This window comes from Saccharospirillaceae bacterium (assembly GCA_022448365.1).
In the GTDB taxonomy this organism is placed as follows: Bacteria; Pseudomonadota; Gammaproteobacteria; order Pseudomonadales; family Oceanobacteraceae; genus Bacterioplanoides.
Window position 1 is genome coordinate 1 of the sequence record JAKVCS010000005.1, and the last position, 57,671, is coordinate 57,671.

A 57,671-nucleotide genomic window follows, 5' to 3' on the forward strand; every position below is an offset into this window, starting at 1 on the left:
CGCGTCAGTGCAGCAGTCAGAGTAGTTTTACCATGGTCAACGTGACCGATGGTGCCAACGTTTACGTGCGGTTTGGAGCGCTCAAACGTTTCCTTTGCCATGACTCATTTCTCTTTAGTTGAGGTTTAACAATTTCTTTGTCACATACACAAAAAGGCAGACCAATGGCCTACCTTTTCGAATAAATAATGGTGCTGATAGGCAGATTCGAACTGCCGACCTCATCCTTACCAAGGATGCGCTCTACCGACTGAGCTATATCAGCAAATGGAGCGGGTAGCGGGAATCGAACCCGCATCATTAGCTTGGAAGGCTAAGGTTCTACCATTGAACTATACCCGCAACACAACAGGTAGTTTCGATGACCAAGCCTACCTGCTTGCTCCAATAGCCATTCCGACAGCTATCAAAAATTGGTGGTGGGGGCTGGATTCGAACCAGCGAAGCTTTCGCGTCAGATTTACAGTCTGATCCCTTTGGCCGCTCGGGAACCCCACCGAAGTGGCGCGTACTATATGAGCCAAGCGCACACCTGTCAACAACTTTTTACTTATTTTTTATCGACTTAACTCAGAAAGTTGATTCGTCGATGCATTACTGCAAGCAGCCAGTTGCCAGTCAATCATGTCATCTCCGGCACGGATGCGTTCGCGCATTTTTTCATTTAACTGTGACACCTGGGCAATCTCGACCCAAAATTCTCTTTTTGACTGATGCATGGTTTGGATCTCAACCGGGATATCAAAACCCTCGACCTTTTTTTGCAGCCCAGTTGCTGAGTTCTTGTTACGGAACAACCCCAGTGACACCCCTTCTGCTAACTCACCCTGAGTGATGATGTAGGAGTCTATTTTTCGTTTTTGCAGCTCTTTCAAAATACGGAGTGCTTCTAAACGGGTGGCCCTGGGTGGAACGTGTACCCAGTATTCCGACGGTTTGTCAGTGGCGATATCCACCGCTTTGATCATCCCGTCGAGACCTAATGCCTCGGCGCGGGCCATCAGGTGCCGGGCATCGATGTTATCGGCGTAGGGTCCGGCAACGTAACAGTTAGGCGCTCGTACCTGCCCGCCATCGGCATGATCAACCACGGTCGCCAATGGCTGCTCCAGTTCAGAGATCAACTGAAGGTGTCGGCTGCTGTCAGAAACTTCAAACTCGGCAATCATCGGAGCTTGCTCAAGCGTTTGTTGTTGCCAAAACACAGCCAGCAGCAATAAATTAGCAAACACTAAGGCAAAAAAGATCCAGCGCATAAGGATTCCATACCATCAAAAACTAAATTTGGCGCAAACTGTATCTCTACACCTGCCATGCTGCACAGCTCCAATTCATGGGCGAGCCATTCCCCATCACCACCACAAACAAACACCTTAAAATTTGGGTAGTCTTTAATTACAGATACAACCAGCATCACCAGCTGTCGTTGCACTCCTGATGCCACACAGTTGAGGGTATCTTGCCCTGGCCCCATATGACTGGCGCCATGTTCATCCTGATAAAGATTCACCCTGTGCGTCTGCTGAAACAAAGCCTGCTGAGCCAGCTGCAAGCCAGGCACAACCCAGCCCCCGAGATGTTGCTGCCGTTTATTCAGCAAATCAAGCGTCACTGCCGTTCCGGCATCAATCACCAGCAAATCATCAGCACCCTGATGCCAGGCCCCCAGCATTGCCAACCATCGATCGACGCCCAACCGTTGACTGTCCTGATAGCAATGATGAAATCCGGGGTAACCTTTCATCGGTGCTGCCAGCCATACCAAGCGACTGCCAAACTGATTTTCCAAGACCTGCTTTAACACTGGCTGGTCTCTGACACTGGCAACCAACACTCGCTCGATAGTAAAAGGCCACTGTAACTCGGTGAACCCGTTATGATTGCAGCTGCCGGTCAGCCAGCGCCCCCGGTTACGATAACCCCATTTAATCCGGGTATTACCAATATCAACAAACAAATTATTCGACGGGGCGGACACTGATCTCTCCGGCAGCAATCACTTCCACACCTTTGTCCGTGTGCAATAACAACTCGCCTTTGCGGTTAACGCCTTTCACGACGCCATGCTTCTCATTACCGGGGCTGATAATCCGGACGTCTTTACCCTGATAAATATCACGCTTCGACCAATATTCCTGGTAGGCCGCAAAACCATGCTTCTGGAACTCATCCAGAGCCACCAGCAACTCATTAATCAAAACGCCGGCAACCTGATTACGCGATAGCTCCGGCCGGATGTGCTTCAACGCTGTCCAAGGCTGACCGATATCCGCAGCATCATCATCACTTAAGGCCAGATTTAGACCAATACCGATGACCACCTGACAGTGGCTATTGTACTCACCCGTTACCTCAAGAAGGATACCTGCGAGTTTTTTGCCATCGGCGTAGATATCATTTGGCCACTTCAGACCGATAGCATCAATCCCCAGCTTCACCAGTGCTTTTTCTACCGCAATGGCTGTCACCAGGCTCAGGCCTTCAAGCGCCGCGATGCCTCCGGAAAACGATGCCAACAAAGACAAATATATATTTTTGCCAAACGGGCTAACCCACTGTCGGCCTCGTCGCCCCCGACCTGCCGCCTGCTTTTCAGCCAGCACAGCATAACGTTTGCCCATGTGGTCAGAGGCTTTTTTGAATAAATAAGAGTTGGTGGAATCGACATCCAGCAGGATATCAAGAATATCGAGACGCTGATTAATATGATCGCGCACGGATGCATCATCAAGCAGCTCTATCGCATCATGCAGGCGGTAACCCTTCCCCTTCACAGATGAATAAGGGATATCCAGTTCGTCGAGCTTTTTCAGCTGCTTCCATACTGCCGCACGGCTTACCCCCAGCTTTTCTCCAAGCTCCTCGCCTGAATGAAACTGACCGTCCGCCAGCTGTGCCAATAATTTGTTTAACATGGTTACCTCCTCCTGCCCGCCAATCGACGAGATTCCAAACTATAACAGAAGCAGACAACCGGAAAAGACGTTAGCGGTTAACTGGTTATAAGAATCGCTCCGGTTTTTTTTCAGTGGAGCACCCTGTCGGGCCAACAATAAGGAAACATTATTGGTATTTCATGAGGCCGTGATATTTCAAAAGAACGTGCGGGACGCAACGTCCCATAAAAACCCAGGCTTTATGTATCAGTATTGTTGAGCGACATCATGCGCAGCGGTTCGCGGTCACTCAGCCCTGCCGTGAGATGGCGGGGAGCGGCAAAAGTTAGTAATACAGAGGGTGACAAATCGATGATCAGAGCAGGTAAAGCAATCAGCAAAGGTGGCAACAGATCGTCCGGATTAAACGCTGTAAAGCAATCCTCACACGGTTGCTGCGGCGCCAGCTGCTCATGCACGCTCTGGGCACTGGCAAACAGCACCAACAGGGTGCTGAGCAACAGCGCTAACCAGGATGTGCTGCGACGACTTGACATAGCAACTCGGACGTTAAAGAAATGACTCTGAAAATAGTGTCATTTCAATAAACCGGAGTAAAGCCTGAGACAGGCCTGACCGGCTCCGCTTTCAAGAAGCGTCACTGGCGACAAAACATCGGCGGAATCGAAAGTCAGACCAGATCTTTCATCGCTTTGTTAAAGTGAATTTCAATCGCACGCTGCACATCGCGCACACACGCGTCTTTCTCAGTATGCACAAGCATGATCAATGACTGTGCATAAACAGGGTGATCGCCATCAGGATGAGTCACCACTTGCCCGTCTTTGGTAACGTAAGCCAACGGCGTACCGACATTGGCCTGTACAACAGCGTTAACCACATCCGCCCAACGTTCACCTTCCAGCCAAACCGGAAAACGCACCGTGTGATCATGCGCGTGAGTGAACATATCGTCAATGATTCGCTCGGCACCCGGCGCAACCATCGCCCGGACAATAATTTCGGGATAAGAGCGAATGGGTCGCAGAATCACTGGAATATCGAGTTCGCGCAGACGTTCGCGGTTGGCATCGTCCACACATTCGATCATCACTTTGTGGCTGATGTGCAACGAATACAACCGGTGGGCAATATCGAAACTGTAGCTATCACTGTCGGTCGAGTATTCATCCCGCGCCAGCACCACAATGTGCCTGGCATGCTCTGCCCCTGCCCGTTTAAGATCATCCGGGCGACTGGCCAAACCCGTGACGTGCACGACACCGAGCTGGCGTAAACTGTCAGGCAAGCCTTCAGCAAACTCCGGATTCAGCAACATAATCGGAGTTTCCGGATATTCGCCACTCTCGCGGATCTGACTGATCAGCCGCAAGAAATAAGCCTCCCGGTTATACTTCGGTGAATTAATAATCAGAATGTGATCGGCCATGTTCCAGTCCCAATATCCGGTGCGAATGCGTTCTCGCCGCGCAATGCGGTAATCGACGTAGTCACTGATAAGAAAGGTCATCAAAGTAATACCGCAGACGTACATCAGTATAATGGTCGCCAGTTGACCTGCCGGCGTCGCTGCAGATGAATCGCCATAACCAACCGTGGTAATCGTTGTTAATGTCAGCCACACAGCCGACCAGACGGGCATACCTTCCAGCCACACCATCGCACAGACATGCAGTGAAACGAAGCTCAAAAGAATCAGTGCTGTGCGTACGACCGCTCTGCGAATATTATCGTCGGTTTGGTATATCGCATGGCGTACACGCTGATGATGGCGGATAAAACGGGTTACACTATTCATGCTGCCATCATAACAGTCAGGCAATATCTGAACAGCTAAGGTCATCAGAACTTGATCTGCCTCCCCATAGCGATAAACTGCCCGCCCAAATAAACCAAGAATGAGAACTTCCATGGCATACCACATTTATGGCATCGGCAACGCACTGGTCGACAAAGAGTTTGAAGTTACCGATGAGTTTTTCGCCAAAACCGGTATCGAAAAAGGCATGATGACTCTGATCGAAGAAGATCAGCTGCACGCCATGCTGGAAACCCTGAACAGCGATTACGGCCTGAAAAAACGTGCCTGTGGTGGTAGCGCCGCGAACTCAATTATTGGTGCCAGCTATTTTGGTGCAAAAACGTATTACAGCTGCAATGTGGGTAACGACGAAGCCGGGGATTTTTACATTTCCGATCTGACGGCGGCTGGTGTCGATACCAACACAGAAACCAATCGTGACGAAGGCATCACCGGAAAGTGCCTGGTAATGGTTACTCCAGATGCCGAGCGCACCATGAACACCTATTTGGGGATTACAGCCGACCTGCACGAAAAGCACATTAATGAGGACGCGCTGAAAAACTCAGAATGGGTCTATATCGAAGGCTACCTGGTGACTTCTGACACCTCCCGCGCAGCAGCAATCAAAGTGATTGAACTGGCAAAAAAACATGGCGTTAAAACGGCTCTGACGTTCTCCGACCCCGCCATGGTGCAGTTTTTCAAAGACGGCCTGAAAGAAATGATTGGTTCAGGTGTTGATTTGCTGTTCTGCAATGAACAGGAAGCCATGCTGTTCGCAGACAGCGATAACCTCGATGACGCAGTCGAAACCATCAAGGAAGTGGCTAAAACATTCGCCATCACACTGGGTTCCAAGGGTGCCCTGGCATTTGACGGCGCATTGATGCACCCGATTATCCCCAACCCAACCACCGCAGTGGACTCCAATGGTGCGGGTGATATGTTCGCTGGAGCCTTCCTGTACGCCATCACCCAAGGGCATGATTTTGCCGCGGCAGGCCGTCTCGCCAGCGCTGCTTCCTCCAAGGTTGTCAGTCAGTTTGGTCCTCGTCTGGAAGCGGCACAACATGAGCCATTAAAAGCCGCACTCGAAGCCTGATATCAGCGCAATCGGATGGACATCAAGCCCGACACCTGCATCAGGTCAGTCGGGCTTTTTTTTGCCCATAAAAACAACACCTTGCGCTATACCATGGACAGCGCTTAACTGAATACAAGGTGTACAAAAAGTGGGGCATTTTTTGGATTTATTAAAGCGTCTGACTTTACCGTCTATTTTACTGGTTCTGGCACTGGGTTTATGGAACAGCCAGGAGTTTCAGCAAATCGCTGCCGGTGCGGCAATATTTTTATTTGGTATGTTATCGCTTGAAAAAGGCTTCAGAGCTTTTTCCGGCGGCTTACTGGAAAAAGCACTGCATCACAGTACCAATCGCCTGTGGAAATCCCTGAGTTTTGGTGTTGTTACAACCAGCTTGATGCAATCCAGTTCGCTGGTGTCGGTTCTCGCGATCTCATTTCTATCCGCTGGTTTGATCAATTTATTTATGGGTCTGGGAATTATTTTCGGAGCCAATCTGGGTACAACAACCGGCGCATGGTTAATTGCTGCCTTTGGCTTGAAAATAAAACTGGCCAGCTACGCCATGCCGATGCTGGTATTCGGTGTGGCCTTGATGTTTCAGGATAACAAACCGATAAAGGGCATTGGCCAGGTACTGGCGGGCATCGGATTTCTGTTTCTTGGTATTCACCACATGAAAGAGGGATTCGCCACCTTTCAACAAGGCGTCGACCTGAGCTTGTATCAAGGGCAAGGCTGGAGTGGTCTGCTGCTCTACACCGCCATAGGTCTGCTGGCGACTGTGATTATGCAATCCAGCCACGCGACGCTGGTATTGATTCTCACCGCTTTGGGCGCCGGTCACATTGCTTATATGGATGCATTAGCATTAGCCATTGGTGCCAACGTTGGCACCACGATCACGGCCTTACTGGCCAGCATCAGTGCAAATTCTGCGGGCAAACAATTAGCGATCGGCCACGTATTATTTAATCTGGTTACCGGCGCACTGGCGATTTTACTATTACCACAGCTGTTGCTGACGGTTGAGTGGTGTGCTCACTTTATTGGGCTGGCGAACGACGATTTCACTTTACGCCTGGCGCTCTTTCACTCACTGTTTAATCTGCTTGGTATCCTTGTCATGCTGCCTCTGATGCCAGGCCTGGTGACACTCCTACAACGCTGGTTACCGCCAAAACAAGTCAGTATCAAACAACCGAAATACCTGAACGATGCTGCCTTGTCATCGGCAAAAGGTGCTTACAAAGTGGCGCAACAGGAGAGCAGTCGTTTGTACCGCTTCAGCCGCGATACCGTAGTTCGAGGCATTGGCTGGAGCAGCACAGAGTTTCGCCAACAACGTTTACCGGAGGCTATTTCAGCCCAGCATAAAATTACCCACCATGACATTCAGCACGCCTATGATATCCGCCTGAAACAATTACACAGTGCCATTACCCGTTTTATCAGTCTGGCACGCGACGGTGCGAGCAATAAACACAGCGAACAATTGCGGCAACTCAGCGTTGCCTGCTTTCATATGATCGAAGCCGTCAAAGACACCAAGCACATGCAGTCCAATATGCTGCGCTATGGCGACGGCGATAACCGCTATCTGGCACAGGCTTATCAACAGTTGCGGGAAGAAATTGCCAGAACCGTACTGAATCTTGATCATGCCCAGAAAAGTTTCAGGCAACATAATGATTATGACGAGTTCCAACTGGAGCTGGAGCATCAGCAGTTATTATTGCAACGACGCCATGAAGCCTATGACAACGACATCGATAACATGATTCGGCAGCAGCAGATCACTCCAACCATGGCGACGTCTTTGATGAACGATAAAGAGTATGCTTTTCGCATTGGTAAAAAGCTCACCAAAGCGGTCCGCTCGCTGGAAGGCATTAACGTTCATCCGCAACTCGTGCTGGAAGACAGCGAGTTCGATGCCGTTAACCAGAAACTGAAAAATAAGCGGATTGAAGGAGGCTGTGATGAAACTGATCAAACGCCTTAATCGCCTGTTGAAAGACTCAAAAGACAGTCTCCCTGTTTCTGCTAAAGAGCTGAAAAAGGTGCTTAAAAAACTGAAGCATAAATCCCGGGATTTAGCTCAGCAGCTAGCCCATTGTCGGTCTGAGGAGGAGAAAACGGTATTGCAAGAAAAACTGGAAATCATTCATTGCAAACAACAGAAGGTACTTTCACTGTTGCAAACCATGGACAAACAAGCTCCAACAGGTAAACCCTGATCTGAGTTACTCCACCCGCCGGGTTTAAAACGCTACACAGCCAACGCTGATCTTAGCCTGGTGATACATCACAGTCGGAGTCCTAACCTCTGCCGATTACAGAGTCTTCAACTTTCGTCATCGTCAGTCTATCCTGAGACCAGATTTCATTCTGATAGAGTCCTGAGTATGAGCAACACACCCTGGCAGCATTCATCGCTGCCTGCACTGAAATCAGCCATGATCATTTTGTTGGTTATGCTGGGCTACCTGAACCATGCAACCGCAGACCAAGCAGACAGCGCTACCGGACACGTTTTAAATCTGACGCCGTCGCAGCAGGCAGCCTTGGCAGCACAATTGTCTCAGGCACAGCGTGATCAACTGGCGCAGGAAAAAATCGATAATACCAAGCAAAAGTTGTACTCCCCGTTTACGGAGCTTTATATCCTCGGTGAAGTAAAAGATCTGCGTCAGGAAATAGCCGACGTCCGTATCGACCTGACAGAAAAAATAGTCGCTAAAGAATTGACGGTCGCTGATCGCGCGTTAGTCTATGCCACCGATACCGTCACTTACTTTTTCTATTTATTAGCAGGTGCATCGTCACTGCTGGTGATTATTGGCTGGAACTCCCTGCGCGATGTTAAGGAACGGGTTGGCTCATACGCCAACGAAGAAATCAGCCGGATTACCGAATCGTACGAAGAGCGACTGGCGAACCTGGAAAAAGAGCTACACCGTAAATCACGCCATATAAAAGCGGCGCAGGAAGAGATTGAGTTAACCAACGAAATCCATTCCCTGTGGCTGAAAGCCTCACAGGAAAACAGCCCACAGAATAAGATTTCTATTTATGACCAGATCCTGGCATTACGCCCGGAAGATCTGGAAGCATTAACCTATAAGGCGGATGCGGCATTATTGCTGGGACAAACCGAATGGGCCACCAGTCTGGCAAATCGGGCACTGGAAATTGATCCGGAAAACAGTCATGCCTTTTATCAGCGCGCCTGTGCCTACGCAGAATCCGGATTTATTGAAGAAGCTTTAAGAGATTTAAGCGAAGCCATAAATCGTTCTGAATCGCTCAGAATTCAGGCTGGCGAAGACGTCAGCTTCGATAGCCTGAAAGAAAACGAACAATTTACGGAAATGGTGATGATTCAGGAAAAAGAAGACGACTAGTATTCAGTCGGTTAAAAATAACGCCAGCACGTCGTTCAGATATTGCTGGCCTTTTTCCGTAGTACTGATGCGTTTATCTATTTTTAGTAACCCCAACCGCTGACCTGTTTGTAAGGGGCCAGAGACGGCATCAAGTGTCAGGCCGGTATGGGTCTCAAACTGCTCAACCGCAATCCCCTGACGCAGCCTGAGACCGTTCATTAAACATTCCAGGCCAATATCTTCCGGATCAATCGTTTGTTTACCGGCAAGAAAGCTCTTATCCGGATTTAAATAGTCTTTTGGTAAACGGGTTTTATTAGTACGCAGAATGGTATTAGCATCTGCCAGTGTGATTTTACCGTGAGCTCCGGCACCAATACCCAAATAATCCCCAAACTGCCAGTAATTCAGATTGTGCTGAGATGCCTTCCCAGGCCGACAAAAAGCCGATATTTCGTAATGCTCAAATCCGTGATCCGCCAATAAAGCAAACCCGGATTCCTGAATATCCCAGAGAGTATCATCCTCTGGTAATACTGGCGGTCGTTTATAAAATTCGGTATTAGGCTCAATCGTCAGTTGATACCAGGACAAGTGGTTTGGCTGAAAACTGAGTGCAGTATTCAGATCGCTCATCGCCTGTTCCAGAGTTTGCCCCGGCAAGCCATGCATCAGATCGAGATTGAAGTTATCGAATCCGGCTTTTTTTGCTTTGTTAATCGCTGCTAATGCCTGGTCACCATCATGTACTCTCCCAAGCTTTTGCAAGTGTTGTGGCTGAAAGCTCTGAATACCAATGCTTAACCGATTAATTCCGAGTTTACGATAGTCGGAAAATTTCTTCGCCTCGAAGGTACCCGGATTGGCTTCCAGAGTAATTTCAATATCATCGGCAAAGCGTAAACGTTTGGTTAACTCGTGAAATAGCTGTTCATACGCCTCAGCGGATAGCAGGCTGGGAGTACCACCACCAAAAAAGATACTTTTTATCTCACGCCCCTGAACCCAGGGTAAATCCTGATCGAGATCGGCAATGAGCGCCTGAATGTACTCTTTTTCCGGCAGAGTATCGTCCGCTTTATGGGAATTAAAATCACAATACGGGCACTTACGAATGCACCAGGGAACATGAATATACAGACTTAGTGGCGGCAGTTGCAGCATCCGTCAATAACCTCAGGCGACGTCTACCGAAGCATCCTGCCCCTGCTGAGCAAGATCCTGCTTCAGCAGGTCAGCACTCTCCAGCACTTTCAGAATAGAGGCCGCTTTATTGGCCCATTCATTCTTTTCATGGTTCAGGCGCATAATATCTTTTTTCAACTGCTCAGTCTCAGCAACAAACTGCTGCTTTTCTTCCATCAGCTGAACTTTTTCATCCTGCAGTTGGCTGCGTAATTGCTGCAGTTTTTCAACATCCTGCTCCAGTCTATTACGTTCCTGTTCTGACTGCTGATGCTCTTGCTTCAACTCGGTGTGTTCCTGCTCCAGCTGATCACGCTCGTGAGTCAACTGGGTCTTTTCATGGACGAGTGCTTTTACTTCCTGAGACGTTTCGTCTAATTGAGCGCGCAAAGACAGACGTTCTGCATCGCTTTCTATTAACTGGGCGTTACTGCTCGCAAGTTGATCCTGCTTTCCTTGCAGAGCATCCTGATTTTCCTTCAGGTCTTCCTGCAACTGCATGTTTTCCAGTTGCAAATCCTCTACCGAAGAAATGGTGTTAAGAATTTTACGTTCGAGTTGTTCTAAAATATCCAAAATAATCGTTCTGCTTCTTCAAACTTATAACTTGATGTTTCTAATCAGTTGTTGCATCGCACTACCGCGGTGAGAAATGCGGTTTTTATGTTCTTTAGATAACTCTGCTGCCGTACAATTTTCGCTCTCTACAAAAAACAGCGGATCATAACCAAAGCCTTCACTACCTTCAGGGTGAACAAGAATACGGCCTTCCCAACTACCCTGAAATACCTGCGGTGTTGGATCTTCCGCATGACGCATATACACCAGTACACACTGAAATCGTGCGCTGCGTTCTGCTTGTGGAACAGCCGCCAATGCCTGTAATAACATCGCGTTATTCGCTGCATCACCACGTTCACTTCCCTGATAACCGGCACGCGATGCATAACGGGCACTGTAAATACCCGGAGCTCCCTGAATCGCATCCACTTCGATACCGGAATCGTCAGCCAGCGCTGGCAGACCCGTTTGACGAGCGGCATTGCGGGCTTTGATAATGGCATTTTCAACAAAGCTCAAACCATTCTCTTCCGCTTCTTTCACATTAAATTCGTTCTGCGGAATCACTTCGATTTTTTCATTGGTGAAGTGGCTGGAAAACATCGCTGAGAATTCACGTAATTTGCCAGCATTACCACTGGCGATCACTATTTTTTTCATATTATTACACTGAGCCTGCAACAGCATTCCTGTATTTATTTTCTGACTGGTGGCAATTACTTCAGTGCCCAATCGGCCGCCGCATCCATGCGCCGAGCGACCAGAAAAAATACAGGAACGCTATTGCTGATTATCATCTGACACCGAAACGCCGGCGCGTGAGGGATTATTCTTCGTAAAAACGCTGACTGAATTTCACATTAAAGGTGCGCGATTGACCTTCCGGCGTTGTCTGCAGTGAAATATTGTAAATATCACCGTCATCGAAACGAAAAGTACTGATGTAATAAACCGCATTGTTTTCTTTAATTTCTCTAAAATCCAGCGTTTTTGACTGGCCGATTAAATTTCTTAACTGGCCTTCCACTTTACCGGAAACGGGAGACGCCAATGCGTCTTTGCCATTCTTTTTCAGTATCGAAATACTCAGATAACCCAACGCACCCGAGCGGGTAATGCCATAGGCTTCCGCCACATCGGGTGTCAGGAAAGTTGAGTTCAGGCCGATATAATGAACTTCGTAATCGCCAAACACCTGTTTCTGCTCTCCGCGATTAAGTGCGAAGCTCATGCATGAAACCAGGGTTAACGCAGCCAGTAGAAATGCTCTCATCATATAATCTCCGTTAGCGTCGGGTAATGTGGTAAACCGCGATCTCTCCTAGCATGGCTGGCCAAAGGCGAATCGTCCAGTGTTGTTTATGCTGATCATCAACCACCGTCTTATTCAAAATTTTGATGCCTTTTTCACGGCACAGAATTTCAAAATCCTTAAAGGTGCACATATGAATGTTTGGCGTGTCATACCAGTTGTATGGCAGAGTTTCGGACATAGGCATACGGCCCTTTAACATCAGATAAAAGCGAGTGCGCCAATAACCAAAGTTAGGAAAGGTAACAATCGCCTCGTTACCGATACGCAACATCTCATCCAGCAGCAGATCCGGGCGTTCCACGGCCTGGAGCGCCTGAGTCATAATAACCGTATCGATGCTGTTATCTTTAAAGTTACGTAAGCCATTATCCAGATCTTGCTCGATAACGTTGACGCCATTGCGAATACAGGCCGTGATGTTATCCGGATTGATTTCCAGACCATAACCCCGCACGTTTTTGTGACGCTGCAAATATTGCAATAACGTTCCCTGACCGCACCCTAAATCCAATACCTGACTGCCGGGTTTAACACCACGCTGAATTAACGCGTGGTCATCACGCAATAGTTCACTTGTTGCGCTGGTCATGACGCCACTCCTGTCTCAGATACAGTCGGTATATCAGATGCAACTCGTTCCATGTAGGCAGAAAAAATATCCAGATAACGAGGGATTGGCAGCAGAAAAGCATCATGACCGCTTTCCGATTCAATACAGGCATAGCTGACATTTTTATCGGCATGAATCAATGCGTCGACAATTTCCTGTGATCGCTCCGGCGAGAAGCGCCAGTCGGTAGTAAATGACATCACCATAAAATCGCACTGCGCATGACTGAGACATGTTACCAAGTCATTATCATAATCAGCGGCCGGATCGAAATAATCCAGTGCTTTGGTCATCAGCATGTAGGTATTGGCATCAAACCGGGTGGAAAATTTCTCACCCTGATAGTGCAAATAGCTTTCCACCTGAAATTCCGGTGCAAAGCTGTAATTCAGTTTGCCTTCTTTTAATTCACGACCAAATTTCTGTTTCATTGCATCGTCAGACAGATACGTCAGATGACCCAGCATACGTGCCTGCATCAGGCCGGTTTTCGGAATGGTGTCATGCTCAAGATAATTACCATCATGGAATTCCGGGTCTTTGGCAATCGCCTGGCGTGCCACTTCGTTAAAGGCAATATTCTGAGCCGATAACTTTGGTGCCGAAGCAATGACCACCGCATGGCGTAAGCGTTCAGGAAACTGAATTGACCAGCGCAAAACCTGCATACCACCCAAGCTACCACCAACAACGGCTGCCCATTGCTGAATACCCAACACATCGGCCAGGCGTGCTTGTGAATTAACCCAGTCACGAACGGCCACTATCGGGAAGTCCGGTCCATATTCTTTGCCAGTCTCGGGATTAATACTGGTGGGCCCGGAAGAACCAGAACAGCCACCGAGATTATTCAGCGCCACCACAAAAAAGCGGTTGGTATCGATGGCTTTACCCGGCCCAATCGCACTGTCCCACCAGCCTGGCTTTTTGTCGTCCATGCTGTGGTAGCCAGCGGCGTGATGATCACCGCTTAAAGCATGGCAAATCAGAATGGCGTTGGAATGATCGGCATTCAGCTCACCGTATGTTTCGTACACCAGGTGGTAGCTCGGCAACACCCGGCCACTGCGCAGCGTCAGCGGCTGATCAAAGTGATGTACCTGAGGCGTAACCAGGCCAACAGAATCGTTGGGGATTTGTTCCGGCATGACAGTGGAATCCGTTACAGGAAGTGCAAAGCGCCCGATTTTAGCAGGCCCACCCGCTGTTGTAGAGGACATCGGCGTTTTGCCGCTGAATACCATGACCAACTGCGTGCACGGCTGGCCTTTCGCAGTCCATAACGTTAGCCTGAAAGTAACAACGACAGAGGACTGAGTGATGGCGTATCGCGAGTTTGTGGGCGTTTATAACGCAGAGGGTTCACTGTTGGGTGAAATTCGATACTTAATTGGCAAGCTGACCGGAACGCGCACCTGTGCGCTGTGTGATATCAGTCATATATTGGCAGCAGAAAAAGAGAGTTTCACGGCTTTTAAAGAGAGCTTTCCGGTTCCGTTTTATAATCGTCATCTTGATGAGCTGGAAGCTGCGCAACTGGAATTGGCCCAGAACCGCGCACCCTGCATTCTTGCTCTTGATGATGATGGCTGGCAGGTAGTCGCAACACGGCAACATCTGGAACAGTGTGGTAAATCGGTTAAAGAATTCACCGCTCTGATGCAAACTCTGCTGAAATAACAGGGCGGTCATGCCTGAAAGTCGGGCGGCTACTCCTGCCAATCTGCGAAATGCTGCAGCAAATAATTAATCGCCAGACGCGCTCTGGCTGGCAGAAATCGACGATTCGGATACACCACCCAGTTGCTAATCCCCTGATACCAATACGGCTCAAGCACCGGCACGGCAATCCCCTGATCCACCAGCGGCTGAAGATTGCGCCGCGGCATATACGCAATACCCAAGCCATTTTTACAGGCATTCACGAGGGCGTGCTGGTTGTTTGTATGAATACGGCCACTGACTTTCACTGACAGTGTTCTGTCCGACAGCTGAAACGTCCACTGGTCGTTGTTATAGATACACTGATGCCGACGCAGCTGATCCGGATGCTCAGGCGCACCAAACTGCTGCAGATATTCCTTGCTCGCAACCGCCATCATTGACCGCTGAACCAGCTTTCTTGCAACCAGCCCGGAGTCCTGTAGCTGGCCAAAGCGAATGGCAAAATCGAAACCGCTCTCAACAAAGTTGACGATATGCGTATTAAAGTCGAGTTGTAGCTTCAGTTCCGGATGCTGTCGGGCAAATTCCAGCAATACCGGCATCACATCGGTTTCTGAAAACGTTCCGGCCAAACTGACGCGCAGCACACCGCTGAGCTGATATTGCTGTGATCCCAGCTGTTCATTCGCCTGTTGTAATCCGTTCAGTAACTCACGGCACTGTTGATAGTACAGATTACCCGCCTCCGTCAGACTGACCAGCCGGGTTGTGCGAGCCACCAATGCTGAGCCGAGGCGTTGCTCAAGACGAGACACCTGACGGCTGACATGACTGGTGCTGCAACCCAGCTCTTCCGCTGCGGCCGAAAAACCCTGCTTTTCCGCGACGGCGACAAACTCAATAATTCCATCGAAGCTATCCACTGCTCACCCCTCCATTTTTGCCAAGCAGCAATAATGATTTGCCAGTTTTCCGGATTATAACCATTCCAGCAAAGCTTTAGCATCACTACCGTTAATGCATCAAAGAGGCACACGATATGAAAAAAGTTCTGATTCCCGTCACTAACCACGCCACGCTGGGCGATACCGATCAGGCTAACGGCACTTATTCGCCGGAGCTGACCCATGTTGTTGATTTGCTGAATAAAGCCAGTATCGATTACGACATCGTCTCTATTCTGGGCGGTAAAGCACCGATATACGGTACCGATATCGACAATGATCCGGTTAATGAACGGGTATTAGCCGATGACAACTTCAGCAACCGTATGAACAACACGATCCCGGTATCCCAGATCAATATTGATGATTACGCAGCCATCTTCTATCCGGGTGGCTTTGGTCTGTTATCTGATCTGGCAAACAACCAGCAAGTTGCCGACCTGGCCGCTTCACATTACGAGGCCGGTGGTATTCTGGCGGCAGTATGCCATGGCCCGGCCAGCCTGTTACCGATCACCTTATCGGATGGTGAAAAACTGTTAGCGGGCAAATCGGTCACAGGCTTCACCCGTGAAGAAGAGGTGGACTTTGGTACCATCAATGACATCCCGTTTCTGCTGGAGGAGGCGCTGGCACGCACAGCCGCCAGATACTCAAAGGTTCAGCCGTGGGGCGAGTTTGTTATCGAGGATGAACGCGTCATCACCGGTCAGAACCCGTCCAGTGCACACGCAGTTGGTGAAGCATTGGTGCGTTCGCTAAACGGCTGAATTCCGCGCGCGCCTGATACGTGAAACATCAGCAACAAAAAGCCTGCGATCAACGCAGGCTTTTTCATTGTGATCAGCCACTCGGTGGTCAGGGCTTAAACTGCGCGGCTGAAATAAACTGGCCAAATGTCTCACACCAGACAATGGCCGTGTTGTAGTTGTCCAGCGAGATATTTTTCTGCAACGGCAGGATAAAACGATCAAAAGTGTGCACATCACCCACCCGCACCATCTCTGATTTCAGGCGATTGAAATCGGCCTCGGTTTCAACAAACTGTGGCGACAAATACAATTTATAGTCTGGCCCTGGTGCCAGTTCACCCTCAAATGCAACAAATCCGTCACCGACACGTAATTTGCCTTCTCCCCAATGAAGAAAGTCACTGTCTTGCAGATCGCGCTGAAACTCACCGATAAATTCAGTGTGGGTAATTTTCTGCATCATCTCCAGATTATCCGGTGATTCCGGAGCAATCAGAATCGGCAATGCGTAAATTCCCAGCGCAAAACCAACGAAACCAATGCCGGCGTGACTGATCAATAACCCCAGACTCAGCAATATTTTATTTCGCATAACAGATCTCTTTTCTCATCAGTGTGAATATTGGTTTCATCAAAATGTTGCAACTATCGTGAATCAGACCGGTATAACCCGTCAACGTTCCTCAAACCGGCCTTAAAACCACGATTCATTCTGTCGGTTGACTGCGACTCTGGCAGAGGCGCTTTTGACGACATATGATAGTCATTCTCATTTAAGAGGCAGACATGAGAATGTCCGGTAACGATTCCAGCATCTTGTTAGAACCCGAGTTTTTTCTCGCGCAACGCCGCAACCCCGGCTGGCAGCAGCAATCTCTGCGTCAGCTTGAGGGCAACAATCACTTTGTTCACGCGACCATCAGCCCGGATATTCACATCACACAAAGCCACTGTTCGCTGCATCAGGACTATCATTGCGATATTCAGCATCCCAGCGCCACGACACTGATTTTTTATGGCGAACAGGGTATCAGCCACTTTCAGATCGAAGGTCATAACCAGTATCACACCGTACGCGCGGGTGATTTGTGGCTACTGAACCTGCAACACAGTCAGCTAAAACGTGTAACACCGAAAGGCCAGGACTGTCGTCTGCGGGTGGTTAAATACAACAGTCAACGAATCGATCAGGCGCTAACCGATCTCGCCCCTCATCATGCGGGTATCCGTGCAGTGCGCCTGGCACGCCAGATTGCCCCTCCCGCTTGCTTTCAGCGACTGAGTCAGAGCCCATTATTGTCCGCCACTGAACGTTTATTGGCTGAAGCGTTTACGCTGGAATTATTGGCCAGTTACCTCGACACCTTACTGCCCGAGACACATGTTTCATCACATCCGGGCCTGAGTCCTGAGCTGAAAAAAGCTCAGGAAATACTTACCGCCGATCTCACCAGTCCACCGGGCTTGCAGCAGTTAGCGCAACAGCTGGGGATGAGCCATGCTCGCCTCAACCGAGAATTCCGTAAACATTACGGTCAAACTGCGTTTAACTGGTTGCGCCAATACCGCTTGCAGCAAGCCTGTCATCGATTGCGGTGCCAGCAGCAGGATATTACCGATATCGCCTTGCAACTGGGTTACGCCAATGCCAGTCACTTTGCTACCAGCTTCCGCAAGGCTTTTGGCTGTACCCCACAGCAATACCGTCAGCGTCAGTAAAACCCAGAACCAGCCGTTCATTATTTGTTATTGCCCTGTTCATCAGATGAAAGCGGTGTTTTTGTAGCCTGCTTACCATAACCGCTTTGTTATGGAGGCCGTTGTATGTCAGCCGAAAGCTACCCGATGAATAACCCACCGCACGTTGCTGTAAAGCAAGCACTGTCATCAAAGTTTTTGCTGTTTTTTGCCCTGTTTGCCAACGCTTGTGGCCATACATTTTTCCTGATCAGTTTCCCCCTGACCGCGCGTTATCTCGGTTACAGCGACCAACAGGCCGGTATGATACTTGGGCTATCAGCACTGGTGATTACCCTGGCTACTCCCATCTGGGGCCAGCTGTGTGAGCGCTTTGGACGCCGTCGTATCTTGTTATCAGGCCTGACTCTGGCGTGTCTGACTTTAATTGCGTTAGCTACCAGTGTTATCAGTGCCTGGCTGGCATTACTGGCTGCCAGCAGCGCTTTTACTCTGATTTTTGTCCTGCGGCTTGTGACCTCATTGGCGTCCGGTGCCCTGATGCCCGCCGCCCAGGCATATATTGCTGATACCACCAGCCGCGAACAACGCACGCGCGGCATGGCGCATATGGCAGCGGCTTTTGGTGGCGGCAGCATTGTGGGTGGCACCGTCGCCAGCATCAGTGGTCTCGATCATCTTTGGCTGGGTTACGTTTTCGCCACGGTTTTATTACTGCTGGCAACACTGATTTGCTGGCAACGTCTGCCTGACAGCCAACCAGCAACAATAAGCACACCGATCAGGCAACCATCCAGTCGACACCTCCTGCGCTACTGGCTGACGACGCTGCTTGGCCTCAGCTGTTACAGCCTGATGCAACAAACCACCGGTTTGCGCCTGCAGGACAGTTTTGCTTTTACCACAGATCAGGCATTACGCAGCGGCAGTGCCGCCATCAGTGCCGCCATGCTATTGATGGTAATCACCCAGGCCTGGCTGGTCGCCCGCTTACCATGGTCGCCAGAGAACAAACTGCGTGCGGGGGCCGCCGCCTGCTTGATTTGTGCGCTGCTGGCGTTATTGCCCTCATTGGTCAGTTTTATCAGCGCCATTGTGTTATTCGGCCTCGCTTTGGGTTTGTTATTGCCCGCTAATCTGAGTCTGATGAGTCTTAATAGCCGCTGCGATCAACAAGCCAGAAATGCCGGTATCAACGGTGTTTTTCAAGGTTTAGGGCTGGCATCCGGACCGTTACTGGGTAGCCAGCTACAACCGTTATCTGCACACGCCCCCTGGCTGGCACTCCTTGTAATAACAGCCCTGTTATTGCTGCTCAGCCGGTCTGCCCGTGTTGCCACCTCACCGGATTTTTCCACTCCTACGAAGCAAGCAGGAAACTGATATGCCATCGAAACCGTTACAGCCAATACCATTGGCGTTCTTTGCCAGTGTGGTACTGGGCAGCACGCCAATAATCGCCGACACTGAGACAAATGTGACTGACGCGCAACTGGATACCGTCAGCGTCAGCCCACGTTATTGGCAGGAAAACAACCAAACGACCCCTTTCGTGGTCAGCAGCCAATTGCACAACCCTCAGGACAGCAGCATCTGGTCGGATCTCGACGCGCTTGATGGGCAGTTTGCCAATGTACGACTGGAAAACTCTTCGGTACAACAACGCTTGGTTATTCGCGGAAATAGTGCCGTTAACACCGGCTTGCAAGACCCGGTTGCCGTTATCGTTGATGGCGTCGCTCTGCCACTGGGAATGAATCAGCTACCAGCGCTCTTTAACTTCTCACAACTGCAGTTACTAAAAGGCCCTCAGGGAAGTTTATACGGCCGTAACAGTGAAGCCGGGGCGTTAATCCTGAGCAGTCCGGTGTTATCCGATTCGCTGCGCGGTTGGGCAAATCTCTCAACCATTCAAATCGACGGACACACTCAACAAACCCGACATAAAACGAGCGTTGGCGCTTCATCAAAACTGACAGCGAACAGCCGCCTCGGACTTGCTGCATTGATTGAGCAAGGCGGATCAGGTTATTACAACGAATTCAATAACAGCGAAAAAGGCGGTGATATTGATCAGAAATCACTGGCAGCCAGTGCCGATGTCGATGTTAGTCAGGAGACTCAGATACGGCTGCGCAGCCGGATTGATCGCAGTGACAACGGCATGGCCAGAATGCGTTATGACACGGGTATGTTTAAAACCAATGCCTACCAAACTAATTACAATCGAGATGCCGATGATCAGCAAGATACCGATCTCCACTCACTGGTGATAACGCAACAATTCACCCGCGGCACATTAACCGCTATCAGTGGTTATAACCGCTATCAGCGCAACTTTATCATGGATCTGGACGCGGCCACTTTACCAACCCCGGCATCGCAACTGGACCAGAACAATCGCAACCTGTCGCAAGAAGTTCGCTGGAATTCCACATCGGATACCAACCAACCGCGCTGGTTAGCCGGCCTGTATCTGTTTGATGAGAATAGCGATATTAACTTAATCAGCGGTGTACCAAGTAATAACCGGACAACCGATATACAACAAAGCGGCCACGCGCTATTCGCTGATGTTGAACTTCCGCTGGACCAGGCATTAACCATTAATATGGGTGGTCGTGTTGAACAGTTAAAGCAATCGGGTAAACAAACCCGCCGGATATTGCAGGGACCCGCGCAGCTCACCAGTCAGTACCGTGATAGCGATAACACAAGCGAGTTTCTGCCAAGACTGGGATTGTCTTACCAATGGCATGATCACCTGTTATTCAGCAATCTCAGCCAGGGATATTTGCCCGGTGGCTATAATTATAATCAGGCCAGCAATCCGCAAAATTTCAGTTACAAACCGGAATATTCCGATCATTTCGAAACGGGTTTTAAAAGTCAGTGGCAACCCCAAACGAACAGTATCATCAGCGTTTTCTATACGCGCGGACGTGACAAACAAATTGCTGAATTACAGCCCGGTGGTGTACAGAGAATTAATAATGCCGCAAAAACTCTGGCCTATGGCATCGAATTCAGTTTACGTCACCGGTTTATAAATGGTTGGAAGGTATCAGGAGAGTTAGGCCTGCAAAAAACCAAGGCCGTCAAATACGATGCGGTGCTGTTCAGCAACAATCAACTGAAAAATATCGATTTATCGGGCCAGCAACTTCCCTATGCTGCACCTTTCAGTGCGGCACTGGAGCTGCAGTATGATAATGGTTCAGGCTGGTTCAGTCGCAGTCAGATACAGGCCAGTGGGGGAATTTATTTTGACAGTGCCAACACTGTGAGGCAGAAAGCGTATCAAATACTGAATAGCGAAATTGGTTATGAATTTCATCATTTTCGATTATCTTTGGCAGCGCGAAATCTGTTTAATCAACATTACCTGACACGTGCTTTAATCACTCCGAATGGTCGTCTGGTAGAAGATGGTCAGGCTCGGGAAGTCAGTATTAATCTAAGTGCTTTCTGGTAAATTCCATGATCTATTCAGAAGTCATAGCAGATAAAAATTTCGCTAACAGCCAGCAACTGAGTCGCATGTTAAATGCGCCAGTTGCGTGGCAGCTACTGGAGCTGGCGTTGCAACAAAATCTGTTTGATCTGTTATTACAGCCCTCCTCTGTAATGCAGATTGCGCAGCACTATCAATTCTATCTCGAAGCCACTGAGTTATGGTTAAATGCTCTGACCAGCCTAGGGCTGTTACACAAGGAGAACCAGCAGTATTGTCTGACAAATGACTTTCTGCCGCTGCTCAACAGTCAGGCTGAAAATTACATCGGTCAACACTTATTACAAATGGCCGCATTACGACATACATCGCCTGAACAACTGAAAGCACTGATGCGCGGTAAAGCTGTTAAACAATCCATGAGTATGGACAGTCCGGAATTCTGGCAAAATAGCCTGGAAAGGCTGCGTAGCTACCACAATATAATGGCACCCCAGCAGTTACGACTTTTGCAGCAATTACCACAATGGCGAAACATAAATAACGTACTGGATGTGGGGGCAGGTTCCGATGTATTCGCTCGTCTGATCTGCCAACGCTGGCCACAGAAAAACGTCGTCGTTTCCGATTTATCCGGCTGCATTCAAGCAATCAAACAGCAATCAGACAATATACCCGACAATATCCGGTTACGATCCGGAGATTATAATCGCTTTGACATCAAGGAGAAATTTGATCTGATCTGGTGCTCTATGAATTTTTATTACGCCAATGATCTGCCAACCTTATTGCAGCAATTCTCTGAATGCCTGAACCCCGGAGGTTTATTAATCAGTATCCATGAAGGACTAAGCAACGAACGTTGTCAGCCCAGCGAGCATATTATTGGTCGATTTATTCCGGCATTAAAAGGTAACAACCGATCGTTTAACCATGGTGAAATTCGCAGCGCTATGCAGCAAGCCGGATTTTCGATGCTACCTCAACACATAATGATGTCGCTATATGGTCCACTGGTAGTGGATATTGGTTCTATAAGATAGCCGCAGCGACCGTAACAAAAAACGGAAACCGTTGGTATTTAATCATCGTTGGTTATTCTAAAAATTACAGTGTTCGCCTGGGTGGCATCAATACATTGGAGAAAATCAGTCCGGCAATCAGCGACATAAAAATTAAAAACACCTGGGAGCCAATCGCAACCTGATTCAGCATCATTTCACCGGAGATCATTGCGTTTAACCCAATGTAGGCTTTGCTACCCGGTACCAGAATCACAATGCCCTGCAGTAATGCAATCGAAGCCGGCGCTTTCATCCAGCGAGCATACAGGTTGGCATATACGCCAACGGCCAGCGCTCCAAAAAAGATACCAATGGAACTGGTAAAATACACCATCGCCAGCTCGGCACAGGAATAGGCAATCACTCCGGCTAATATTCCCCAGAATGCGTCCTTTAATCGTGCCCGGAAAATAAATACCAGACAGATGGATAGAATAGGGACTGCCAGCCAGTGTTCAATTTCAGGCACTGAGGGTGGCACAACATAGGCAACGTCACCAAACATCGTCCGTCCGAGGGTCATCCCTAATACCGCGCCAAAATACAGCTTAAACAGCAGCATCATGGCATCCATCACTCGCGCTGTACCAGAGAGCAGATCGCGCGCCGCCAATTCTGCCAGACCAATTGTCAGCGCCAGTCCCGGAATAAAGATAATGATGCCAGACAAAATCACCACCGGTATATTGATGCCGGGATCAAATACCGAAATAGCACAAGCCCCCAGAGCACACACGATGGCCGATAATGGCTCGAGCATTTCGGCCATGCGACGGGAACGTTCAGAAATAAATACCAGCCAGTAAACGATAAAACCGAACAGTCCAGACCAGATAACATCATTCCAGCTGGTCTCCATCAACATGGCGAAAGCGGCGGCCGCAGCGGTAAATGAGCCACAAGTCAGTAGTACACCATAAGGATTCGGCCGAGATTCGATATCGGTCAGACGCTCAATCGCCTCCTGCAGGTTACGCTCACCAGAAGTCAGTTCATCCACCAGCTCATCGCAACGAGCCAGAGATCCCAGATCCAGCTCTCCGGGAGTCACCCGAGCAATATGGGTGTATTCCTGAGAGTGAACACCGGTTGACGCAGCCCCATCCGGTTCGCCATCGTGATTCAGTACAAAGGTCATCGAAGTGGGAGACACCAGAAAATAACCTTCCAGACCGAGTTTGCCAGAAACGTTCTGCAGGTGCGCCTCTAACCGATAGGCCGGCGTGCCGAACTTATGCAATGCCTTACCCAGCCGGATAATAAATTCTCGTTTATTTAAAAACTCATCGGCACTCAACGTGTATTTACCTTTAATTGTGTGTAATCAATTTAACGGGATAGATCGAATGATCTCGGCCAGCTTATGTCAGCAACAAACAAAAAAGCCAGGAACAACTCCTGGCTTTTGGTTTTCCGGGGTTGTTTCAGCGTCAGGAGTGGTACCAGACCTTGGATTCATCAGATTGGTTTCGACGCACCGCCAGTTCGATATCCATCTCTTCAATGGCATCGGCCACCATATTGTGGCACCTCTCAGCCAACGCTTTGGCGTCATCGGCACCCAGACCATCGGTGGGAATCGGATCGAGGAATTTAACCATTGCGGTGCCGGCATGCAGACACGTCAGATCAATGTTTTTATCCGATGACGAGTAAATAATGGGCACAATCGGTAAGCCCGCTTCAATCGCCAATGCAAAAGCACCGGATTTAAAGGGCAACAAACCACGTCCGCGACTGCGTGTTCCTTCTGGAAAAATATACACCGAACATTGCTTGCGATTTACATTATCGGCCACAGTGGCCATGGTTTCCCAGGCCTGAGCGCGATTTTTTTTATTGATGTAAATATTACCGGCTAACCAGAATAATAAACCAAAGACCGGTACATACTTCAGTGTGCTTTTTCCTAAAATCGCCACTCTGGCCGGGATCATCTCAGTGTAAACGAACACATCCTGATTATTCTGGTGATTGGAGATATAAACCGCCTGCCCCCCCTGAACCGGGTTATTGTTCACCGGCTCCAGACGAATACCCAACAGGTATCTGCCCCACCCCAGGATACGGGCACAGTCACGGGTATTATTCCGATGAAAAGGGCGAACCAAACAAACAACCAGACCCATAAAACAGGCCACTAAAAAATAGCCGGTTAACAGAACAGCACGAATATAAAACAGCATAGGATTCTTCTCATTATTATTTTTCAGAATCCATTCCGGTTACAACACCCCGCAATTATTCGGTGGTGAGTGGATTGGCGCAAGTTTTTCTGGCCAGCACCGTTATTCCGTTAACAAAATCAGCCGAACAGAAGCCCAAAAAAAGCAGAAAAGCCAGGAAGCAACCTGTCTTTTCTGTCAGAGCATCACCACTGAAACAACGGTAATCAGCGCAGGAACAATTGATAGGCTTCGTTATCGGTTTCATCCCAAAAGCGATAGCCTAATTCATTCAGATAGCCTTCCAGTTGATGCACTTTATCTTCCGGCACCTGTAAGCCCACCAGCACCCGGCCAAAAGCGGCACCATGATTGCGGTAATGAAATAACGAGATGTTAAAACGCTTACCCAGCTTACGCAGGAAGTTGAGCAATGCGCCCGGACGCTCGGGAAATTCAAAACGATACACACGTTCGTCATTTACCGTATCAGGAGCATGACCCCCCACCATATGACGGATATGGTATTTGGCAATCTCATTGTCGGTAATATCCATCACCGGATAACCTTTTGACTGCAATTCGGTCAGCAACTCGCCACGGGCATTGCCCTCTGCCCCCACTTTGACACCGACGTAAATACGGGCCTTGTCGTCGTCACCATATCGATAGTTAAACTCGGTAATGGGGCGTTTTCCCAACAAGTTACAGAATTGTTGGAAACTGCCAGCTTGCTCAGGAATCGTAACGGCCAGAATGACTTCACGGCCTTCACCAATTTCGGCAACCTCTGAGATATAACGCAGGCGATCAAAATTAACGTTTGCACCACTCATGATGGCAACGAAGCTCTGTTCTTCACAGCCCTCTTGCTCTACGTATTTCTTCATGCCCGCCACCGCAAGCGCACCAGCAGGCTCACAGACCGCACGGGTATCGTCGAAGGTATCTTTAATCGCAGCGCAGATTTCATCCGGCGTGACCGTAATGCAGTCGTCGATATGGTCTTTACACACTTCCCAGGTATTCTCACCAATCTGCGCCACCGCAACGCCATCAGCAAAGATACCAACCTGATCCAGAATCACACGTTCACCCGCCGCCATGGCAGCCGCCAAACAGGCTGACTCGGTACTCTCCACCGAAATCACCTTAATATCCGGACGCAGCGCTTTCACATACGCAGCAACACCAGCCGCCAGGCCACCACCACCAACCGGAACAAAAATGGCATCGACCGGGTGGCGCATCTGACGCAGTATCTCCATACCAATTGTTCCCTGACCAGCAATGGTCTCAGGGTCATCGTAAGGATGTATGTAGGTCATGCCTTTTTCTTCGACCAGCTTCTGAGAATAGGCATAGGCATCATCGAAGGCATCACCGTGTAATACCACCTTGGCACCGCGTGCTTTTACCGACTGCACCTTAATTTCCGGTGTTGTACGCGGCATCACAATGGTTGCTTTGATACCCAACTCTTTGGCTGCCAGTGCCAATCCCTGAGCGTGATTGCCCGCAGAAGCAGCCACAACACCCGCGGCTTTTTCTACGTCACTGAGGCGCACAACTTTGTTGTAAGCCCCGCGGATTTTGAACGAATACACCGGTTGCTCATCTTCCCGCTTCAGCCAAATCTGATTGCCTAAACGCTCACTGAGAAAAGGCGCATAATCCAGCCCGGATTCAATAGCGATGTCATAGACGCGGGCGCTGAGTATTTTCTTCAGATAATCGTTGAGCAGTGTATTCGACATGAGATGGCCGTTTTACAGATTTTTTAGTTACTTTCGCAGTTCATGGGGCGCATTGTACCCCATCAACGCATATAATTCCCCGAAACCAACCCCGTTATTAGCCAAGAGCAAGACTAAATGAACCAGGACGAATTAAAACGCGCCGTCGGCGAAGCTGCCGCAGAATACATTCTGCCCAAACTGGAAAAAGACAGCATCGTTGGTGTTGGCACCGGCTCCACTGCCAACTGCTTTATTGACGCCCTGGCCAAGTACAAACACGAATTCGAGGCAGCGGTCGCCAGTTCAGAGGCATCTGCCCAACGCCTGAAAGACCATGGCATTGATGTATACGACCTGAATCAGGTTGCCAGCTTTGATTTCTACATCGATGGTGCCGATGAAATTAATCACAATCTGGAAATGATCAAAGGTGGCGGCGCGGCGCTGACGCGCGAAAAGATTGTTGCAGCCGTTGCCAAAGAATTTATCTGTGTTGCCGACGAAAGCAAACAAGTCGAAACCATGGGAGAATTTCCGCTGCCGGTTGAAGTGATTCCGATGGCACGCTCTTATGTTGCCCGCGAACTGGTGAAACTTGGCGGTGACCCGGTATACCGCACGGGCGTTGTCACGGATAACGGCAACCATATTCTGGATGTTCACAATCTGCGTATTGCATCACCGATGGCGATGGAGGAAAGAATCAACCAGATCACCGGTGTTGTTACCAACGGGTTGTTTGCTTTGCGCCCGGCAAATGTTGTGCTGCTGGGCACTCAGGACGGCGTTAAAACCCTCAAAAAATAACCGTCTGCCTGAACATCATTTTACCATCAGCAGGGAGTCATGATGAAAAGCTGGTTTACGTCATCATTGATCGGACTTTGCATCGCACTGTTCAGTTTATCCCTGCTGATTATTTCCTTACCGACTCTGCTGAAGCCTGCACTGAATCGCTGGTTACCGGATATTCTGCAAACCGCCGGCATTAACAGTGGCACCATTCGGGTAAGCCACTTCTCCTGGCAACGTCTGCACATTGAACACCTGCAGCTCCCTCTGTCCGATGGCAGCCTGATTGCCTTAAAAGAATTCAATCTGCGCTACTCACCGACCGAAGTCATCCGTGGTCAATTCAACCGTTTATCGATTCAGGAACTGACCTTATCAATGACAGGCGATAGCGGTAAAAAGATTGCAGGCGCTGCAGCCGCGAGTGCCAAATACGCGGCGAGTGAAACGTTAAAAGAAAATCCGGTGATCAATATTCCGGCATTTGAACGATGGTTAGCCTTACCTTTAGAAAGTCTCAGTATTGCTAAAATTGATGTACAGCACCCGATGCTCAGCGCTGGTCTTAAGGCTGAAGTTAATCCGCAGCTATGGCGGATCTGGGGCGAGGGCCAACTGGATAACAGCCCTTTGCCATGGCAATTGGAAATGCAACTCCAGAGCAGTGGCGATTTATTAATTCTGATATCCGAAAGCCAACAATTACTGGCACAGATGCACGCCAATATTGAACAGGACCGCGCCGGTGTCACACGAATTCAACTGAGTAACAAGATCGATCTGAAAGCAATCGGTCAGCGTCTCCTGCTTGATACTGCCGAACAACTGCCACTCACCACTGCCCGCATGAAGGCGGACATTCGTCTGCCAGCCAGCTTGCGTATTCCCCAGGATATCGCAGTCACCAGTACGCTACTGCTAGATACCGAAGAGACGGTTATTTTCGACGATAAAGAATCTGGCCAGCAACTGCATTGGCTGGCCGGTTTAACTAAGCTGACGCTGGATAAACAACAGGGCCAGGGACCGGAACTGGCACTGTTTAACCAGCATCAGTTATCGTTAATGAACAAGCAGAAGCAGACACGGTACGATATCCAACAATCGCTTGAGCAGCCCGTAATAATCGCTCAATGCGACCATCACTTTGAACAATGTTCCGCCAACGGATTATTAAACTGGAAGATCACCGCACCGCAACAGCAACTTGTTATTGATTTGTCGCCGGATGTGAAATGGAACACGGTGACCGGCGTAAGCGGTGCGCTAAAGCTGGAGCTGAACGCAAATCAACAACAGGTATCGACTCCAAGGGGACAGCTGACCAGCCGTGGCCAGTTCGAATTTACAGCAGACGCTCATGGTAACTGGCGTCTCTGGTCATCAACAGGAATCCGTAATAAATTAACCGTACAGAACATTCAGTTAGCGGAACAAAAGCGTGCTGCTTTTTCCGATATTCATATCACGCTACTGAACGATTTATACATTGAAAATGATCAGGAAAAATGGCTTTTCAAACCGATTAATATCGGACTGGAAGCCTTGTCCGTTGATATTAAGCAGCACATCAAAAATCGCATCACTGATGTTGCCAAAATAGAAATTGCCAGCAGCAGCATTGCCTGTACTCCAGAAATTACGACTTACAATTCACAGCAACGTATTAAGAGCCAATGCCAGCTGAGTCTGACATTATCACCATCCCACATTGATAAATGGCCACTGCCGGATGCGACGCTGCAGGGACCGTTTAATATCACGTTAAAAACCTCCGAGAATAATCCGGCAAGTATTTTTCTTAACGCCGATCTGAATCTGCTGGCCGCCAACCAACAGCTAAACCTGCGCTCTAAGCTGCAACATCAACACATTGGCAAAGAACAACAGGGGTCATTGCAATGGCATATGAACGATGTGCCACTGAATTGGGCTAGCCTCAATCTCAGTGAAATGACAACGCTGACACAAGTACAACTGCTCGACGGCGCATTGTCCGGCCAAGGTTGGATTGACTGGCAACAGCAGGATGATCACGCATGGCAGATCAAACCCGATTTAACCCTGCGCTTTGATAACGTCAGCGCCACCTATGATAACGCTCTTTCCCTGGAGAACTGGCGGGGTTTATTCGCCATACGGCGTCCCATCGATTTTTCCAGCCGTCTGCCGGGCGATTTTATTCTTGATGCGCAAGTCGCGGGTGAGGGCCTGAACAGTGGGGTCAAACTTTCCAATATTCTGGCTCGCAGCCAGGCCCGAATACCAGCCGACGCTTCTTCAGCACTGATTGAAGTGTATGAAATGCATACCGACGTGCTCGGTGGCCGGGTCCATACGCCATTAATCCGGTTTGATACCACCAAGGAGATCAACGCTTTTGGTATCGAAGTCGAAAACATTCAGTTAAGTGAATTGGCAAAGCTGGAACCCAACGCAGAAATATCCGCAACCGGTTCACTTGATGGTGTCCTTCCTATCGTATTATCTCAGGAAGGGCCGCAGGTTCCCGGGGGGACATTATTCGCCCGCGCTCCGGGTGGTGTGATTGAATACAACAACGCCACCAGCCAGGCACTGAAAGCATCCGACCAGACAGTCGGACTGGCACTGCAATTATTAGAAAACTTCCACTACGATCAACTCGAATCTGGCGTTGAATATCAGCCGGATGGTGAGCTGAACCTGGCATTACGGTTTCAGGGTCATAACCCGGATTTTTTTGATGGCCAGGCAACAAACCTGAATGTGAACCTCGATTACAATCTGCTGGATTTACTCGAAAGCCTGCGGGTAACCAACGATCTGATCCAGCAAGTGGAAGACAAATATCAGCGCTGATACCGGTAGTCGGAACCCCGTCAGCGGTGTAAAAATCCGGCCGATATTTGCACTAACCGCTGTACCGCCCCACGGTTTTTAACAACAGTCCTGAAGCCGGCTGCTCCCATGGCGTTGCGTTTGTCGTCATCATTTAGATAAGACAAAACGTCATCATACAGTGACTCCGGCTGAACAACCGCCAGCGCCTGTTCTTCCACCAGGGTGTCAACAATCGCCGCAAAATTCATGTAGTGAGGGCCAGTCAACGTCGCTTTACCCAGCGCCGCGGGTTCAATTGGGTTGTGACCGCCATGTTCAATCAGGCTGCCCCCCATTAACACCAAATCTGCGGCAGACAATAATTGCAACATCTCCCCCATAGTATCGGCCACATACACTTCACATCGGCTGTCGGTCTGGCTCTGACTGCGACGACACACCCGCAGTCCCGCTTGTTTAGCCGCAACCGTCACCGCATCAAACCGCTCCGGGTGTCGTGGAATCAATAACAGTAATAATTCCGGGCAAGCCGCTTTTAATTGTGGATAAATCGCTAACAACTGTTCATCTTCATTCGCATGGCTGGAAGCCAGTGCCAAGACCTTGCGATCAGCGCCCCATTGCTGGCGCAGTGCAGCGCCTTTATCTGCAAGATCAGCTGGTAAATCGACATCAAATTTCACGCTGCCGGTCACTTCCATTTTACTGTCAGGCAGGCCCAGTCCGATAAAACGCTGGCCATCGTTAGCGTTTTGCGCCGCCACCAGATTCAGGCGTTGTAGCATTGGCAGGGTTAACGCAGAAAACCGGGCATAACCGCGCGCAGACTTTTCCGATAAACGTGCATTTGCGAGCATCACCGGAATCTGCTTATCGCTGCAGGCAGCCATCAGGTTGGGCCATAATTCGGTTTCCATCACCACCAGCAGGCCTGGCTGAATGCGATTCAGAAACGGCTTCCAGAAGACCGGCAGGTCATACGGCAAAAACATGTGGAAAATACGCTCACCGAATAAACGCTTAACCTGTTCAGAACCTGTTGGTGTGGTGGTCGTTACAATGATTGGCAGATCAGGATATTGGTTTTGCATGGCTTTGATGTACGGCGCCGCTGCCAGAGTTTCACCAACCGACACAGCATGCACCCACAAACCATTAGCCGCTGGCCGGTGCGGTAACAAACCAAAACGCTCAGCTATACGCTGTCGATAGCCCGGATTGAGACGCCCCCGCCACCATAAGCGCGCAACAAAAACCGGCAACAGCAGTGCATAAAATACAGTGTAAAAGAAACGAGCCACAGCCAGCCTTACATCAGATAAAAACAGCGCGCTAGTTTAGCACAGAGGCATGACCATAGCGTATGGAGCATGACCTCAATGTGGTACACTGCCCGCCTTCAAAAATTGTGTGTGATCTCAGAGATGGATGTAACCATTCCCGATTTCCACCAGGCCAGAGTTCTGGTGTTTGGTGATGTAATGCTCGACCGCTACTGGCAGGGCCCAACCTCGCGTATCTCCCCGGAAGCACCGGTACCGGTCGTTAAAATTCAGGATATTGAAAACCGTGCAGGCGGGGCTGGTAACGTGGCGCTGAATATCTCCACGCTGGGAGCCGGTGTTGATCTGATGGGCCTTATCGGAAATGACGATAATGGTACGGCATTGGAACGCTTGCTCAATGAAGCCCGTATCGACTGTGACTTCCTCAAACATCCGCTGCACCCGACCATCACCAAACTGCGCATCATGAGTCGCAACCAACAGCTGATTCGTCTCGACTTTGAAGAAGCATTTGATGCCACTGACCTGACCAACATCTACCAGTCATTTGATGAAAAAGTAGCTCAGGCAGGGGTGGTGATCTTATCCGATTACGGCAAAGGCGCATTGAGTAACCCGCAGCGCCTGATCGAAAGTGCCCGTCGTCACAAAGTACCCGTGCTGATCGATCCGAAAGGCACCGACTTTGAGCGCTATCGCGGAGCTACGTTAATCACACCCAACCTGAGTGAATTCGAAGCCGTGGTTGGCACCGCTAAGGATGATGAAACCCTGGTCGCCAAAGCCCGTACTCTGATTCAGGACTATGACCTTCAGGCCGTGCTGGTGACACGCAGCGAGAAAGGCATGACTCTGATTGAACGCGATCAGGAGCCGTTCCATCTGCCGACCAAAGCGCGTGAAGTGTATGACGTCACTGGTGCCGGTGATACCGTGATCTCGGTATTGGCAGCGTCCTTAGCCGCGAAACAAAACCTGCAACAAGCGACCGCACTGGCGAATACTGCGGCGGGTGTTGTCGTTGGGAAGCTGGGTACCGCCACCGTTTCCACCGAAGAGTTACGTCAGGAAATCCGAAGTGAAAGCCACCAAGGCGCCGGTATTTTTGATGAGTCCAGCCTGTTATTACTGGTGGAAGAAGCCCGTGCCCGCGGTGAAACACTGGTCATGACCAACGGTTGTTTCGATATTATTCACCCGGGCCATGTGCAATATCTGAAAGAAGCTAAAGCACTGGGTGATCGATTATTGGTGGCGGTGAACTCCGATGAATCCGTCAGCCGCTTAAAAGGTCCGTCACGACCCATTAACCCACTGGATCACCGTATGGCCGTTCTCGCAGGTCTGGAAAGCGTTGATTGGGTGGTGCCTTTTGGCGAAGACACGCCGGAGCGTCTGATTTGCCGTATATTACCGGACATTTTGGTGAAAGGTGGTGATTACAAAATTGAAGAAATTGCCGGTGGTAGCTGTGTGCAAAATAACGGTGGCGAAGTGATTATTCTGAGCTTTAAAGATAACTGCTCCACCACCGCCATTGTTAAACGTATTCAGGCCGAAGAAGCCACGGATTAATCAAAGATTCAGGGCACCTGGTCATTTATATTGCCGGGCACGCGCGCAACAGGATCACAAAGCACACTCATGTGTTTTGTCTCTGTACGCTCGGGATTGAGTGACAACAATCGCTCGCTTGCCCGTTAAAAAATTGAGGTAGAAAACATGATTATTGTTACCGGCGGCGCCGGATTTATCGGCAGCAACATCGTAAAAACCCTGAATCAACAGGGTCGCCAAGACATCATCGTGGTTGATGACTTAAGCGACGGTAAAAAGTTCTACAACATCAGCGATTGCGACATCGCGGATTACCTGGATAAAGATGACTTTATTCAACGCGTGCAATTAGACGATGGCATTCTCGATGATGTTGAAGCCATTTTCCATGAAGGCGCCTGCTCTTCCACTACGGAGTGGGACGGCAAGTTTATGATGGAAAATAACTACGAATATTCGAAAATTCTGCTGCACGCCTGCCTGGAGAAAAAGATTCAATTTTTATACGCTTCCAGCGCCTCGGTGTATGGCGGCAGCGATGTGTTTAAAGAAGAGCGCTCCCACGAAAAGCCGTTAAACGTTTACGGCTACTCAAAGTGGCAGTTCGACCAATATGTGCGCTCGATCGAACACACCTTCGAAAGCCAGGTAGTCGGTTTCCGTTACTTCAACGTTTATGGCCCACGCGAGCAACACAAAGGCTCAATGTCATCGGTGGCATTCCACTTTAATAACCAGATCAAAGACGGCGGCATCTGCAAACTTTTCGGTGGTAGCGGCGGCTATGGTGATGGCGAACAGCGTCGTGATTTCGTGTTTGTCGGTGATGTGGTGAAAGTAAACCTTTGGTTTATGGCGAACCCACAGCACAGCGGTATCTTTAATCTGGGTACCGGTAACTGCCAGAGCTTTAACGACGTTGCCGATGCTGTGATCAAATGGCACGACAACAAGGGCACTGCCGGCAGCAAACAATACGTTCCTTTCCCGGATCACCTGAAAGGCGCTTATCAGAGCTTTACTGAAGCGGACATTCATAAGTTACGCAACGTGGGTTACAACGAACCATTCGCCAACGTAGAACAGGGTGTGTTCGCTTACATGGATTGGTTAAATGGCTGATAACGCAACACCATCCAAGGCTTTTCCGAAACACCTGCTCAAACCGAAACACTGGCCCACATGGCTCGGCCTGGGGCTGATTTTTGCGGTGGTACACCTGCCTTACCGCTGGCAACTTAATATCGGCAAAGGCATCGGTTTATTGGCCTACAGACTGGCAGCCAGCCGCCGTCGTATTGCTGACGTTAACATTCGCCTTTGTTTTCCGGAAAAATCCGAAGCTGAGCGTGAGGCACTGGCACGTCAGACCTTTATCGATAACGGCATTGGCCTGATCGAAACCATGATGGCCTGGTTCCGGGAACCGGACTACATGCTGAAGAACACCGAGTTCTCCGGTTTTGAGGCCGTGAAAGCGCATCAGGCTGAAGGTCGCGGCGTGATGTTGCTGGGCGCTCACTACCCAATGATGGATTTGATTGGTGCGCTGGTGAGTAATATTCAGGACGTGGTCATCAGCTACCGCCATCAGGATAACGACGTGGTTAACTACCTGATGGAAAGTCGCCGCCAGCGTATTTATCAGGACTGCATTACCCGTAAAGACGTACGTGGCTTTATCCGTACTCTGCGCAAAGGCCAGGTGTTGTGGTACGCACCAGATCAGGATCTGGGCCGTAAAAACAGCGTATTTGTTGATTTCTTCGGCGTACCTGCTGCGACCACCAACGCGACATCGCGCATTGTTAAGGCCGGCAAAGCGGTGGTGATGCCGATTAACATGTATCGCAAAGCCGATAACTCAGGTTATGTGGTCGAAGTGAGCGATCCTCTGGCAATTCCAAGCGGCGACGATGCTGAAGATGCACGCCTGTGCAATGAAGTACTGGAAAAGCACATTCGTCAGCACCCGGCACAGTATCTGTGGTTACACAAGCGCTTTAAAACGCCGGTAAACCCGGAAGACAAAAAAGGATTGCTGTACAAAAAATAGTCCTTCCTACGAAGTCTTCTGGTTGCTGAGTAAGCATTTTTTTCTATGCTTAAAGGCATTCCAGACGATTGTTTTTCAACAGGAAGCCCCTTTGTCGCAGTCACAGGCCGTACAAAAATTGCTTAACCACCTCCGCAAGAACTGGTGGATGCCGGCACTCATGGTGGCGGCACTGATACCAGTCGTCCAGATTAACTCGCTGTTATTCCATACCCTGGTTGAGTTGTTTGCTTCTGGCATTGCGTTGGTGTGCTTTATCGTTGCCTGGAACACTCATTCACAAGCACACAACCAATACCTACTGATGCTCGGCTGTGGTTATTTCAGCGTTGGTGTGCTGGATATGATGCATACTCTGACCTTTGGTGGTATGCCGTTTTTTCCGGATATTGAAAATAACGTGACGATCCAGTTCTGGATCGTTGCGCGCTTTACTGAAGCTCTGGCACTGTTACTGGCTCCGCTGCTGATGCACCGTAAATATCAGCCCAGAACAATTCTGACGATCGCTTTACTGGTGTTGTTGCTGGCCACCTCTCTGGTGGTGTTTGAGCGGCTACCGGTTATGTTGATCGCCGGTGAAGGACTGACACAAGCCAAGATCATCAGTGAGTATCTGATTATTCTGATCTTGCTTATAGCGGCAACGACATTGCATCATCGCCGCCAGCAACTGGATGCAAGGGTGCTGAAGCTCACCTACGTATCGATTGCCATGACAATTGCTGCAGAGCTCGCCTTTACGCTATACGCCGACCTGCACGGCTTTAGCCTAGTGGTTGGACACTTTTTTAAATTACTGTCTTTCTGGGCTATTTATATCGCCCTGATTGAATCCAGTCTGCGACAACCCTTCCTGAATCTGGCTCGCGACGCCAACACCTATGATGCCATTCCCGACGAGACCATTCTGGTGGATAACAAGGCGATCATTCGCCAGGCTAATCAGGCGGTGCGCAAGCAGTCCGGACTCAGCTCAGCAGAAATCGTGGGGCGCCATTGCCACGAGCTGCAACACGACAGCCATGTCGATCAACAGGACTGTATTATTTGCCAGTCGATAATATCGTCGCAGCCATTACAGGGTTATCAATACTTCGATGAGCGCCAACAGCAGTGGTACGAAATCAGCCTGTCGCATATTCGCCATGGCGCAGCAACCGCAGGTATGGTGCACGTTCGCCGCAATATTACAGCGGCAAAACAAGCTGAAAAACGTTCGATGACGCTGAATCGTCTCTACAGCGTTATGACCCAGGCCAACAAGGTAATTGCCGAGGCCGACTCAGTGGAGAAGGTATTTTCTGACATCTGCCTGATTGCTCTGCGTTATGGTGGCTTCAGTATGGCCTGGATCGGCTTGATTGAAGGTCAGGTGATCCGCCCAAAAGCCTCCGCGGGTGACGACAAAGGTTACCTCGACCGGGTTGAGATGCGCATCGACGATTCACCTCTGGCCCATGGCCCAGTCGGTACTTCCGCACGCGAAAACCGGGTCACCTGTGTTAATAACACCATTACCGATCCGAGCTTTATTCCCTGGCGAAAAGCTGCACAAGCGCGTGGGTTTCACTCCCTGGCATCCGTTCCGCTGAACAATAATGGCAGCGTGATTGGTATTTGTGCGTTCTACTCATCTCAGCCTGATACTTTCGATTCTGAGATGCTGGCATTGCTGGCCACTCTGGGAACCGACATCAGCCTGGCGTTGGAACGCCTGAAACAGAAAGCCAAACAGGCAGAAACCCAACATAAGCTCAGTCAGCTGTCGATGGCAGTCGAGCAAAGTGACAATGCCATCGTCATTACTGATACCGAGTTTCATGCTGAATATGTGAATCGTTCCTTTGTCGAAATGACCGGCTTCGAGCTGGTTGAAATGCAACATGACAGCCCGATGATTCTGTACAGTAATACCAAGGACAGGGAGCCGATTAATGAGCTGGTGTGGGTTATTCGCTCCGGCCGACAGTGGGATGGTGAACTGCAGATTACCCGTAAAGATGGCAGCGTGTTCTGGGCTTCGCAATCCATTTCACCACTGATGGACGATACCGGTGAGATCGTCAATTACGTCTCCACCTTTGAAGACATCACCAGCCTGCATCACGCCCAGCAAACCATCGAGAAGCTGGCATTCTTCGATCCACTCACCAATTTACCCAATCGAAGATTACTGGCCGATCGGCTCAACCAGGCCATCGAAAGTTGCAAACGCCGAAGCAATAGCATGGTCGCTATCCTGATGTTCGATCTGGATAATTTTAAGACGGTGAACGATTCACTCGGCCATAATCTGGGGGACAAGTTATTACAGCAGGTAGCGGATTTATTCAGTCAGCAGGTGCGCAAAGAAGATACGGTCGCCCGCCTCGGGGGGGATGAGTTCACCATCATTCTCAATAATATGAAAAGCATCGGAAAAATCGCCGAGATTGCAGCATCTATTATTGAGCTGTTGAAAAAGCCACTCGATGTATCCGAGCACCAGGTTGTGATTGGCACCAGTATCGGTATCTCAGTATACCCGGGAGATACCCAAAACCCCGACGAACTGATTCGTAACGCTGATATTGCGATGTATCACGCCAAGAGCGAAGGCAAAAACAACTTTCAGTTTTTTACTGCCAACATGAATGAAAAAGTGCAGCTGCGACTGGAGATGGAAAACAGATTACGCCAGGCAATTGCGTCGCAACACTTCCAGCTGCACTATCAGCCACAGGTTGATTTGGTCACCGGGGCTATCAGCGGCGTTGAGGCATTAATCCGATGGAACGACCCTGAGCGAGGCATTATTTCACCCATCGAGTTTATCCCGCTGGCAGAAGATACCGGCATGATCGGTCCCATTGGTGATTGGGTCATTGAGACAGCTTGTCGCGAGATAAAGGAGATGCAGGATAATGGATTCCCCCAGGTAAAAGTTGCGGTGAATGTCTCCGCCTATCAGTTCCATCACGGCCAGCACCTGGCAGAGGTAATTGATAACGCATTAGCAGCCAGTGGTTTAGCCGCAAATTGTCTGTCACTGGAGGTCACAGAAAGCCTGTTGATTGACGGCATTCGCGAAGCCGGAGAGCTATTGGAGGAGTTACGCAAACGCCAGATCACCATTGCCATTGATGACTTCGGCACCGGTTACTCATCGCTCAGTTATCTGAAACAATTACCCATCGATATTCTCAAGATTGATCAATCGTTTATCCGGGATCTGTTGGTTGATGCCAGTGACAAAGCGATCGTCAACGCCATCATTGCCATGGCCCATAAGTTGGACATTAAAGTTCTGGCGGAAGGCGTGGAAACCACCGAACATCAGAATATTCTGATGCAACAGGATTGCGATTTTGCTCAGGGATATCTGTATTGCCATCCTCTGCCCAAAGACGAGCTACTGGCAAACTGGCAATCGCAATTAGCCTCCGCGGCCAGCAATGAATACCTGTAAGTACAGGGCAATAACAGCAGACATAAAAAATGCCGCAATTGCGGCATTTTTTATGTCGTCATGAACGAACGCGTTACGCCAGAACCAGATCGGTTCCCATCGCAATCTTCAATTTCTTCATAGCGTTCTTTTCAAGCTGGCGAATACGCTCTGCCGATACCTGATACACAGCAGCCAGATCATGCAGGGTGGCTTTTTCTTCCGCTAACCAGCGCTGTTGCAGGATATTGCGACTACGCTCATCCAGCTCTGACATGGCATTGGCCAGACGACCATGCGCATCCTGCTCGTAATTATCGTTTTCAACTACTGTTGCCGGGTCGGCACTGTGATCTTCCAGGTAGTAAACCGGAGCCTGAGGCGCGGCTTCCTCGCTATCATCATCCACACCGCCGTCGAACGCGGCATCGTGAGCATTCAGACGACCTTCCATCTCAAATACCGTCTTGGTCTCAACACCAAGATCTTCAGCAATCGATTTGGCCTCATCCTGGCTCAACCAGCCAAGGCGTTGCTTCTTCGAGCGCAGATTAAAAAACAGCTTACGCTGTGCTTTCGTGGTGGCGACCTTCACGATGCGCCAGTTGCGCAAAATAAATTCGTGCATTTCTGCTTTAATCCAATGCACAGCAAACGACACAAGGCGCACACCAACTTCCGGATTAAAACGTTTAACAGCCTTCATCAAACCCACATTACCTTCCTGAATCAGATCTCCCTGATTCAGACCATAGCCAGAATAGCTGCGGGCAATGTGCACAACAAAGCGCATATGCGACATAACCAATTGACGGGCTGCTTCCAGGTCACCTTCGTAGTGAAGACGTTCAGCTAACGCTTTTTCTTCGTCAACAGACAACACCGGAATCGCATTAACCGTCGTAATATAGGCCTCCAGGTTGGCACCCGGTGACAAAGCATTAACGGCTAATAAACCTTGGTTCATCAAATACTCCTGAAGCGACGCTTCAATAATTTCATCTCAGAGTGAGATCTCATTGGCAAAAGAGTTTAGCACCTGAAAAGTCAGACAACCAATCCCTCTTTGCAGTTCCTTACTGGAACAATCTATTTCGATTTTTGCCAATTATGACTTTTACGACACCCAATCGTGCTAAGGTTCGATTTGGTCGAGGTGCCGCGACACCGACCACCAAGCGCCCAGCCATCCCAGGATCATGGCCGATAACAACAGAGCCATGGCAGCCATTGCCGAGAGCGGCTTCAGTTCAAAGCCTGAACCGTACAGATCGGCCAGCTGATCAACTGGCCCGGATAACAGCAACCAGCACGATGCCAGCAACACCCAGGCCAGCAAACCACCAACAAAACCGTACCAGAGACCCGTATATAAGAAGGGCCGACGAACATAGGCATTGGTTCCGCCCACCAGCTTAATGACCCGGATTTCATCCACCCGCGCGGCTATCGCCAGGCGAATGGTATTACCGACCACCAGCAAGATTGCCAGCGCCAGTAAAATCCCCAAAACCCAGATCAGCCGCTCACCCAAAGCAAGCATCGCCAACAGACGTTCCACCCAGGCCATATCCAGCTGAACCGAATCGACGATCTGGAAAGCATTCAGCTGCTCGACGAGCCGATTGACGTCGGCAGCAGAAATACCCAATGGAGGTTCCACAAGAATTACCGCAGGCAGCGGATTTTCCGGTAAGAAATCGAGGGCTTGTTGTAAGCCACTGTTCTGTCGGAAATCCTCCAGTGCGGTATCGGCATCAATGTATTCAGTAGAGCTGACATTCGCCAGAGCGCCGATACGTTCACTGAGTTGGTTACCCGTAGCAGCGGATGTTTGTGGTTCCAGGTAGAGAGTGATGCGCCCGGATGCCTGGAACCGGCCGCTGAGTTGTTCCATGTTGTCGAGCGTCATCCACAGCGCGCCGGGCAACGTCAGAGCAATTGCAACCACCAGCCAGGTTAATAATGCCGCCGCCGGATTCGCCAGTAATTTCACCAGAGTTTCAACTGCGGTCAATTGATGATGAGCAAACCAGGCTGATAATCGTGCCGCTGCACCGATCTTGTGACCTGAAGCGCCCTGGCTGTTAACCCTGGATGTTTTAGACGGCGCCATACGTCGCCTCCTTCAACTGGCCCTGTACCATTTCGCCCTGATCCAATATCAGCCTGCGATGGCCCATACGTTCAATCAACGCAATATCGTGGGTGGCAATTAATACCGTGACACCCACTTGCTGAAAGCGGGTAAACAAATTCATGATTTCTTCAGACAGTTCCGGGTCGAGGTTACCGGTTGGCTCATCCGCCAGAAGCAGGGGTGGCTTATTCACCACCGCGCGGGCAATGCCTACGCGCTGTTGCTCGCCACCGGACAGCTCGATGGGGTTACGCTTTTCCATTCCCAGCAAACCAACAGAGTCGAGCGCCGCACGCACCCGGCGTCCGGCTTCAGCGGGCGTGTAGCCAGCAATTTGGAGTGGCAAAGCCACGTTGTCAAATACGCTGCGATCGAATAACAGCTGGTGATTCTGAAATACCACACCAACCTTGCGGCGATGGTAGGGAACCTGAGACTGGCGCAAGCGCGCCAGGTTCTGGCCATCGATGATGACCTGGCCACGACTGGGTCGCTCCATCAACATCATCAGTTTTAACAGGGTGCTTTTTCCGGCACCACTATGGCCGGTCAGGAAGGCGAACTCTCCTCGCTTTAGTTCAAAGTTCACGCCACTCAGCGCTTCGTTGCCGCCACCGGTGCCCGCTGAATACCGCTTGCTGACGCGATCAAAACGAACCATCACATCGGAATCTGCCATCCTCACCTCATATTATTGTTGTCCGGTGTTTTTCTGGGTAATTTGACTCAATCGTCTTGTTTGAACAGAGCGCGGGTGAATTCATCGGCGTTAAACGGACGTAAATCATCGATACCTTCACCAACACCGATAAAACGTACCGGAATCTCAAACTGTTTGGCCAGAGCGAAGATAATGCCACCTTTCGCGGTACCGTCGAGCTTGGTTAATGTCAGACCAGTCACACCCACAGACTGCAGAAAATGCTTACACTGGTTGATGGCGTTCTGACCAGTACCCGCATCTAATACCAGCATCACTTCGTGTGGTGCACTATCGTCGAGTTTTTTCATAACCCGAACAACCTTCTCCAGCTCTTGCATAAGGTTGTCTTTGTTGTGCAGACGACCCGCCGTATCGGCAATCAGGATATCCACATTACGGGATTTGGCGGCTTCAACGGCATCAAAAATCACTGACGCAGAATCGGCACCCGTATGCTGAGCGACCACCGGCACATCGTTGCGTTCTCCCCAGACCTGCAGCTGCTCAACCGCAGCGGCCCGGAAGGTATCTCCCGCCGCTAGCATCACACTCTTTCCACGGTTCTGAAACTGCTTCGCCAGTTTACCGATGGTGGTGGTTTTACCGACACCGTTAATACCGACCATCAGAATGACATAAGGTGATTTTTTACTATCGACCACCAATGGCTGCTGAGCGACATCCAGCATGGTACGCAACTCTTCGATTAATGCTTCAAACAAAGCATCGGAATCGTTCAGTTCTTTCCGGGAGATACGACCGGTTAAGCGTTCCATGATTTCCTGAGTCGCTTCCATCCCCACATCAGCCATAATCAACTGAGTTTCCAGATCTTCCAGCAGATCATCATCGATTTCTTTTTTACCCACCAGCAGGTCAGCCAGACCATCGGCTAAACCGCTGCGGGTTTTGCTCAGACCATCACGGATACGACCGAAGAAACCTTTTTTCTTTTCTTCTTTTTGCGTTGCCTGATCACCCGCTTCTTCGAAATAGCTCAGTTCTTCTCGGCTTTCAGTGACCGCAGGCGCCTCAGCCGCCGGTTCAACCGCCTGCGGAACAGCTTCCGGTTCAGGTTGCGGCTCTGATTGCATTTGTGGCTCTGGCTGCGGCAAGACCTGCTCTTCGGTCACCGCCTCCGCAACGACTTGCACTGCAGTTTCAACATCGCTGACATGATCGGCTGCTGTTGCTGCTTCGGTTTGTTGTTGTGTTTCTATCACCTGCTCAGCGACAGGTTTATGTTCTTCTGGCGCTTTCTTTTTGCGCTTAAAAAAATCAAACATCGGTTGCTCGCATTAATTCAGATATCTCAGATACGGCATAACTTATAACGGTCTATCTAAAAGCGCTTGCGAGGCCGATTATGCAGGCAAAGGCACACTCGAAACGCGCGGTTTATAATGCATAAATGAGCATTTTGAGTGTGTTTTTAACAAAGCAGAAGCAACGCAGGTAGCTTTTCGCTAATCCGTCAGAATTCAAAGTGTTCTATCCTACCACTAAACCCTACTGCGAATAAGGATGCGGACGTGAGATTCAGCCGCCGAACTCTGAATATCATAATCTTTTGCTGTCTTGGCATAATAAGTTGGATTCATCTGGGCAAGACCGATCCGGAACAGGAACCGCTGGAGCGGCTGGAGTTGGCAACTTTGGCGCAGACAACCTGGCAGAGCTGGCTATCACAAGAGGGCATCACCGGATATTGGCAACAAGTCAGTTCCGATCGGGGAAGTGTGCGGATTCTGTTGGCTGATCGGCAAATTAATTGGCTCTTGTCAGCAAACAATTGGTCCGATGAGTTAAAGCTACACATCTCGACACTGAATAGTCCGAAACCAGATACAACGGCCATTCTGCTGCAAGGCCCCTGGGCAGAGATTGAAATGCAGGCCATAGCGGCTTATTTGATCAAACAATTACAACTGCAAAAGCCAGCATCTGAGCCTGAAAATCAGTCAGCGTTTGGTCATTGTGAACAAACTTACATCGCCGGCTCACGCTGGTTCCTAGATCAATGGTCGGCATCAGACCCACAGTTGAATAGAGCATTACCGTTACGCCAGCAATGGCAGCAATTTCGCATCGAACAAACCCGCGCCATGCGCCAACAGTGGTTGTCGAATCGCGGCCAGCTCGACATTCAAAGCGACATTGCCTACCATCGCCCACCCGCTCACTATTACCAGAAGCTTTACCAGCAACTGGGGGATAGTCAGAAAACCGCAGCGCAGGAATACCTCGACTGCAAACAACAGATTGCGGCTCAGTAGATCAGCCTCCAGCCCGATTTAAGTAACAGAAAAGCAACAGGAAAATAACGTGAGTAAATCCACTCCTACCCAACAGCTTCGGATTATTGGCGGCCAGTGGCGTTCACGGCGGTTACGTTTCCCATCGATTGATGGCTTGCGACCAACCATGGACCGAGTGCGTGAGACAGCCTTCAACTGGTTGCAGTTTGATGTTGAGGGCGCGCGGGTATTGGATGCGTTTGCCGGCAGTGGTGCGTTAGGCTTTGAAGCGCTGTCGCGTGGTGCCAAAGAAGTCATCTTTCTGGAGAAAAATGCGAAAGCCGCGCTGCAGTTAAAAGATAACCTGCAAACGCTGGACGCAAAAAATGCTCAGGTTTGGGCGGGAGATGCGCTGAACTGGCTGGATCAGAATCCAGAGCCTTATGATCTGGTATTCCTGGATCCACCGTTTCATAAAGAGCTGTTGCAACCCGCCATTGAAAAACTGCGACTGTTACCCGGTGCTCTGATATATATCGAACACGAAGCGAAATTAAAGCCCGAAATTCCAACCAACTGGAACGAGAAAAAGAGCAAAACCACTAAGGAATTTTGCTTTCGATTATTTGAAGTGAATTAAAAAGCCAGGTCGGTTTTTAAAGCATACGATAGTCACCGACCCGTTAAAAACCCACCGGTATGGCACTGATGCGGCGGCTGAAACATAAATACTGCGAAAAAGTAAAATAGCGACAATAAAAAACCGCCCGAAGGCGGTTTAGTGGGTTGCGACTTGTCAGTCGTCCTTGCGAACCACTTCCATCGCATCCACATTCTGGAAGCCACGTGGTAGCTTATTACCACGCCGGCCACGCTCACCCTGATAATGCTCAAGGTCGGCAAACTTCAATTTCATATGACGCTTACCGGCGTAAACCAGAATGGTGTCATCTTCACTGAAAGCGACACAAGCAACCATTAACTCTTCTCGGGCGGCTGCCTTAGCCGAATTAATATTGATCATCTTGTTGCCTTTACCGCGAGCCATTACCGGTACGTCGGCTGCCGGGAATACCAACATACGACCTTCGTTACTGACCGCAGCAATCCAGCTTTTCTCTGGATTAACGATTTTTGCCGGAATTAATACCCGGGCATTGTCCGGTACCGTCAGCAGGTTTTTGCCCGCTTTGTTTTTGCTCTGCATATCGCCAAGGTTAGCGATAAAGCCATAACCGGCATCGGTTGCCATCAGATACTGATCGGAATCCGGACCCATCACCAGGCCGAGAAATTGCGAACCAGCCTGCATTGTCAGACGACCACTTAATGGCTCCCCCTGACCCCGGGCTGACGGTAAGGTATGGGCAGGCAAGGCATAAGAACGCCCAGTGCTGTCGATAAATACCGCGTTCTGATTACTTTTACCCGGTGCCGACAATAGATATTTATCACCGGACTTATAATTCAGACCTTCTGCATCGATATCGTGGCCTTTAGCAGCACGCACCCAGCCTTTTTCAGACAGCACAACGGTAATGGCTTCAGCAGAAACCAGTTCGGTTTCAGAGAAGGCTTTGGCTTCACCGCGAACCACTACAGGGGAACGACGGTCATCACCGTATTTTTCAGCGTCGGCAGTTAATTCTTTTTTGATCAGCGTTTTTAAGCGACGCTCAGACCCTAAGGTTTTTTCTAGCGAGTCGCGTTCTTTTTCTAACTCATCCTGCTCGCCACGGATTTTCATTTCTTCCAGTTTGGCGAGATGACGTAATTTCAATTCAAGAATAGCTTCTGCCTGAATATCCGATACGCCAAAGCGCTGCATTAACACCGCTTTAGGTTCATCTTCGGTGCGAATGATTTCGATCACTTCATCGATATTCAGGAAGGCCACCAACATACCTTCCAGTATGTGCAGCCGAGCTAATACTTTATCCAGACGGTGCTGCAAACGACGACGCACGGTACCGGTACGATATGCCAGCCACTCGGTTAACATCATTTGCAGGTTTTTCACCTGCGGACGACCGTCCAAACCAATCACGTTCATATTCACGCGATAGTTCTTTTCCAGATCGGTGGTGGCGAATAAATGTGCCATCACCGCGTCGGTATCAACACGATTGGATTTAGGCACAATTACCAGGCGCGTTGGGTTTTCGTGATCGGACTCGTCACGCAAATCCGTTACCAATGGCAGCTTTTTCGCTGTCATTTGTGCCGCGATTTGCTCCAGAATTTTTGCACCTGAAACCTGATGAGGCAGCGCAGTCACAACGATATCACCATCTTCGATGGAGTAGACCGCACGCATTTTCACGCTGCCCTTACCGGTACGATATAACTTACGCAGATCTTCTCTTGGCGTAATAATTTCCGCATCGGTAGGAAAGTCCGGTGCCTGCACATGCTCGCATAAAGCATCGATTTCGGCTTTAGGATTATCCAGCAGGTGAATACAGGCACTGGCTACTTCACGAATATTATGCGGCGGAATATCGGTCGCCATACCAACCGCAATACCCGTGGTGCCGTTTAACAGGATATTTGGCAAACGGGCTGGCAGAGTGCACGGCTCGTCCATGGTGCCATCAAAGTTCGGCTGCCAATCAACCGTGCCCTGACCTAATTCGCTCAGTAACACCTCGGCATAGTTGGCCAGCTTGGCTTCGGTGTAACGCATCGCCGCGAACGACTTAGGGTCATCCGGCGCACCCCAGTTGCCCTGACCGTCGACCAGCGGGTAGCGGTAGGAAAATGGCTGAGCCATCAGCACCATGGCTTCGTAACAAGCGCTGTCACCGTGTGGATGGTATTTACCCAACACGTCACCGACGGTACGGGCCGACTTCTTATATTTGGCGGTGTGCTTTAAACCCAGCTCACTCATGGCGTAGGTAATGCGGCGCTGTACCGGCTTCAAGCCATCCCCTACATGTGGCAGCGCCCGGTCAAGAATCACGTACATGGAATAATTCAGGTACGCGCTTTCGGTATATTGTTTCAGCGACTGGCGCTCTACACCGTCGTCTGTGTAACTCATCTGATCCGTCATAAGACTCGCAGTTCTGTCGAATTTCTGTCTAAGTTCAGCTCTACCCAGCTATACCGGGTATCGAAAAAGGTTGGCAGAGATTGTGACCGACTAACCGTCGAAGGACAATGCTAAAAGGTGAGATTGGGATGAGGAGATGGAGCAAGACCCCGGTAACGATCACTACCGGGGAGCCGGGTACAACATGCCCTGCTTATTGCGTACAGATGGCTTCCATACGGATTTTGTTGGTCCAGTACATAAAACCGTGACTGGTCGAGTGCTGAGTCGCAACAGCACCAATACGGCCCGGACATTTTTGCTGTAATTCATGGTAAGCCTGATCGACATAATTCGTATCAAAAGCAAACCAGAGAACTACCTGCTGCTCCGCAGTGACCACAACGGTCTTGGTGCTATTACCAGCCACCAGGTGCGGGTCTATATCACTGATATGCTGCTGATGAATCGAGTGCGTACATCCCACTGCAAGCATGGATGTCATCGCCAGTGTCAGTAAACGCTTCATAACGACTACCCCTTTTGACAATACGCAGTGGCAACCACTTCACGCTTAACGACTAAGAAGTAAACCGTGTTCTGGAACTTGGTTAATACGCCATCCAGCTTGCCGCCCTGACACTGATTACGCAGATCGTTAATGGCCTCATCAACAAAGTCGTTATCGAAGGCGATACCCAGGATTGCCCAGTGATCAGCCGAAGCCGTTACTTGGTTTGCTCGCTCTTGAGGTACCTGGGTTAAAGAAACGGAGTTAAGGCTAACGCAACCGGTTAATGTGATAGATAAGAATAAAAAAGCAAAAATACGTTGTAACATGGTTAAACCCTATTAATTTTTTCGTTATGAGTTGCGGATACAAAAAGCGTCAATGCCCACAATCTCACCAGAAACCGGACCGGCAGTTTTAGCTTCACGAATGGCGCGAATACCGGTGATTTTTCCGCTATCACATTCGTTTCGGAGATAAGTCAGCAGATTCTCAGCATATGTGTCGTCGTAAACCGGATTACCAGTGCGTGGCCCCATGTTCATCAGGGAAAGAATGGTACGCAGATCTTCAAAGTATTCTGCATTCTGACCATCCGATAACGTACGACCAATTTCAGCGGTTGCTGCTGCATCAAAACCAGTTTCGCTGAAACGTACTGAGATCGGAGTCAGATCCCCCTGAGTCTGATCGATTGAGCCAATCTGAACGCTATCAAGCCGGGCACAACCCGACATAACGATCATCGCCAATAGGAAAATACTTCGCATAGAAATTTCCAGTTTGAGAAAAGTACAGGTGATTTTACAGAGGCAAGGTGAATAAAACCTTAACAACGATAAAAATAAACCCGGTTAAAAACCGGGCTTGTTCAATAAACTGAGGAGGACTAAACCGAATCAGGCAATATCAACTTCGTTGCCACGGGTTTCTAACCAGCTTTTACGATCCGACGCACGTTTTTTCGCCAGCAGCATATCCATTAATTCGTTGGTGCCGTCACCCGGCTCCAATGACAGCTGAACCAAACGACGGGTATTGGGATCCATGGTGGTTTCTCTTAGCTGCATCGGATTCATTTCACCCAGACCTTTAAAACGTTGGACGTTCACTTTGCCACGTTTTTTCTCGGCTTTGATGCGCTCTAATACCCCGGCTTTTTCCGCCTCGTCCAAAGCATAGAAAACGTCTTTACCGACATCGATACGATACAGCGGTGGCATCGCTACATACACATGGCCCTCCGCCACCAGCTTGCGGAAATGACGTACAAACAAGGCACATAACAACGTTGCGATGTGCAGACCATCGGAATCGGCATCGGCAAGAATGCAGATTTTGCCATAACGTAACCCATCGAGATTATCCGAAGCCGGGTCGATACCTAACGCAACGGCGATATTATGAACTTCTTCCGAGGCGAGAATCTCACCGGAGTCCACCTCCCAGGTATTCAGGATTTTACCCCTTAAAGGCATGATCGCCTGGAATTCACGATCGCGGGCCTGTTTAGCGGAACCACCAGCCGAATCACCCTCCACCAGAAACAGTTCCGTGCGTTCGCCATCCTGACCGGTACAATCCGCCAACTTGCCGGGCAGTGCTGGTCCTTGAGTGATCTTTTTACGCGCGACTTTTTTCGATTTGCGTAACCGGCTTTGGGCACTGGAGATTGCCATCTCCGCCAATAATTCCGCTTCTGCGGTGTGCTCGTTTAACCACAAAGCAAAGGAATCTTTGACTACACCAGAAATAAACGACGAAGCCTCGCGCGACGATAAACGTTCTTTGGTTTGTCCGGCAAATTGTGGGTCAGCAAGCTTGGCCGATAATACGTAAGAGCAACGCTCCCATAAATCGTCTGGAGTTAACTTCACACCACGCGGCAATAAATTACGGAATTCACAAAACTCTCGCAGGGCATCTAACAGGCCGGAACGAAAGCCGTTTACATGAGTGCCACCTTGCGCTGTTGGAATTAAGTTAACGTAACTTTCCTGACACAACTCGCCACCTTCCGGTAGCCACTGCACCGCCCAATCCACACCTTCGGTTTCGCCGGTCATGCTGCCGGTGAACGGTTCGGCTGGCAGGACGTCGTAGCCGGTAGAACTGACTTTTAAATAATCGTTTAAACCGTCTTCGTAATACCACTCGGCACTGTCTTCAGCATTCGGTGCATTAAACTTAATTCGCAGGCCAGGGCATAAAACCGCTTTCGCACGTAATACGTGTTTTAAGCGGGGAACAGAAAATTTGGCAGAATCAAAATACTGAGGATCCGCCAGGAAGCGGACACTGGTGCCGCTGCGTTTTTTACCACAAGTATCCACCACCTGCAGATCCAGCGCTTTATCACCGTTCTGGAAACCGATACGTTGCACCTGACCATCACGCCAGATGGTGACTTCCAGTACTTTAGATAACGCGTTTACAACAGAAACACCAACACCGTGCAGACCACCGGAGAATTGATAATTATCGTTGGAGAACTTACCGCCAGCATGTAACTGAGTCAGAATCAGCTCAACACCAGAAACGCCATGCTCCGGGTGAATGTCGGTTGGCATACCGCGGCCGTCATCCAATACCGTCATGGAACCATCGCCATGTAACGTCACTTCAATGGTACTGGCATGGCCCGCTAACGCTTCGTCCACCGAGTTATCGATAACTTCCTGGGCTAAATGGTTTGGCCGGGTGGTGTCAGTGTACATACCGGGACGCTTACGAACCGGGTCAAGACCACTTAAGACTTCAATCGAAGACGCCGTGTATTGCTTGGACATTCAAACCTCTGAAACAGGATGACGCTTATTATTAAAAGGTCGGGTATAAAAATCAGATAGCGAGTATACCGATGGCTCTGTCTGATTTTCCAGAGCCTCGCAGTGATTCATGCCAGGTTAGCGGCTATTCAGCAGAGTTGTAATGTCGGCGTACGAACTCCAGCACCATTGGCATACGGCTAATAAAGTCTTCAAAGCTGTGGTTACCGCCGCCTTCAGTCCACGAAGGACAATCGCGGTAAAGCTGCGCAGCCTGGCGATAATCCAGTGTTTCATCACCGGTTTGCAGTAATAGCAACAAATTTTCCGATCGTTGAAGCGGATCAATATTCAGCGCCTGAAGCTGACGAATATGCTCCATGGTCAGCTCATGCACTTCACCCGTATAAAAATGAGTGTTCGGACCAAGATAATCGGCGAATAACTCGAATGGTCTGACTGCCGGATTGATCAGCGCGGCCGGAAGACCATACATTTCCGCCAGATACGTTGCGTAAAACCCGCCTAAAGAACTGCCGATCAGGTATACCTGTTCATGATCCTGTTGCAGCTGATGCAGAGTTTGCTCGGCCAGTGCAATGGCAGCGGCTGGCTCGAATGGTAATGCCGGAATCACCAGCTCTGTGGCCGGTAAATGTTCAAAATAGGACACAAGCTGCCGTGCCTTCTGAGACTGCGGCGAACTCAGAAAACCATGTAAATAAAGACAAGCACTCAAGAGAATTCCTCAGACGTTGGCGCGTTAATAGCCTTTAACGGAATAATCGACTTCAAACTCGATGCCTTCAACCCGACTAACCGCGGTGTCAATCGAGCCATCCGGGTTCAAATCTAACCAGCGATAGCCAGGGGCAACCTGATCAATCGAGAAATCTTCAGTTTTGGGTTCGAACTGAATGCAGGTTGACGGGGTGGACATCAACCGCACATCCCCGCGCATCTGGTCACTGTCCTGGTGAACATGCCCCCATAATACGGCGCGCACATTTTTATGCTGGTCAATCACGCGCCACAATTCATCAGCGTTTTTAACGCCAATGGTATCGATCCATTTGCAGCCCATATCAATCGGATGATGGTGGAAACAGACCAAGGAGTGGAGGTCCGGACGCTCAGATAAAGCTTGCTGCAACAGATCCAACTGATCCTGCTCCAGATAGCCATGTACTTTTGTCACGACCTGAGAGTTCAGCATAATGATCTGCCAATGGGAGGTGCGGATTACCCGATCGAGATGCTCGTATCCGCGGGCAGCCTCAATCATGTTTTCCGGGTAATCGTGATTACCCTCGAGCCAGAAAGACGGGCAATCAAACGGGCGCAGTTCATTCTGCAAGTGGTGATAAGCCTGAAGAGAGCCATCTTGAGATAAATCGCCGGTAACCAGAAAAGCATCAATAACGTCACGCTGATTGCGCACAATATCAAGCACACACCGCAGGCTGTGCAGCGTCTTCATACCTAATAAGTGACCATCTTCCGGACCGTTCAGATGCGTATCGGTTATCTGAACCAATCGGACCGGCCCATCTATATTCAGCGCAAACAAATCGCACTCACTCCCTTTTATGGTAGTCACTTCCACTTTAAACCGAGCCGCCACAACACAACAGGGATCAAGTTCACAAAAACTTACTTCAGTCACCTTAATTAACGGCTTTTCACACTGGATACCGGCCTGAAACGGTCATTACTCCGGTTACGACAGGTCCGGGGTGAATGCAAACGGCGTATCGATATGACCGTATTGTAAGCAATGATCCAGCCAGTCGGCCAGGAAGCGATTCAATTGTAATTTCTCGTCTGGCATCCGCATGGTTGGGTTAGGATACTGATAGCGCCCTTCAAACCGCTTTTCATTCTGATAGCTTAGCACCTCTGCCATATTTGCATCATGGTAGAGACGCACCTGCATTCTTGGCGGCTGAATCCACTCTGGGCTCAATCCCTGCTGGATAATCTGTAGCATCGTGGTGTATGGGTGAACCTCTTCAACCCGCATGATGATGCGCGCCTGATGATCACCGACATTACTGATGACGAACGCACGCTCGCTGCCCGCTTCCATTTCAGGAAACAGTTTAAAAAAGCGCATGTAGTTTTTCTCCGCAAGGGTCGATAACTCCTGCAAATCGGGCACATAACGTTTTTTGCGCAACAATTTTTTACTCCGAATCGTATTGCATAGAGATTACTATCCGCAGACTAACGAAAGGCCCAGACCAGTGCCAGACAAAGAATAAATTCAGCTAAATGTCAGCCTTTCTATACCTCTTTAGTCGCTAAGATCTCGGCTTTATGAATTTTCAGCCACTGCAACGCCATAATGGTCGCAGCATTATTAATTTCACCCGTGATAACCGCCTGATAAGCCTGATCAAAATCGAGCGTATGCAAACGGATATCTTCATTCTCCTGCCCCAACCCGTGGATTCCACCAACGCCCTCACTGTTGATGAAACCGCAATACAGCTGAACCCACTCACTGGTGCCACCTGGAGACACCCAGTAATTACAAATCGGCATTAGTTTGTAAAACTGGCAGCCGGCTTCTTCTTCCGTTTCACGAACGGCAACGTCTTCATAAGATTCGCCCGGCTCAACCATACCAGCGACCAACTCCAGCACCCATGGAGTACGCTCATCTGCCAAGGCACCAATGCGAAACTGCTCTGCCAACACAACACAATCTTTATCCGGGTCGTATAGCAGTACACCAACGGATTCGCCGCGTTCAAATAATTCACGGGTGAAATTGTTCGTCCAGCTTCCATCAAAGCGCTTATGGCGTAGCACAAGAGTATCAATTGCAAAAAAACCATTAAATGACCGTTTCTTACTTACGATCTCGACTTGCTCCTGACTATACTGAGGCTCAGTCAGTACTGAAGTTTGCTTTGGTTTCATAACCTGACCTGAAAAATGTTGTAGAAATTGGAATATTACCTTAACCGGCATTTTATTGAGAAACTGCACAGTCTGTTATTATGAGTGGAACAATAACCGCAATTTGTGCGACATTTAATCTGTTAAAATCAACGAAATTTCATTCACCTGGCTGCCGAAGGCCCGACTAATATGAAGAAACTACTGACTCTGAGCGTTGCAATCCTGGCTTCCAGCCTGACCAATGCAGCCGACCTTAGCACCATCTATCAACAAGCAGCCAGCAACGACGCTGAGATTGCTGCGGCTCGCGCCACTCGGGAAGCCAGTGGTTACGGTGTCGGCGCAGCTCGGGGGGCCTTATTGCCGAATGCCAATCTGAGTTACTCAATCAATAACATTGATGTTGAAAACAGTGAGATAACCTCTCCGGGTGCTTCGAAAGATAAAGATTACACACAAGAAACTTTTGAAGTATCAGCCTCCCAGACTCTGTTCAACCTGAACTCTTGGTATACCTATCAGGCCGCTAGCGCTGGCGACGATGCCGCAGCTCGACAATTACAATTGGCCGAACAACAATTACTGACCCGTACAGCAAAAGCGTACTTTGATGTGTTACGTGCCCAAGACAACCTCTCTGCGGCACAAGCCGAAGAGAAAGCGGTTAAGCGCTCGCTGGAGCAAACCAAGCAACGCTTCGATGTTGGCTTGATTGCCATTACCGATGTACATGAAGCTCAGGCAGGGTATGACCTTTCCTACGTCAACCTGCTGGGGCAGGAAGCCAGTCTGGATATCAGCTACGAGGCGCTGGAGCAATTAACCGGTCAACGTTTCGATAACGTATCTCCACTGCGCGCCGAAGTTGCAATGGAAATGCCGGAACCTGTGACCGTTGATGCCTGGGTAGAATCCGGTCTCGCCAAGTATGCAGGCCTACGCTTGGCAGAAGCCAATAAAAACAGTGTGCGCCTGCAGCGTAATGCTACCCGCTCGAATCATCTTCCCAAAGTTGACTTAGTTGCTCGCTACACCGAAGGCAGCCAACCGTTTTTCAATAACGATTCAGTCTACAACCAAACCACCAAAGTAATCGGTGTACAGGTGTCTGTTCCTTTGCTCGCTGGCGGCTCTTTATACAGCCAGAGCAAGCAGGCCGCTAAACAATATGCAGCCGCAGAATACAATCTGGAAAGCGAGCGTCGCAGTACGAAACAGAATATTCGTAGCTTGTTCCGTAAAGTTAAAACCGATGTGTTAAATATCAAAGCGCGCAAACAAGCGATTGTGTCTGCAGAGAGCGCACTGGAAGCAACTCAAACCGGTTATAAAGTGGGTACCCGTAACATCGTAGAAGTGTTAAATGCCCAGCGTAATCTTTTCCAGGCGCAACGTGATTACGCGAATGCCCGTTACGATTACATCGCTAACCTGTTAAACCTGAAGTTCTATGCCGGCACTCTGAATGAGAACGACATTACAGTGCTGAATGGCTGGTTGGCTAATAACTGACAATAAATCATCAGTAAAAAACGGGACCTTGAGTCCCGTTTTTTTTGATTATTCGTAACATAAACCAGACACCTCTATCGCCACATAACTCCCGTTATAATGCCGCCATCCAGCTTGAAATCAATTTCTGAGTTAGATGTTGTGAGCCAGCAAAGTCAGGTCGTTTCTTGTTTAATGAAGCGTTGCATATGGAAGATGCCAAAAATAAAAATCTGCAACGCATCTGAAGCCGGATTAGTACTCCGATCTTTGAGCGCAACCCAGAAGTAAACCACCTCCAACACATGAATCCCGGCTACCGCTAATGCAATGGTCGGTAATAAGCCCAACCAATCCTGCCAACCCTGAACCCAGGCAATAACGGCCAGTAGCCAGAACACCAAAGTGACAATTTTATTCATCATTAACATTATAGGAGTACCTTGTTTGATTGCTTCTGTTTCATTACCGAGCACATTGCCTCAAGTAATTTCGCCCGCCTAGGTGCAATAGCGTCAACCTTGCGCTCACTATCATCCCGGGTGCTGACTCAGCACAAGACATTCGCCAGCCAGCTGGGTAAAATGCCTGCAATTTCCATTTTGCTCGCCCTGTGGTCAATACAGGCCAGCGACCAGCAGAGAAGGTCAGCATGTCAGACAACAAGACTCACTTTGGTTATCAAACTGTTGATACTGAGAAGAAACAGGCCATGGTGGCCGACGTGTTTCACTCAGTAGCTGCGAAATACGATGTAATGAACGACCTGATGTCGTTTGGTATTCATCGTCTGTGGAAGCGCATCACCATTGATATGAGTGGTGTCCGCCCAGGCGACAAAGTACTGGATCTGGCAGGTGGTACCGGTGATCTGACGAAAAAGTTCTCTAAGATCGTTGGACCAGACGGCGGTGTGGTATTAGCCGATATTAACTCGTCGATGCTGAACGTGGGTCGCGACCGCCTGACCGACCAGGGTTATGTGGGCAATATTGAATACGTTCAGGCCAATGCGGAATGTCTGCCATTTGAAGACAATACCTTCGATGTCATTACCATTGCCTTTGGTCTGCGTAATGTCACTGATAAAGACAAAGCCCTGCGTTCCATGACGCGCGTGCTGAAGCCAGGCGGCCGTTTGTTGGTGCTGGAATTTTCCAAGCCGACCAATCCGCTGATGAGCAAAGCCTACGATTTGTACTCTTTCACTGCATTGCCATTCATGGGCAAAGTTGTTACCAACGATTCTGAAAGCTACAAGTACCTGGCCGAATCCATTCGCATGCATCCGGATCAGGAGACTCTGAAAAGCATGATGGCAGAAGCCGGCTTAGTGCGCTGTTCTTACCATAATATGACCAGTGGTGTGGTTGCTCTGCACCGTGGTATCAAACCGTAGCGGATGCCCATGTTTGAATCGCTGTTAACCAGCCTGAGCAACAATATGATGCTGTCTCAGGCCGTATTGTTACCCGCGGAATTATCGGTTAATCAACTGCTACAGCATGACGGTGCAGCGCTGAAAACCATCGCCGCGGACTCAGGTTGTTTGGTCTGCATTGAGGTTAATGACTTCACTCCGCTTTATGTACGGCTATTGGATAGTGGTGTGAGTTTCAGCTTCGATAATGCCGCGACGGCTGATGTCATTATGCGAGGCTCACTGACCGATTTTATTGCCCTGGCGAAAGCCGATAACAAAGCCAATCAGCTGATTAACAGCGGCATTGATATGGACGGCGATACTGAGCTGTCGATTCGCCTGACCAAAGTCGTGCAAAATCTCGATATCGACTGGGAAGCACTGATTCAGCCGCTGACCGGCAGCATGATGGCGCATCATATTGGCCAGCATGTACGCAACCTGATGAAGTGGCATAAGTCCACTGGTGACAGCTATCAGATGGCCGCCAAAGATTATCTCGAAGACGAGGCACAGCTGGTCACGCCAGAGCCCTTGCTGGCAGAGTTTGCCGATCAGGTTGACGAATTACGCCTTGCCAGCGACCGATTGCAGGCACGCCTGGATGTGTTAGTCGCCAAACGCGCTATAAAGTCACAACAAACCCGTCAGCAGGATGGTCAGTGCGATTCACCTGCAGACCCGTCTTAATTTATTTCAGGGCTTTCCTTTATGGCCAACCTATGGCGACTGTGGAAAATTCTTTTTATTTTCACTAAATACCGCCTCGACAGTCTGGTACCGGTTGAGCAACTGCCATTATCACTGCGGATTGCACTATGGCTGGCGCCCTGGCGCTTAAATCCGGTACCAAGCAAACTGAGCCGCGGTGCACGATTGCGTTTAGCGCTGGAATCTCTGGGTCCGATTTTCGTTAAGTTTGGTCAGATCCTGTCGACCCGCCCGGACTTAATTCCGGACGATATTGTGTCCGAGTTGCGTCGCTTACAGGATAATGTACCGCCGTTTGATAACAACCAGGCCATCGCCGTGATTGAAGATCAACTGGGTAAAAAAATACACGATCTGTTTTCAGAATTCTCCGTCGAACCCCTCGCGTCTGCGTCTATTGCTCAGGTACATGTCGCTCGTTTGCCACAAGACAGCGGCCATGGCGACCTCGAAGTTGTGGTAAAGGTTGTACGTCCTGGTATCGAACACACCATCGAACGAGACCTGCAATTGCTCGAGCTGATGGCGCGTATGCTGGTGAAGTACTCTGTTGATGCGCGACGCCTGAAACCATTGGAAGTGGTCGAAGACTATCGCCACACCATTTATGGCGAATTAAACCTGCAAATCGAAGCATCCAATGCGACCCAGTTAAAACGTAATTTTGAAGATTCTGACTCTCTGTACATGCCAGAAATATTCTGGGAATACACCCGCAGTAAAGTCATGGTGAGCGAGCGTATCTATGGCATTCCCGTTGCCGATATCGCGGCGCTGAATGCTCAGAATACGGATATGAAATTATTGGCAGAGCGTGGTGTTGAAATCTTTTTCACCCAGGTATTCCGGGACAGTTTCTTCCACGCCGATATGCACCCGGGTAATATTTTCGTTTCTCGTGAAAACCCGTCGTCACCCAGATACATCGCCATTGATTGTGGTATCGTTGGTACTCTCACCGAAGAGGATCAGCATTATCTGGCGATGAACCTGCTGGCATTTTTTAATCAGGATTATCATCAGGTTGCGCAGCTGCATATTGATTCTGGCTGGGTTCCACCCACCACCAAAGTCCATGAATTCGCCGCTGCGATCCGCAGCGTATGTGAGCCAATATTTGATAAACCTCTGGCCGAGATCTCTTTTGGTCAGGTGTTAATCCAGCTATTCAGCACCGCCCGTCGCTTTAATATGGAAGTGCAGCCACAGTTGGTGCTGCTGCAAAAAACCCTGCTGAATATTGAAGGTCTCGGTCGTCAGCTTTATCCACAGCTGGATTTATGGACGACTGCAAAACCGTATCTGGAACGCTGGATGCGCGATCGCTTTGGACCGAAAGCCGCCTTTAAAGAACTGAAGCGTCAGCTCCCTGGCTGGATCGAAAAAGCACCTCAGATTCCCGGACTGGTACACGGCGCCCTGTCGCGCCTGAATCACATGGACGAAAACCAGCAGGCCTTGCAGTCAGAG

General features: G+C 49.6%; 54 protein-coding genes and 3 tRNA genes (1 of these 57 running past the window's edge). 22 read left to right on the plus strand and 35 right to left on the minus strand.

Translation table 11 applies throughout. The features are described from left to right. From MK185_13920 to MK185_13960, 9 genes are all read right to left on the minus strand, one after another. The coding region (locus tag MK185_13920; GenBank protein MCH2041723.1) for a GTP-binding protein at positions 1-101 on the minus strand (101 nt) is incomplete at its 3' end. Positions 102-189: 88 nt separating this feature from the next. Then, positions 190-265: transfer RNA gene (locus MK185_13925), tRNA-Thr, on the minus strand. A gap of 3 nt (positions 266-268) precedes the next feature. Next, a tRNA-Gly gene (locus MK185_13930) sits at positions 269-342 on the minus strand. A gap of 72 nt (positions 343-414) precedes the next feature. Continuing rightward, a tRNA-Tyr gene (locus MK185_13935) sits at positions 415-498 on the minus strand. 59 nt (positions 499-557) lie between these two features. Next, positions 558-1,256, minus strand: a complete 699-nt coding sequence (locus MK185_13940) for a hypothetical protein (GenBank protein ID MCH2041724.1) — start codon at positions 1,254-1,256, stop codon at positions 558-560. Beyond that, positions 1,232-1,978 carry a type III pantothenate kinase gene (locus MK185_13945; protein ID MCH2041725.1) on the minus strand — a complete coding sequence of 249 codons (747 nt, stop codon included), beginning with the start codon at positions 1,976-1,978 and terminating at the stop codon, positions 1,232-1,234. The genes MK185_13940 and MK185_13945 overlap by 25 nt, the downstream gene beginning before the upstream one ends. Then, entirely contained in the window at positions 1,959-2,915 is a 957-nt protein-coding gene (gene birA, locus MK185_13950) for a bifunctional biotin--[acetyl-CoA-carboxylase] ligase/biotin operon repressor BirA (protein MCH2041726.1), read from the minus strand. The genes MK185_13945 and birA overlap by 20 nt, the downstream gene beginning before the upstream one ends. Before the next feature lie 221 nt (positions 2,916-3,136). Beyond that, positions 3,137-3,433: a hypothetical protein gene (locus MK185_13955; protein MCH2041727.1), complete on the minus strand. Its 297-nt coding sequence runs from the start codon at positions 3,431-3,433 to the stop codon at positions 3,137-3,139. Positions 3,434-3,567: 134 nt separating this feature from the next. Then, entirely contained in the window at positions 3,568-4,695 is a 1,128-nt protein-coding gene (locus MK185_13960) for a potassium channel family protein (protein ID MCH2041728.1), read from the minus strand. 112 nt (positions 4,696-4,807) lie between these two features. On the opposite strand from MK185_13960, the gene MK185_13965 reads away from it, so the two are divergent. The 4 genes from MK185_13965 to MK185_13980 all read left to right on the plus strand — a co-directional run bounded on the left by MK185_13965 (position 4,808) and on the right by MK185_13980 (position 9,192). Then, complete coding sequence (locus MK185_13965; protein ID MCH2041729.1) at positions 4,808-5,803, plus strand: adenosine kinase; 996 nt, start codon at positions 4,808-4,810, stop codon at positions 5,801-5,803. Positions 5,804-5,933: 130 nt separating this feature from the next. Beyond that, the gene (locus tag MK185_13970; GenBank protein MCH2041730.1) at positions 5,934-7,790 is read left to right on the plus strand and encodes a Na/Pi symporter; all 1,857 of its coding nucleotides are present in this window, start codon (positions 5,934-5,936) and stop codon (positions 7,788-7,790) included. Then, the gene (locus tag MK185_13975; protein ID MCH2041731.1) at positions 7,768-8,025 is read left to right on the plus strand and encodes a hypothetical protein; all 258 of its coding nucleotides are present in this window, start codon (positions 7,768-7,770) and stop codon (positions 8,023-8,025) included. The genes MK185_13970 and MK185_13975 overlap by 23 nt, the downstream gene beginning before the upstream one ends. A gap of 168 nt (positions 8,026-8,193) precedes the next feature. Then, positions 8,194-9,192, plus strand: coding sequence for a hypothetical protein (locus MK185_13980; GenBank protein ID MCH2041732.1), 999 nt, complete (start codon positions 8,194-8,196; stop codon positions 9,190-9,192). 3 nt (positions 9,193-9,195) lie between these two features. On the opposite strand, the gene hemW is transcribed toward MK185_13980, so the two are convergent. The 6 genes from hemW to MK185_14010 all read right to left on the minus strand — a co-directional run bounded on the left by hemW (position 9,196) and on the right by MK185_14010 (position 13,993). After that, complete coding sequence (gene hemW / locus MK185_13985) at positions 9,196-10,338, minus strand: radical SAM family heme chaperone HemW (protein ID MCH2041733.1); 1,143 nt, start codon at positions 10,336-10,338, stop codon at positions 9,196-9,198. Positions 10,339-10,350: 12 nt separating this feature from the next. Further along, complete coding sequence (locus MK185_13990; GenBank protein ID MCH2041734.1) at positions 10,351-10,935, minus strand: hypothetical protein; 585 nt, start codon at positions 10,933-10,935, stop codon at positions 10,351-10,353. 24 nt (positions 10,936-10,959) lie between these two features. Then, positions 10,960-11,580 carry an RdgB/HAM1 family non-canonical purine NTP pyrophosphatase gene (gene rdgB, locus MK185_13995; protein MCH2041735.1) on the minus strand — a complete coding sequence of 207 codons (621 nt, stop codon included), beginning with the start codon at positions 11,578-11,580 and terminating at the stop codon, positions 10,960-10,962. A 166-nt stretch (positions 11,581-11,746) separates the two neighbouring features. Beyond that, positions 11,747-12,196 carry a DUF4426 domain-containing protein gene (locus MK185_14000; protein MCH2041736.1) on the minus strand — a complete coding sequence of 150 codons (450 nt, stop codon included), beginning with the start codon at positions 12,194-12,196 and terminating at the stop codon, positions 11,747-11,749. Positions 12,197-12,206: 10 nt separating this feature from the next. Then, complete coding sequence (gene metW, locus MK185_14005; GenBank protein MCH2041737.1) at positions 12,207-12,800, minus strand: methionine biosynthesis protein MetW; 594 nt, start codon at positions 12,798-12,800, stop codon at positions 12,207-12,209. A gap of 20 nt (positions 12,801-12,820) precedes the next feature. Beyond that, positions 12,821-13,993 (minus strand): homoserine O-acetyltransferase, encoded by a 1,173-nt coding sequence (locus MK185_14010; GenBank protein ID MCH2041738.1) that lies wholly within the window; start codon positions 13,991-13,993, stop codon positions 12,821-12,823. A 172-nt stretch (positions 13,994-14,165) separates the two neighbouring features. Here MK185_14010 and MK185_14015 point away from each other — a divergent pair, with 172 nt between their 5' ends. Then, positions 14,166-14,525, plus strand: a complete 360-nt coding sequence (locus tag MK185_14015; protein MCH2041739.1) for a hypothetical protein — start codon at positions 14,166-14,168, stop codon at positions 14,523-14,525. A gap of 29 nt (positions 14,526-14,554) precedes the next feature. Here the strand turns inward: MK185_14015 and MK185_14020 are convergent, their stop codons facing one another. Continuing rightward, entirely contained in the window at positions 14,555-15,433 is an 879-nt protein-coding gene (locus MK185_14020) for a LysR family transcriptional regulator (protein ID MCH2041740.1), read from the minus strand. Positions 15,434-15,549: 116 nt separating this feature from the next. Between MK185_14020 and MK185_14025 the strand changes: the two genes are divergently transcribed. Beyond that, positions 15,550-16,224 carry a type 1 glutamine amidotransferase domain-containing protein gene (locus MK185_14025; GenBank protein MCH2041741.1) on the plus strand — a complete coding sequence of 225 codons (675 nt, stop codon included), beginning with the start codon at positions 15,550-15,552 and terminating at the stop codon, positions 16,222-16,224. Between the two features lie 88 nt (positions 16,225-16,312). Here the strand turns inward: MK185_14025 and MK185_14030 are convergent, their stop codons facing one another. Further along, positions 16,313-16,798 (minus strand): DM13 domain-containing protein, encoded by a 486-nt coding sequence (locus MK185_14030; protein ID MCH2041742.1) that lies wholly within the window; start codon positions 16,796-16,798, stop codon positions 16,313-16,315. A gap of 194 nt (positions 16,799-16,992) precedes the next feature. Between MK185_14030 and MK185_14035 the strand changes: the two genes are divergently transcribed. The 4 genes from MK185_14035 (at position 16,993) to MK185_14050 (ending at position 22,401) form a co-directional block, all read left to right on the plus strand. Then, positions 16,993-17,925 (plus strand): AraC family transcriptional regulator, encoded by a 933-nt coding sequence (locus MK185_14035; protein ID MCH2041743.1) that lies wholly within the window; start codon positions 16,993-16,995, stop codon positions 17,923-17,925. A gap of 105 nt (positions 17,926-18,030) precedes the next feature. Then, on the plus strand, positions 18,031-19,287 hold the full coding sequence (locus MK185_14040) for an MFS transporter (GenBank protein MCH2041744.1): 1,257 nt from the start codon (positions 18,031-18,033) through the stop codon (positions 19,285-19,287). A gap of 1 nt (position 19,288) precedes the next feature. Further along, positions 19,289-21,379 carry a TonB-dependent receptor gene (locus tag MK185_14045; protein MCH2041745.1) on the plus strand — a complete coding sequence of 697 codons (2,091 nt, stop codon included), beginning with the start codon at positions 19,289-19,291 and terminating at the stop codon, positions 21,377-21,379. 5 nt (positions 21,380-21,384) lie between these two features. Continuing rightward, a complete protein-coding gene (locus tag MK185_14050; GenBank protein MCH2041746.1) occupies positions 21,385-22,401 on the plus strand; it encodes a methyltransferase domain-containing protein in 1,017 nt (338 codons plus the stop codon). 64 nt (positions 22,402-22,465) lie between these two features. Here MK185_14050 and MK185_14055 read toward each other — a convergent pair whose 3' ends face one another. The 3 genes from MK185_14055 to ilvA form a co-directional block, all read right to left on the minus strand. Next, positions 22,466-23,719: a threonine/serine exporter family protein gene (locus MK185_14055; GenBank protein MCH2041747.1), complete on the minus strand. Its 1,254-nt coding sequence runs from the start codon at positions 23,717-23,719 to the stop codon at positions 22,466-22,468. Positions 23,720-23,852: 133 nt separating this feature from the next. Continuing rightward, complete coding sequence (locus tag MK185_14060; protein MCH2041748.1) at positions 23,853-24,608, minus strand: 1-acylglycerol-3-phosphate O-acyltransferase; 756 nt, start codon at positions 24,606-24,608, stop codon at positions 23,853-23,855. Between the two features lie 206 nt (positions 24,609-24,814). Further along, a complete protein-coding gene (gene ilvA, locus MK185_14065; protein ID MCH2041749.1) occupies positions 24,815-26,332 on the minus strand; it encodes a threonine ammonia-lyase, biosynthetic in 1,518 nt (505 codons plus the stop codon). 129 nt (positions 26,333-26,461) lie between these two features. Here ilvA and rpiA point away from each other — a divergent pair, with 129 nt between their 5' ends. Further along, a complete protein-coding gene (gene rpiA / locus MK185_14070; GenBank protein MCH2041750.1) occupies positions 26,462-27,133 on the plus strand; it encodes a ribose-5-phosphate isomerase RpiA in 672 nt (223 codons plus the stop codon). A gap of 42 nt (positions 27,134-27,175) precedes the next feature. Beyond that, positions 27,176-29,959, plus strand: coding sequence for a YdbH domain-containing protein (locus MK185_14075; protein ID MCH2041751.1), 2,784 nt, complete (start codon positions 27,176-27,178; stop codon positions 29,957-29,959). Positions 29,960-29,979: 20 nt separating this feature from the next. Here the strand turns inward: MK185_14075 and waaA are convergent, their stop codons facing one another. Beyond that, positions 29,980-31,242: a lipid IV(A) 3-deoxy-D-manno-octulosonic acid transferase gene (gene waaA, locus MK185_14080; protein ID MCH2041752.1), complete on the minus strand. Its 1,263-nt coding sequence runs from the start codon at positions 31,240-31,242 to the stop codon at positions 29,980-29,982. Between the two features lie 123 nt (positions 31,243-31,365). Here waaA and hldE point away from each other — a divergent pair, with 123 nt between their 5' ends. The 4 genes from hldE (at position 31,366) to MK185_14100 (ending at position 38,291) form a co-directional block, all read left to right on the plus strand. Then, positions 31,366-32,802, plus strand: coding sequence for a bifunctional D-glycero-beta-D-manno-heptose-7-phosphate kinase/D-glycero-beta-D-manno-heptose 1-phosphate adenylyltransferase HldE (gene hldE, locus MK185_14085; GenBank protein MCH2041753.1), 1,437 nt, complete (start codon positions 31,366-31,368; stop codon positions 32,800-32,802). Positions 32,803-32,949: 147 nt separating this feature from the next. Beyond that, positions 32,950-33,906, plus strand: coding sequence for an ADP-glyceromanno-heptose 6-epimerase (rfaD, locus tag MK185_14090; GenBank protein ID MCH2041754.1), 957 nt, complete (start codon positions 32,950-32,952; stop codon positions 33,904-33,906). Then, a complete protein-coding gene (gene lpxL / locus MK185_14095; GenBank protein MCH2041755.1) occupies positions 33,899-34,840 on the plus strand; it encodes an LpxL/LpxP family Kdo(2)-lipid IV(A) lauroyl/palmitoleoyl acyltransferase in 942 nt (313 codons plus the stop codon). The genes rfaD and lpxL overlap by 8 nt, the downstream gene beginning before the upstream one ends. Before the next feature lie 91 nt (positions 34,841-34,931). After that, the gene (locus MK185_14100; GenBank protein ID MCH2041756.1) at positions 34,932-38,291 is read left to right on the plus strand and encodes an EAL domain-containing protein; all 3,360 of its coding nucleotides are present in this window, start codon (positions 34,932-34,934) and stop codon (positions 38,289-38,291) included. A 73-nt stretch (positions 38,292-38,364) separates the two neighbouring features. Here the strand turns inward: MK185_14100 and rpoH are convergent, their stop codons facing one another. From rpoH to ftsY, 4 genes are all read right to left on the minus strand, one after another. After that, on the minus strand, positions 38,365-39,237 hold the full coding sequence (gene rpoH, locus MK185_14105; GenBank protein MCH2041757.1) for an RNA polymerase sigma factor RpoH: 873 nt from the start codon (positions 39,235-39,237) through the stop codon (positions 38,365-38,367). Positions 39,238-39,405: 168 nt separating this feature from the next. After that, a complete protein-coding gene (ftsX, locus tag MK185_14110) occupies positions 39,406-40,386 on the minus strand; it encodes a permease-like cell division protein FtsX (protein MCH2041758.1) in 981 nt (326 codons plus the stop codon). After that, positions 40,373-41,071 carry a cell division ATP-binding protein FtsE gene (ftsE, locus tag MK185_14115; protein MCH2041759.1) on the minus strand — a complete coding sequence of 233 codons (699 nt, stop codon included), beginning with the start codon at positions 41,069-41,071 and terminating at the stop codon, positions 40,373-40,375. The genes ftsX and ftsE overlap by 14 nt, the downstream gene beginning before the upstream one ends. 65 nt (positions 41,072-41,136) lie before the next feature. Then, positions 41,137-42,399, minus strand: a complete 1,263-nt coding sequence (ftsY, locus tag MK185_14120) for a signal recognition particle-docking protein FtsY (protein ID MCH2041760.1) — start codon at positions 42,397-42,399, stop codon at positions 41,137-41,139. Positions 42,400-42,645: 246 nt separating this feature from the next. Between ftsY and MK185_14125 the strand changes: the two genes are divergently transcribed. Continuing rightward, the gene (locus tag MK185_14125; protein MCH2041761.1) at positions 42,646-43,389 is read left to right on the plus strand and encodes a hypothetical protein; all 744 of its coding nucleotides are present in this window, start codon (positions 42,646-42,648) and stop codon (positions 43,387-43,389) included. A gap of 49 nt (positions 43,390-43,438) precedes the next feature. Continuing rightward, complete coding sequence (gene rsmD, locus MK185_14130; protein MCH2041762.1) at positions 43,439-43,990, plus strand: 16S rRNA (guanine(966)-N(2))-methyltransferase RsmD; 552 nt, start codon at positions 43,439-43,441, stop codon at positions 43,988-43,990. Between the two features lie 156 nt (positions 43,991-44,146). On the opposite strand, the gene parC is transcribed toward rsmD, so the two are convergent. The 9 genes from parC to MK185_14175 form a co-directional block, all read right to left on the minus strand. After that, positions 44,147-46,396, minus strand: coding sequence for a DNA topoisomerase IV subunit A (parC, locus tag MK185_14135; GenBank protein ID MCH2041763.1), 2,250 nt, complete (start codon positions 46,394-46,396; stop codon positions 44,147-44,149). A 205-nt stretch (positions 46,397-46,601) separates the two neighbouring features. Beyond that, a complete protein-coding gene (locus MK185_14140) occupies positions 46,602-46,916 on the minus strand; it encodes a hypothetical protein (GenBank protein MCH2041764.1) in 315 nt (104 codons plus the stop codon). Between the two features lie 5 nt (positions 46,917-46,921). Next, positions 46,922-47,227: a hypothetical protein gene (locus tag MK185_14145; GenBank protein MCH2041765.1), complete on the minus strand. Its 306-nt coding sequence runs from the start codon at positions 47,225-47,227 to the stop codon at positions 46,922-46,924. A gap of 24 nt (positions 47,228-47,251) precedes the next feature. Beyond that, a complete protein-coding gene (locus tag MK185_14150) occupies positions 47,252-47,668 on the minus strand; it encodes a hypothetical protein (GenBank protein MCH2041766.1) in 417 nt (138 codons plus the stop codon). Positions 47,669-47,797: 129 nt separating this feature from the next. After that, on the minus strand, positions 47,798-49,687 hold the full coding sequence (parE, locus tag MK185_14155; protein ID MCH2041767.1) for a DNA topoisomerase IV subunit B: 1,890 nt from the start codon (positions 49,685-49,687) through the stop codon (positions 47,798-47,800). Positions 49,688-49,811: 124 nt separating this feature from the next. Beyond that, a complete protein-coding gene (locus tag MK185_14160; GenBank protein MCH2041768.1) occupies positions 49,812-50,339 on the minus strand; it encodes an esterase in 528 nt (175 codons plus the stop codon). A 90-nt stretch (positions 50,340-50,429) separates the two neighbouring features. Further along, the gene (gene cpdA, locus MK185_14165) at positions 50,430-51,236 is read right to left on the minus strand and encodes a 3',5'-cyclic-AMP phosphodiesterase (GenBank protein ID MCH2041769.1); all 807 of its coding nucleotides are present in this window, start codon (positions 51,234-51,236) and stop codon (positions 50,430-50,432) included. A gap of 150 nt (positions 51,237-51,386) precedes the next feature. Then, entirely contained in the window at positions 51,387-51,848 is a 462-nt protein-coding gene (locus MK185_14170; GenBank protein MCH2041770.1) for a DUF1249 domain-containing protein, read from the minus strand. Positions 51,849-51,952: 104 nt separating this feature from the next. Then, complete coding sequence (locus MK185_14175; GenBank protein ID MCH2041771.1) at positions 51,953-52,594, minus strand: NUDIX domain-containing protein; 642 nt, start codon at positions 52,592-52,594, stop codon at positions 51,953-51,955. A gap of 171 nt (positions 52,595-52,765) precedes the next feature. Between MK185_14175 and MK185_14180 the strand changes: the two genes are divergently transcribed. Beyond that, positions 52,766-54,088 carry a TolC family outer membrane protein gene (locus MK185_14180; GenBank protein MCH2041772.1) on the plus strand — a complete coding sequence of 441 codons (1,323 nt, stop codon included), beginning with the start codon at positions 52,766-52,768 and terminating at the stop codon, positions 54,086-54,088. Positions 54,089-54,243: 155 nt separating this feature from the next. On the opposite strand, the gene MK185_14185 is transcribed toward MK185_14180, so the two are convergent. Next, positions 54,244-54,498, minus strand: a complete 255-nt coding sequence (locus tag MK185_14185) for a DUF1145 domain-containing protein (GenBank protein MCH2041773.1) — start codon at positions 54,496-54,498, stop codon at positions 54,244-54,246. A gap of 221 nt (positions 54,499-54,719) precedes the next feature. Between MK185_14185 and ubiE the strand changes: the two genes are divergently transcribed. The 3 genes in view from ubiE to ubiB are tightly spaced (at most 21 nt apart) and all read left to right on the plus strand, a layout consistent with a single transcriptional unit that may run on beyond the window. Then, a complete protein-coding gene (gene ubiE / locus MK185_14190) occupies positions 54,720-55,466 on the plus strand; it encodes a bifunctional demethylmenaquinone methyltransferase/2-methoxy-6-polyprenyl-1,4-benzoquinol methylase UbiE (protein MCH2041774.1) in 747 nt (248 codons plus the stop codon). A gap of 9 nt (positions 55,467-55,475) precedes the next feature. Continuing rightward, a complete protein-coding gene (locus tag MK185_14195; protein ID MCH2041775.1) occupies positions 55,476-56,180 on the plus strand; it encodes an SCP2 sterol-binding domain-containing protein in 705 nt (234 codons plus the stop codon). Positions 56,181-56,201: 21 nt separating this feature from the next. Further along, positions 56,202-57,671, plus strand: partial view of a ubiquinone biosynthesis regulatory protein kinase UbiB gene (gene ubiB / locus MK185_14200; protein MCH2041776.1) — the 5' portion only. It continues 183 nt past the right edge of the window; only the first 1,470 of its 1,653 coding nucleotides appear in the window; it begins with the start codon at positions 56,202-56,204; its stop codon lies off the right edge, out of view.

Bases quoted from the DNA above. Each gene is read 5' to 3' on its own strand.
- MK185_13940 (MCH2041724.1), bottom strand. From the start codon at position 1,256: ATGCGCTGGATCTTTTTTGCCTTAGTGTTTGCTAATTTATTGCTGCTG.
- birA (MCH2041726.1), bottom strand. From the start codon at position 2,915: ATGTTAAACAAATTATTGGCACAGCTGGCGGACGGTCAGTTTCATTCA.
- MK185_13955 (MCH2041727.1), bottom strand. From the start codon at position 3,433: ATGTCAAGTCGTCGCAGCACATCCTGGTTAGCGCTGTTGCTCAGCACC.
- MK185_13960 (MCH2041728.1), bottom strand. From the start codon at position 4,695: ATGAATAGTGTAACCCGTTTTATCCGCCATCATCAGCGTGTACGCCAT.
- MK185_13965 (MCH2041729.1), top strand. From the start codon at position 4,808: ATGGCATACCACATTTATGGCATCGGCAACGCACTGGTCGACAAAGAG.
- MK185_13975 (MCH2041731.1), top strand. From the start codon at position 7,768: ATGAAACTGATCAAACGCCTTAATCGCCTGTTGAAAGACTCAAAAGAC.
- MK185_13980 (MCH2041732.1), top strand. From the start codon at position 8,194: ATGAGCAACACACCCTGGCAGCATTCATCGCTGCCTGCACTGAAATCA.
- hemW (MCH2041733.1), bottom strand. From the start codon at position 10,338: ATGCTGCAACTGCCGCCACTAAGTCTGTATATTCATGTTCCCTGGTGC.
- rdgB (MCH2041735.1), bottom strand. From the start codon at position 11,580: ATGAAAAAAATAGTGATCGCCAGTGGTAATGCTGGCAAATTACGTGAA.
- MK185_14000 (MCH2041736.1), bottom strand. From the start codon at position 12,196: ATGATGAGAGCATTTCTACTGGCTGCGTTAACCCTGGTTTCATGCATG.
- MK185_14010 (MCH2041738.1), bottom strand. From the start codon at position 13,993: ATGCCGGAACAAATCCCCAACGATTCTGTTGGCCTGGTTACGCCTCAG.
- MK185_14015 (MCH2041739.1), top strand. From the start codon at position 14,166: ATGGCGTATCGCGAGTTTGTGGGCGTTTATAACGCAGAGGGTTCACTG.
- MK185_14025 (MCH2041741.1), top strand. From the start codon at position 15,550: ATGAAAAAAGTTCTGATTCCCGTCACTAACCACGCCACGCTGGGCGAT.
- MK185_14030 (MCH2041742.1), bottom strand. From the start codon at position 16,798: ATGCGAAATAAAATATTGCTGAGTCTGGGGTTATTGATCAGTCACGCC.
- MK185_14035 (MCH2041743.1), top strand. From the start codon at position 16,993: ATGAGAATGTCCGGTAACGATTCCAGCATCTTGTTAGAACCCGAGTTT.
- MK185_14040 (MCH2041744.1), top strand. From the start codon at position 18,031: ATGTCAGCCGAAAGCTACCCGATGAATAACCCACCGCACGTTGCTGTA.
- MK185_14045 (MCH2041745.1), top strand. From the start codon at position 19,289: ATGCCATCGAAACCGTTACAGCCAATACCATTGGCGTTCTTTGCCAGT.
- MK185_14050 (MCH2041746.1), top strand. From the start codon at position 21,385: ATGATCTATTCAGAAGTCATAGCAGATAAAAATTTCGCTAACAGCCAG.
- MK185_14060 (MCH2041748.1), bottom strand. From the start codon at position 24,608: ATGCTGTTTTATATTCGTGCTGTTCTGTTAACCGGCTATTTTTTAGTG.
- rpiA (MCH2041750.1), top strand. From the start codon at position 26,462: ATGAACCAGGACGAATTAAAACGCGCCGTCGGCGAAGCTGCCGCAGAA.
- MK185_14075 (MCH2041751.1), top strand. From the start codon at position 27,176: ATGAAAAGCTGGTTTACGTCATCATTGATCGGACTTTGCATCGCACTG.
- hldE (MCH2041753.1), top strand. From the start codon at position 31,366: ATGGATGTAACCATTCCCGATTTCCACCAGGCCAGAGTTCTGGTGTTT.
- rfaD (MCH2041754.1), top strand. From the start codon at position 32,950: ATGATTATTGTTACCGGCGGCGCCGGATTTATCGGCAGCAACATCGTA.
- lpxL (MCH2041755.1), top strand. From the start codon at position 33,899: ATGGCTGATAACGCAACACCATCCAAGGCTTTTCCGAAACACCTGCTC.
- rpoH (MCH2041757.1), bottom strand. From the start codon at position 39,237: ATGAACCAAGGTTTATTAGCCGTTAATGCTTTGTCACCGGGTGCCAAC.
- ftsX (MCH2041758.1), bottom strand. From the start codon at position 40,386: ATGGCGCCGTCTAAAACATCCAGGGTTAACAGCCAGGGCGCTTCAGGT.
- ftsE (MCH2041759.1), bottom strand. From the start codon at position 41,071: ATGGTTCGTTTTGATCGCGTCAGCAAGCGGTATTCAGCGGGCACCGGT.
- ftsY (MCH2041760.1), bottom strand. From the start codon at position 42,399: ATGTTTGATTTTTTTAAGCGCAAAAAGAAAGCGCCAGAAGAACATAAA.
- parC (MCH2041763.1), bottom strand. From the start codon at position 46,396: ATGAGTTACACAGACGACGGTGTAGAGCGCCAGTCGCTGAAACAATAT.
- MK185_14140 (MCH2041764.1), bottom strand. From the start codon at position 46,916: ATGAAGCGTTTACTGACACTGGCGATGACATCCATGCTTGCAGTGGGA.
- MK185_14145 (MCH2041765.1), bottom strand. From the start codon at position 47,227: ATGTTACAACGTATTTTTGCTTTTTTATTCTTATCTATCACATTAACC.
- MK185_14150 (MCH2041766.1), bottom strand. From the start codon at position 47,668: ATGCGAAGTATTTTCCTATTGGCGATGATCGTTATGTCGGGTTGTGCC.
- parE (MCH2041767.1), bottom strand. From the start codon at position 49,687: ATGTCCAAGCAATACACGGCGTCTTCGATTGAAGTCTTAAGTGGTCTT.
- MK185_14175 (MCH2041771.1), bottom strand. From the start codon at position 52,594: ATGAAACCAAAGCAAACTTCAGTACTGACTGAGCCTCAGTATAGTCAG.
- MK185_14180 (MCH2041772.1), top strand. From the start codon at position 52,766: ATGAAGAAACTACTGACTCTGAGCGTTGCAATCCTGGCTTCCAGCCTG.
- MK185_14185 (MCH2041773.1), bottom strand. From the start codon at position 54,498: ATGTTAATGATGAATAAAATTGTCACTTTGGTGTTCTGGCTACTGGCC.
- ubiE (MCH2041774.1), top strand. From the start codon at position 54,720: ATGTCAGACAACAAGACTCACTTTGGTTATCAAACTGTTGATACTGAG.
- MK185_14195 (MCH2041775.1), top strand. From the start codon at position 55,476: ATGTTTGAATCGCTGTTAACCAGCCTGAGCAACAATATGATGCTGTCT.